The organism is Curtobacterium sp. NPDC087082 (genome assembly GCF_044745045.1).
GTDB lineage: Bacteria > Actinomycetota > Actinomycetes > Actinomycetales > Microbacteriaceae > Curtobacterium.
The window spans coordinates 208,963-265,950 of sequence record NZ_JBIUZN010000002.1 but is presented as its reverse complement, the minus strand read 5'-3'; the positions used below and the strand labels follow the sequence as shown (position 1 = coordinate 265,950).

General features: G+C 71.0%; 53 protein-coding genes (1 of these 53 only partly in view). 26 read left to right on the top strand and 27 right to left on the bottom strand.

Translation table 11 applies throughout. The features are described from left to right. On the bottom strand, positions 1–208 hold the beginning of the coding sequence (locus ACIPEP_RS06565) for a hypothetical protein (protein ID WP_402716808.1). The gene continues 1,730 nt to the left of window position 1, outside the view; 208 of the gene's 1,938 nt are visible here — the first part of the coding sequence; it begins with the start codon at positions 206–208; its stop codon lies off the left edge, out of view. Between the two features lie 86 nt (positions 209–294). Here ACIPEP_RS06565 and tsaB point away from each other — a divergent pair, with 86 nt between their 5' ends. The 4 genes from tsaB to ACIPEP_RS06545 all read left to right on the top strand — a co-directional run bounded on the left by tsaB (position 295) and on the right by ACIPEP_RS06545 (position 3,420). Further along, a complete protein-coding gene (gene tsaB / locus ACIPEP_RS06560; protein WP_402716807.1) occupies positions 295–921 on the top strand; it encodes a tRNA (adenosine(37)-N6)-threonylcarbamoyltransferase complex dimerization subunit type 1 TsaB in 627 nt (208 codons plus the stop codon). Beyond that, entirely contained in the window at positions 918–1,484 is a 567-nt protein-coding gene (gene rimI / locus ACIPEP_RS06555) for a ribosomal protein S18-alanine N-acetyltransferase (RefSeq protein ID WP_402716806.1), read from the top strand. Before tsaB ends, rimI begins: the two co-directional genes overlap by 4 nt. Next, positions 1,477–2,526 (top strand): tRNA (adenosine(37)-N6)-threonylcarbamoyltransferase complex transferase subunit TsaD, encoded by a 1,050-nt coding sequence (gene tsaD / locus ACIPEP_RS06550; protein ID WP_092385255.1) that lies wholly within the window; start codon positions 1,477–1,479, stop codon positions 2,524–2,526. Before rimI ends, tsaD begins: the two co-directional genes overlap by 8 nt. 123 nt (positions 2,527–2,649) lie before the next feature. Continuing rightward, entirely contained in the window at positions 2,650–3,420 is a 771-nt protein-coding gene (locus tag ACIPEP_RS06545; protein ID WP_402716805.1) for a DUF4190 domain-containing protein, read from the top strand. A 136-nt stretch (positions 3,421–3,556) separates the two neighbouring features. Here the strand turns inward: ACIPEP_RS06545 and ACIPEP_RS06540 are convergent, their stop codons facing one another. After that, complete coding sequence (locus ACIPEP_RS06540; RefSeq protein ID WP_402716804.1) at positions 3,557–4,759, bottom strand: SAM-dependent methyltransferase; 1,203 nt, start codon at positions 4,757–4,759, stop codon at positions 3,557–3,559. Between the two features lie 163 nt (positions 4,760–4,922). Between ACIPEP_RS06540 and groES the strand changes: the two genes are divergently transcribed. Together groES and rarD are read left to right on the top strand one after the other, a co-directional pair. Next, a complete protein-coding gene (gene groES / locus ACIPEP_RS06535; RefSeq protein WP_017885484.1) occupies positions 4,923–5,219 on the top strand; it encodes a co-chaperone GroES in 297 nt (98 codons plus the stop codon). Positions 5,220–5,351: 132 nt separating this feature from the next. Further along, on the top strand, positions 5,352–6,314 hold the full coding sequence (gene rarD / locus ACIPEP_RS06530) for an EamA family transporter RarD (RefSeq protein WP_402716803.1): 963 nt from the start codon (positions 5,352–5,354) through the stop codon (positions 6,312–6,314). 213 nt (positions 6,315–6,527) lie between these two features. Here the strand turns inward: rarD and ACIPEP_RS06525 are convergent, their stop codons facing one another. The 3 genes from ACIPEP_RS06525 to guaB form a co-directional block, all read right to left on the bottom strand. Next, the gene (locus tag ACIPEP_RS06525; protein WP_229085217.1) at positions 6,528–7,862 is read right to left on the bottom strand and encodes an ABC transporter substrate-binding protein; all 1,335 of its coding nucleotides are present in this window, start codon (positions 7,860–7,862) and stop codon (positions 6,528–6,530) included. A 233-nt stretch (positions 7,863–8,095) separates the two neighbouring features. Beyond that, positions 8,096–8,479, bottom strand: a complete 384-nt coding sequence (locus ACIPEP_RS06520) for a VOC family protein (protein WP_261646623.1) — start codon at positions 8,477–8,479, stop codon at positions 8,096–8,098. Positions 8,480–8,557: 78 nt separating this feature from the next. Beyond that, complete coding sequence (gene guaB / locus ACIPEP_RS06515; protein WP_070417711.1) at positions 8,558–10,060, bottom strand: IMP dehydrogenase; 1,503 nt, start codon at positions 10,058–10,060, stop codon at positions 8,558–8,560. Positions 10,061–10,415: 355 nt separating this feature from the next. On the opposite strand from guaB, the gene ACIPEP_RS06510 reads away from it, so the two are divergent. The 7 genes from ACIPEP_RS06510 (at position 10,416) to ACIPEP_RS06480 (ending at position 17,975) form a co-directional block, all read left to right on the top strand. Further along, positions 10,416–11,768 carry a branched-chain amino acid ABC transporter permease gene (locus ACIPEP_RS06510; protein WP_092385245.1) on the top strand — a complete coding sequence of 451 codons (1,353 nt, stop codon included), beginning with the start codon at positions 10,416–10,418 and terminating at the stop codon, positions 11,766–11,768. Positions 11,769–11,779: 11 nt separating this feature from the next. Continuing rightward, positions 11,780–12,766, top strand: a complete 987-nt coding sequence (locus ACIPEP_RS06505) for a branched-chain amino acid ABC transporter permease (protein ID WP_070417713.1) — start codon at positions 11,780–11,782, stop codon at positions 12,764–12,766. After that, positions 12,759–13,646: an ABC transporter ATP-binding protein gene (locus ACIPEP_RS06500; protein WP_402716802.1), complete on the top strand. Its 888-nt coding sequence runs from the start codon at positions 12,759–12,761 to the stop codon at positions 13,644–13,646. Before ACIPEP_RS06505 ends, ACIPEP_RS06500 begins: the two co-directional genes overlap by 8 nt. Continuing rightward, on the top strand, positions 13,643–14,464 hold the full coding sequence (locus ACIPEP_RS06495) for an ABC transporter ATP-binding protein (protein WP_070417715.1): 822 nt from the start codon (positions 13,643–13,645) through the stop codon (positions 14,462–14,464). Before ACIPEP_RS06500 ends, ACIPEP_RS06495 begins: the two co-directional genes overlap by 4 nt. Positions 14,465–14,651: 187 nt before the next feature. Further along, complete coding sequence (locus ACIPEP_RS06490; RefSeq protein WP_139199221.1) at positions 14,652–14,837, top strand: hypothetical protein; 186 nt, start codon at positions 14,652–14,654, stop codon at positions 14,835–14,837. Between the two features lie 66 nt (positions 14,838–14,903). Beyond that, complete coding sequence (locus ACIPEP_RS06485; protein ID WP_071294790.1) at positions 14,904–16,025, top strand: GuaB3 family IMP dehydrogenase-related protein; 1,122 nt, start codon at positions 14,904–14,906, stop codon at positions 16,023–16,025. A gap of 60 nt (positions 16,026–16,085) precedes the next feature. Next, on the top strand, positions 16,086–17,975 hold the full coding sequence (locus ACIPEP_RS06480) for a glycerol-3-phosphate dehydrogenase/oxidase (protein WP_071294789.1): 1,890 nt from the start codon (positions 16,086–16,088) through the stop codon (positions 17,973–17,975). A gap of 54 nt (positions 17,976–18,029) precedes the next feature. Here ACIPEP_RS06480 and ACIPEP_RS06475 read toward each other — a convergent pair whose 3' ends face one another. Next, the gene (locus ACIPEP_RS06475) at positions 18,030–18,488 is read right to left on the bottom strand and encodes a hypothetical protein (protein ID WP_402716801.1); all 459 of its coding nucleotides are present in this window, start codon (positions 18,486–18,488) and stop codon (positions 18,030–18,032) included. 153 nt (positions 18,489–18,641) lie between these two features. Between ACIPEP_RS06475 and ACIPEP_RS06470 the strand changes: the two genes are divergently transcribed. The 5 genes from ACIPEP_RS06470 to guaA are packed head-to-tail and all read left to right on the top strand — an operon-like array spanning position 18,642 to position 23,449. Further along, entirely contained in the window at positions 18,642–19,172 is a 531-nt protein-coding gene (locus ACIPEP_RS06470; protein WP_022906983.1) for a cation:proton antiporter regulatory subunit, read from the top strand. Between the two features lie 3 nt (positions 19,173–19,175). Next, positions 19,176–20,618 (top strand): cation:proton antiporter, encoded by a 1,443-nt coding sequence (locus ACIPEP_RS06465; RefSeq protein WP_071302132.1) that lies wholly within the window; start codon positions 19,176–19,178, stop codon positions 20,616–20,618. Positions 20,619–20,623: 5 nt separating this feature from the next. After that, positions 20,624–21,403 carry an SURF1 family cytochrome oxidase biogenesis protein gene (locus ACIPEP_RS06460; RefSeq protein WP_071294786.1) on the top strand — a complete coding sequence of 260 codons (780 nt, stop codon included), beginning with the start codon at positions 20,624–20,626 and terminating at the stop codon, positions 21,401–21,403. A gap of 10 nt (positions 21,404–21,413) precedes the next feature. Then, the gene (locus tag ACIPEP_RS06455) at positions 21,414–21,860 is read left to right on the top strand and encodes a DUF3817 domain-containing protein (protein WP_070417720.1); all 447 of its coding nucleotides are present in this window, start codon (positions 21,414–21,416) and stop codon (positions 21,858–21,860) included. Beyond that, on the top strand, positions 21,857–23,449 hold the full coding sequence (gene guaA / locus ACIPEP_RS06450; protein ID WP_092385237.1) for a glutamine-hydrolyzing GMP synthase: 1,593 nt from the start codon (positions 21,857–21,859) through the stop codon (positions 23,447–23,449). Before ACIPEP_RS06455 ends, guaA begins: the two co-directional genes overlap by 4 nt. A 288-nt stretch (positions 23,450–23,737) precedes the next feature. Here the strand turns inward: guaA and ACIPEP_RS06445 are convergent, their stop codons facing one another. Both ACIPEP_RS06445 and ACIPEP_RS06440 read right to left on the bottom strand, forming a co-directional pair. Next, positions 23,738–24,601 (bottom strand): Bax inhibitor-1/YccA family protein, encoded by an 864-nt coding sequence (locus ACIPEP_RS06445; RefSeq protein WP_070417722.1) that lies wholly within the window; start codon positions 24,599–24,601, stop codon positions 23,738–23,740. Positions 24,602–24,810: 209 nt separating this feature from the next. Beyond that, positions 24,811–25,323, bottom strand: coding sequence for a hypothetical protein (locus tag ACIPEP_RS06440; RefSeq protein ID WP_402716800.1), 513 nt, complete (start codon positions 25,321–25,323; stop codon positions 24,811–24,813). A gap of 59 nt (positions 25,324–25,382) precedes the next feature. On the opposite strand from ACIPEP_RS06440, the gene ACIPEP_RS06435 reads away from it, so the two are divergent. From ACIPEP_RS06435 to ACIPEP_RS06415, 5 genes are all read left to right on the top strand, one after another. Beyond that, positions 25,383–26,393 (top strand): glycerophosphodiester phosphodiesterase family protein, encoded by a 1,011-nt coding sequence (locus tag ACIPEP_RS06435; RefSeq protein WP_071294783.1) that lies wholly within the window; start codon positions 25,383–25,385, stop codon positions 26,391–26,393. A 12-nt stretch (positions 26,394–26,405) separates the two neighbouring features. Then, a complete protein-coding gene (locus ACIPEP_RS06430; RefSeq protein WP_402716799.1) occupies positions 26,406–28,871 on the top strand; it encodes an ATP-dependent helicase in 2,466 nt (821 codons plus the stop codon). Between the two features lie 94 nt (positions 28,872–28,965). Further along, positions 28,966–30,435, top strand: coding sequence for a pyridoxal phosphate-dependent decarboxylase family protein (locus ACIPEP_RS06425; RefSeq protein ID WP_402716798.1), 1,470 nt, complete (start codon positions 28,966–28,968; stop codon positions 30,433–30,435). Beyond that, positions 30,432–31,838, top strand: coding sequence for a lysine N(6)-hydroxylase/L-ornithine N(5)-oxygenase family protein (locus ACIPEP_RS06420; protein ID WP_402716797.1), 1,407 nt, complete (start codon positions 30,432–30,434; stop codon positions 31,836–31,838). Before ACIPEP_RS06425 ends, ACIPEP_RS06420 begins: the two co-directional genes overlap by 4 nt. Beyond that, the gene (locus ACIPEP_RS06415) at positions 31,835–34,192 is read left to right on the top strand and encodes a GNAT family N-acetyltransferase (protein ID WP_402716796.1); all 2,358 of its coding nucleotides are present in this window, start codon (positions 31,835–31,837) and stop codon (positions 34,190–34,192) included. Before ACIPEP_RS06420 ends, ACIPEP_RS06415 begins: the two co-directional genes overlap by 4 nt. A gap of 177 nt (positions 34,193–34,369) precedes the next feature. Here the strand turns inward: ACIPEP_RS06415 and ACIPEP_RS06410 are convergent, their stop codons facing one another. The 15 genes from ACIPEP_RS06410 to ACIPEP_RS06340 all read right to left on the bottom strand — a co-directional run bounded on the left by ACIPEP_RS06410 (position 34,370) and on the right by ACIPEP_RS06340 (position 50,498). Next, positions 34,370–35,008, bottom strand: coding sequence for a pyridoxal 5'-phosphate synthase (locus tag ACIPEP_RS06410; RefSeq protein ID WP_071294778.1), 639 nt, complete (start codon positions 35,006–35,008; stop codon positions 34,370–34,372). A gap of 18 nt (positions 35,009–35,026) precedes the next feature. After that, complete coding sequence (locus tag ACIPEP_RS06405) at positions 35,027–35,725, bottom strand: NUDIX domain-containing protein (RefSeq protein WP_402716795.1); 699 nt, start codon at positions 35,723–35,725, stop codon at positions 35,027–35,029. Beyond that, complete coding sequence (locus ACIPEP_RS06400) at positions 35,722–37,314, bottom strand: nicotinate phosphoribosyltransferase (protein ID WP_402716794.1); 1,593 nt, start codon at positions 37,312–37,314, stop codon at positions 35,722–35,724. The genes ACIPEP_RS06405 and ACIPEP_RS06400 overlap by 4 nt, the downstream gene beginning before the upstream one ends. After that, the gene (locus tag ACIPEP_RS06395) at positions 37,311–38,141 is read right to left on the bottom strand and encodes a ribose-phosphate pyrophosphokinase (protein WP_402716793.1); all 831 of its coding nucleotides are present in this window, start codon (positions 38,139–38,141) and stop codon (positions 37,311–37,313) included. Before ACIPEP_RS06395 ends, ACIPEP_RS06400 begins: the two co-directional genes overlap by 4 nt. A gap of 50 nt (positions 38,142–38,191) precedes the next feature. Then, entirely contained in the window at positions 38,192–42,562 is a 4,371-nt protein-coding gene (locus ACIPEP_RS06390; RefSeq protein WP_402716792.1) for an FtsK/SpoIIIE domain-containing protein, read from the bottom strand. Between the two features lie 208 nt (positions 42,563–42,770). Beyond that, positions 42,771–43,325: a hypothetical protein gene (locus ACIPEP_RS06385; protein WP_402716791.1), complete on the bottom strand. Its 555-nt coding sequence runs from the start codon at positions 43,323–43,325 to the stop codon at positions 42,771–42,773. Beyond that, complete coding sequence (locus ACIPEP_RS06380) at positions 43,322–43,819, bottom strand: hypothetical protein (protein WP_402716790.1); 498 nt, start codon at positions 43,817–43,819, stop codon at positions 43,322–43,324. The genes ACIPEP_RS06385 and ACIPEP_RS06380 overlap by 4 nt, the downstream gene beginning before the upstream one ends. 88 nt (positions 43,820–43,907) lie before the next feature. Next, a complete protein-coding gene (locus ACIPEP_RS06375; protein ID WP_402716789.1) occupies positions 43,908–45,380 on the bottom strand; it encodes a hypothetical protein in 1,473 nt (490 codons plus the stop codon). Further along, positions 45,377–45,952 (bottom strand): hypothetical protein, encoded by a 576-nt coding sequence (locus tag ACIPEP_RS06370; protein ID WP_402716788.1) that lies wholly within the window; start codon positions 45,950–45,952, stop codon positions 45,377–45,379. Before ACIPEP_RS06370 ends, ACIPEP_RS06375 begins: the two co-directional genes overlap by 4 nt. Further along, the gene (locus ACIPEP_RS06365) at positions 45,949–47,430 is read right to left on the bottom strand and encodes a hypothetical protein (protein WP_402716787.1); all 1,482 of its coding nucleotides are present in this window, start codon (positions 47,428–47,430) and stop codon (positions 45,949–45,951) included. Before ACIPEP_RS06365 ends, ACIPEP_RS06370 begins: the two co-directional genes overlap by 4 nt. Further along, complete coding sequence (locus tag ACIPEP_RS06360) at positions 47,423–47,896, bottom strand: hypothetical protein (protein ID WP_402716786.1); 474 nt, start codon at positions 47,894–47,896, stop codon at positions 47,423–47,425. Before ACIPEP_RS06360 ends, ACIPEP_RS06365 begins: the two co-directional genes overlap by 8 nt. Beyond that, positions 47,893–48,504 (bottom strand): hypothetical protein, encoded by a 612-nt coding sequence (locus ACIPEP_RS06355; protein ID WP_402716785.1) that lies wholly within the window; start codon positions 48,502–48,504, stop codon positions 47,893–47,895. The genes ACIPEP_RS06360 and ACIPEP_RS06355 overlap by 4 nt, the downstream gene beginning before the upstream one ends. A 17-nt stretch (positions 48,505–48,521) precedes the next feature. Then, positions 48,522–49,805, bottom strand: coding sequence for a WXG100 family type VII secretion target (locus tag ACIPEP_RS06350; RefSeq protein WP_402716784.1), 1,284 nt, complete (start codon positions 49,803–49,805; stop codon positions 48,522–48,524). Then, positions 49,805–50,098: a hypothetical protein gene (locus ACIPEP_RS06345; protein ID WP_070417741.1), complete on the bottom strand. Its 294-nt coding sequence runs from the start codon at positions 50,096–50,098 to the stop codon at positions 49,805–49,807. The genes ACIPEP_RS06350 and ACIPEP_RS06345 overlap by 1 nt, the downstream gene beginning before the upstream one ends. 106 nt (positions 50,099–50,204) lie before the next feature. After that, positions 50,205–50,498 (bottom strand): WXG100 family type VII secretion target, encoded by a 294-nt coding sequence (locus tag ACIPEP_RS06340; RefSeq protein ID WP_070417742.1) that lies wholly within the window; start codon positions 50,496–50,498, stop codon positions 50,205–50,207. Positions 50,499–50,568: 70 nt separating this feature from the next. Between ACIPEP_RS06340 and ACIPEP_RS06335 the strand changes: the two genes are divergently transcribed. Continuing rightward, positions 50,569–51,126, top strand: coding sequence for an FHA domain-containing protein (locus ACIPEP_RS06335; protein ID WP_175473636.1), 558 nt, complete (start codon positions 50,569–50,571; stop codon positions 51,124–51,126). Here the strand turns inward: ACIPEP_RS06335 and ACIPEP_RS06330 are convergent. From ACIPEP_RS06330 to ACIPEP_RS06315, 4 genes are all read right to left on the bottom strand, one after another. Then, positions 51,099–51,950, bottom strand: a complete 852-nt coding sequence (locus tag ACIPEP_RS06330; RefSeq protein ID WP_402716783.1) for an oxygenase MpaB family protein — start codon at positions 51,948–51,950, stop codon at positions 51,099–51,101. The genes ACIPEP_RS06335 and ACIPEP_RS06330 overlap by 28 nt on opposite strands. After that, the gene (locus tag ACIPEP_RS06325; protein ID WP_229085236.1) at positions 51,947–52,354 is read right to left on the bottom strand and encodes a hypothetical protein; all 408 of its coding nucleotides are present in this window, start codon (positions 52,352–52,354) and stop codon (positions 51,947–51,949) included. Before ACIPEP_RS06325 ends, ACIPEP_RS06330 begins: the two co-directional genes overlap by 4 nt. A gap of 40 nt (positions 52,355–52,394) precedes the next feature. Continuing rightward, positions 52,395–52,688 (bottom strand): hypothetical protein, encoded by a 294-nt coding sequence (locus ACIPEP_RS06320; protein ID WP_070417745.1) that lies wholly within the window; start codon positions 52,686–52,688, stop codon positions 52,395–52,397. Positions 52,689–52,885: 197 nt separating this feature from the next. After that, positions 52,886–54,517, bottom strand: a complete 1,632-nt coding sequence (locus ACIPEP_RS06315; protein ID WP_402716782.1) for a RecQ family ATP-dependent DNA helicase — start codon at positions 54,515–54,517, stop codon at positions 52,886–52,888. Positions 54,518–54,769: 252 nt separating this feature from the next. On the opposite strand from ACIPEP_RS06315, the gene sucC reads away from it, so the two are divergent. Further along, positions 54,770–55,939, top strand: a complete 1,170-nt coding sequence (sucC, locus tag ACIPEP_RS06310) for an ADP-forming succinate--CoA ligase subunit beta (protein WP_070417747.1) — start codon at positions 54,770–54,772, stop codon at positions 55,937–55,939. An 11-nt stretch (positions 55,940–55,950) separates the two neighbouring features. Then, positions 55,951–56,838, top strand: coding sequence for a succinate--CoA ligase subunit alpha (gene sucD, locus ACIPEP_RS06305; protein ID WP_261646601.1), 888 nt, complete (start codon positions 55,951–55,953; stop codon positions 56,836–56,838). Positions 56,839–56,988 lie beyond the last annotated feature (150 nt).

Genomic DNA, 56,988 nt, shown 5'->3' with positions numbered 1-56,988 from the left:
CACCCGTGCCGGTGATGGTCAGGTCCTTCCCGCGTTCGTAGTCCGTGGACGAGGTGAGCCGGAACCCGTCGCCGATCGCCGCGGTCGAGGACGACGACGTCGGGGCCGGAGCTGCCGGAGCGGCCATCGCCACGGTGGCGGGAGCGATCGCGATCGACGTGCCGAGGGTTGCGATGACGCAGGCGGTGAGGGTGGAGCGCTTCTTCATGAACATCCTTCGCAATTAACTGAAATGCAACATATGCTAGATCGCTCATGCTGAGACCGCACTGCTGTGAGTCATACGATGGGACCGTGCTCCTCGCGATCGACACCTCCGCCGGAACCTCGGTCGCCGTCGTCGACCCGGGCAGTGGTCAGGCCCTCGCGACCCGCAGCACCGAGGACAGCCGCCGCCACGCCGAGGTCATCGGCCCGTTCCTCGCCGAGGTCCTCGACGAGGCCGGCATCACCCCCGCCGAGGTCTCGGGCGTCGTCGCCGGCATGGGGCCGGGGCCGTTCACCGGCCTCCGCGTCGGCATCGCCGCAGCCCGCACCTTCGCCGCGGCACGCGGCGTCCCCGTCCTCCCGCTGGTCAGCCACGACGCGGTCGCGGACGATCAGGACGGCCCCGGTCCGTTCGTCGTCCTGACGGACGCGCGTCGGCGCGAGGTCTACTGGAGCGCCTACGACCAGACCGGCACGCGCGTCGCGGGTCCCGGACTCGCCAAGCCGGCGGACCTCGACGAGGCGATCCGCGCCTCCTGGCCCGACGCCGTGGGCTGGGACCGCGTGACAGCCCTGTCCATCCCTGCCTGGAGGCTCGGCGCGCTCGCCGCAGACCGGCTCACCTCCGGCGCGCCCTTCGCCGAGGACGCGCCTCTCTACCTCCGCGATCCGGACGTCACGATGCCGGGTGCGCCCAAGCGGGTGAAGCAGTGACGCTGCCCGACGGGCTGCGCCTGCGGCGCGCCCACCCGCAGGACCTCGACGACGTGATGTGGCTGGAGCACGCGTCGTTCCCGACCGATGCCTGGTCGGCGTCGCAGATGTCCGGCGAGCTGTACTCGCCGCACGGGTACTACGTCGTCGTCGAGACGACCGAGGGCGGGGCGCCGACGATCGTCGGGTACGCCGGGCTCTCCTCGCTGGCGGGCAACCCCGTGGCGGACGTCCAGACGATCGCGGTCGCGGCGGACCAGCGGGGGAAGGGCCTCGGTCGGGTGCTCTTCACCGAGCTCCTCGACGAAGCGCGGCGGCGTGGCGTGCACGAGGTCTTCCTCGAGGTACGCGCCGACAACCCCGTGGCCCAGGCGATGTACACGGCGTTCGGGTTCGAACGGATCGCCGTCCGCCCCCGCTACTACCAGCCCGACGGTGTGGACGCGTGGGTGATGCGGGCGGCGCTCGCGACGACTCCCGACGTCGGTCCGTCCGGTGTCGGTCCGTCCGGCGTCGGCCCGTCCGGCGTCGGCCCCATCGGACAGGAGGCCCTCGATGGCTGAACCACTCGTGCTCGGCATCGAGACGAGCTGCGACGAGACCGGTGTCGGGATCGTGCGCGGCAACACCCTGCTCGCGAACGTCATCGCGTCGAGCATGGAGGAGCACGCGCGGTACGGCGGCGTCGTCCCCGAGGTCGCCGCACGGGCCCACCTCGAGGCGATGACCCCGACGCTGACCGCTGCGCTCGAGCAGGCCGGCGTCACCCTCGACGAGCTCGACGCCGTCGCGGTGACCGCGGGGCCGGGCCTCGCCGGGGCGCTCATGGTCGGGGTCGGCGCCGCGAAGGCCCTCGCGGTGGCGACGGGCAAGCCGTTGTACGGCGTGAACCACCTGGTCGGGCACGTCGGCGCCGACGTCCTCCGGTCGGACGGGTCCGAGATCGACCTGCCGACGGTGGCGCTCCTGGTGTCCGGCGGGCACACGTCGCTGCTGCTCGTGCAGGACCTCGTCGGCGACGTGGAACTGCTCGGCGAGACGATCGACGACGCCGCGGGCGAGGCGTTCGACAAGGTCGCGCGGCTCCTGGGGCTGCCGTACCCCGGCGGCCCGCAGATCGACAAGGCCGCGGCGGACGGCGACCCCACCGCGATCCGTTTCCCCCGCGGCTTGACGCTGCCGAAGGACATGGCCGCGCACCGCTACGACTTCTCGTTCTCCGGTCTGAAGACCGCCGTCGCCCGGTGGGTCGAGCGCTGCCGTGACGAGGGGCGCGAGGTCCCCGTGGCCGACGTCGCCGCCAGCTTCCGCGAAGCCGTGGTCGACGTGCTCCTGACGAAGGCGCTGCGTGCGTGCGAGGACACCGGCGTGCACCGGCTCCTGCTCGGCGGCGGCGTCGTGGCGAACGCCCGGCTGCGGGCCGTCGCCGAGGAGCGCTGTGCTGCGGCCGGTGTCGAGCTCCGCATCCCGCCGTTCGACCTCTGCACGGACAACGGGGCGATGATCGCGGCGATCGGCGCCCGGCTCGTCGCCGAGGGGCACGCGCCGAGCGACCTCGGGATCGCGGCGGACTCGACGCTGCCGGTGACGACCGTCCAGGTCTGACGCTCGCGGGCCGACGCCGTTCCGCATCCGGTCTGCGTCGTGCTCGCGTCCGGCCCGCAGGGGAGTGTCTGTGGGAGGATTCACACGAGGCGCCGACGACCGTGGCGCCGAGAGGGGTGGACGGTGTCCGATCAGAACCAGTGGCCGAAGCCGGGCGAGACGCCGGACAGCACCGCATCGTCGGTGCCGTCGAGTGCGGCCCAGCCCGAGTCCGGGCAGCCGCAGCAGTACGGCGCGTCCGCTCCCGAGGCACCGGCGGCAGCGCCGAACGACCCGTGGGGGCAGTCCGGACAGCAGGCGCACCCGGGCTACGGTGCCCCGCAGGGTTCGAACCCCTACGCCGCACCGCAGAACCCGGGCTACGGCGCCCCGCAGGGTTCGAACCCCTACGCCGCACCGCAGAACCCGTACGCGGCGCCGCAGCAGCCGCAGAACCCGTACGCCGCGCAGCAGCCGCAGAACCCCTACGGCGCGCAGCAGCAGAACCCCTACGCCGCGCCGCAGAATCCGTACGCGGCCCCCGGCCAGCAGAACCCGTACGCCGCCCCGGGCCAGCAGAACCCCTACGCGGCCACGGGCTACCAGCCCTACGCACAGCGCCCGAAGACCAACACGCTGGCGATCCTGTCCATCGTGTTCGGCCTCGGGGCGATCCCGCTGTTCTTCATGGCGATCCTGCTGGGTCCCGCCGGCGCGATCCTCGGCCACCTCGCCCTCGGCCGCATCAAGCAGACCGGTGAGAGCGGGCGCGCCCTGGCACTCACCGGTGTCATCGCCGGCTGGGTGATGACCGGTGTGTGGATCCTCTGGATCATCGGGCTGTTCGCGTTCGCCTCGATGGGGAGCTCGTACTCGAACTACGACGACTACGGGTCCGGCGCCTTCATCGGCTGATCGGAACCTCGGCGACCCGCTCGCACAACGACAGTCACCCCGAACCACGGATCGCCGCGGTTCGGGGTGACTTTCGTTGTGCAGAGCGCGAGCGCGCCGCCCGCGCCGCCCGGCGCGCGCGCCGCCGCCCCGCGGCCTAGCCGGCCGCGTCGCCCAGCCGCTCGCACAGGATCGCGGTGTGTCGTCCCTCCAGGCGGGTGAGCACGAGCGTGACGCGCCCCCGTCCGCGCAAGCGCAACCGCTTCCGGAACTGCGCCGGGTCCACGTCGACCCCGCGCTTCTTGATCTCGACGGTCCCGATGTCGTCCGCTGCGAGTCGCGCGGCGAGCTGCTTCACGTCGAGCGGCATCGTGTCGAGCACCCGGAAGCCCTGCGCGAACGGTGTCGTGACGGCCCGGTCCGAGGTGACGTACGCGATGCCGTCGGAGAGCATCCGGCCGTCGAGCGACCGGGCGAGGTCGCCGATGAGCCGCGCACGGATGACCGCCCCGTCCGGCTCGTACAGGTACGCGCCGAGCGCGCCGACCTCGACGTCCGCGGCGTCGGCGTCGCCCGTGAGCTCGGCGATCCCGTGCGCCCCGATGACGGTCGCGGCACGGCGGACACCGGGACGGGCGAGGGGGCCGAACCAGAGGGCGAGCTCGACGACCTCGCGGTCCACGGAGGTCCACTGCGCCTCGGCCGTGTCCGGGATGAGGTCGCGGTCGACACCCGGCCCGAGCTTCACGCCGGTCGGGGTGGTCGTGGCGGCAGCGAACACGGTGTCGAGCGACGGGGACCAGTCGTCCGGGTCAGCGAGGCGCTTCGTGTTCGCGTGGCCGGAGGTCCGGCGCGCCGGGTCCATCCAGACCCCGTCGACGCGGGACAGGTCGAACGAAGCGGCGTCGCCGAGCTCCACCCGGGCGGAGTCCCAGAGCGAGAGGTTGTGCGTCGCGACGGCCGCGGTGACCTCGTCACGGTCGACCGCGGTGACCTCGAGGTCGAGCGCCGCCATCGCCATCGCGTCCCCGCCGATGCCGCACCCGAGGTCGGCGACCCGGGTGAGCCCCGCGGCGGCGAAGCGTCCGGCGTGCTGCGCGGCGACCTGCAGACGGGTCGCCTGCTCGAGGCCGGCCTCGGTGAAGAGCATGCGGGAGGCGAAGTCGCCGAACTTCCCACGGGCCTTCTGCCGGAGCTTCGCCTGCGTCAGGACCGCCGCGACGAGGCCCGGATCGTGTCCTTCGGAGCGCAGTCGTGAGACGACCCGGACGATCTCACCACCGTCGGACACGGCCGGGGTACGGTCGAGCAGGGCCATCCCCTCGGGGGTCAGCAACTGGGCGAGATCGGCGGCTTCCACCCGACGATCCTCCCAGGTCGCCGAGAGCCCGGTCGGACGTTGGCACTCGGATTGACCGAGTGCCAACGACGCCCTAGAGTTGGGGCGGTTGGCACTCTCCTGTGCGTAGTGCCAACACGGTTTTCATCTGTACCGAGTCAGTACCGAGAAAGAAGAGGTCACCGTGGCCGTCAGCATCAAGCCGCTCGAGGATCGCATCGTCATCCGCCAGGTCGAGGCGGAGCAGACCACCGCTTCCGGTCTGGTCATCCCGGACACCGCGAAGGAGAAGCCCCAGGAGGGCGAGGTCGTCGCCGTGGGCCCGGGTCGTATCGACGACAACGGCAACCGCGTCCCGCTGGACGTCGCCGTGGGTGACAAGGTCATCTACTCGAAGTACGGCGGCACCGAGGTCAAGTACTCGGGCGAGGACCTCCTCGTCCTCTCGGCGCGCGATGTCCTCGCGGTCATCGTGCACTGAGTCCAGTACACATCGAGAACGCCCCGTTCGGCTCCGGCCGGGCGGGGCGTTCTCGCGTTCCGCAACGGGTCGGCGGGTCCAGGAGGCGCGGCTCGACCCCGCACCGTCGGTGCCCGTTCCTAGGATGGTTCCGTGAGTGAACCGTCCCCGGCGCGCCCGGCCCGCAGCGAGGCATCCGTCGGCGTCGTGCAGGCGATCATCGCGTACGGGCTGTGGGGACTCATGCCGCTGCTCTTCGCGGCGATGGCCCCCGCCGGCGCGTTCGAGATCGTCGCCTGGCGGATCGTCTTCGGGCTGGTGTTCTGCGCGATCGCGATCGCCGTCACCCGCTCCTGGCTCCGGACCCGCACCCTGATGGCCCAGCGTCGGGTGATGCTCGTGATGGGCCTCGCGGCCGTGCTCATCCTGGTGAACTGGACCGTGTACGTCGCGGCGACGACCACGGGCCACACGGTCGAGGCGGCGCTCGGGTACTTCATCAACCCGCTCGTGACGATCGCGCTCGGTGTCGTGGTGCTCCGCGAACGCCTGCGTCCGCTGCAGTGGACCGCCGTCGGCATCAGCATCGTGGCCGTCATCGTGATCGCGGTGGGCTACGGACAGATGCCGTGGATCTCCCTCGTGCTGGCGTTCTCGTTCGGCCTGTACGGGCTCGTGAAGAAGCGGGTCGGTGGCACGGTGGACGCCCTGAGCGGCCTGACGATCGAGACCGTGTGGCTGCTGCCGATCGCCGTGGTCGCCCTCGTGGTGCTCGGCACGACCGGCCTCGGCGGCGGGGTGACGTTCACGAGCGAGGGCTGGGTGCACGTCCTCGTGACGGTGCTGACCGGGCCCGCGACGGCCGTGCCGCTGCTGCTGTTCGCGTCGTCCGCCCGCCGGGTGAGCCTGTCCACGCTCGGGCTGACGCAGTACCTCGCGCCGGTGATGCAGCTGCTCGTCGGGGTGGTCGTGCAGCACGAGCCGATGTCGGGTGCCCGGTGGTTCGGCTTCGGGATCGTCTGGCTCGCCCTGGTCATCCTGACGGCCGACTCGTTCCTGGCCGCTCGGGCATCGCGGCGCCGGGCGGTGGCGCCCACCGCGGCCGAGCCGGTCTGACGGGGCCGAGCCGCGCCTCCAGGGCCCGCGAGCTGATGTCCGCCTGCCGGCCCGCCCGTCGGGCCCCGAGTCTCGGCCCGGCGGACAGTTTCGCGCCGTGTCCGCCACGGAACTGTCCGCGCAGCCGAGTCTCGGCCCGCCGCCGCCGCCGCCACCGCACGCGACAGCGCCCCGCGGCCGGGCCGCGAGGCGCTGTCGATCCGGTGCTGCCGACTACTTCTTGACCGAGCCCTGGATCGCGCTCTGGTAGACGGGCTTGTTGTCGCCGTCGAACTTGTAGATGCCGATGTAGGCGCTCGACGGGTCGTTGTTGTCGTCGAACGGACCGATGCCCGACGGACCCGTGTAGTGGATGTCCTCACCCTTGTCGAGCAGGGCGACGCAGTCCTTGAACGTCGAGCACTCCGTGCCGCCGTCGGCACCGGACACCGCGGCCATGTTGGCCTGGATGGTGCCGGAGTCCGTGCCCTTGCCCTTCACCGCGGCCAGCGCGGCGAGGACGGTGGCGTCGTACGACTCGGCCGCGTACGAGTAGTCGGCGAGGTCCTTGCCCGACGACTTCTTGTAGTAGGCCGAGAGCTGGGCCTTGAACTCGTCCTTCGGCGAGGCACCGGGGATGGTGCCCTGCGCGCCGGTGAGCGTGCCCTTGTCGAAGTCCTTCGAGTAGTCCGCGGTGTTGCCGTCGGACATGTAGATGCTCGACATCTTCGCGTCCTGCGACTTCAGCTCCGGGATGATCGACTTCGTCTCGTCGAACGCCAGGACGACGATGGCGTCCGGCTTCGTGGCGAGCGCCGCGGTCACCTCGGAGGAGAAGGTCGTCTGGCCGGGCGGGAACTCCTGGCCCTTGCCCTTGCCGCCGTAGACGACGGATCCGCCCGAGTCCTCGATCGCCTTCTGCACGGTGTTGCGGAGGCCGGTGCCGTAGGTGTCGTTGAAGACGAGGAACGCGACCTTGGCGTTGCCGTCACCCGTGACGAGCTGGCCGAGCGCCGAACCCTGCACCGAGTCCGGCGGAGCGGTCCGGTAGTAGTACGACGAGTAGCCGGACAGGTCCGACGCGGTGTTCGCGGGGGAGATCTCCACGATGCAGTTGCTCGTGAGCTGGTCGATGACGTTGAGCGTGACGCTGGAGGACTCGGCGCCGATCGCGACCGGGACCTTCGCGTTCACGAGCTTCGTCGCCGCGGAGCTCGACACCGTCATGTCGTTGCTGTCACCGGAGTCGGTGGCGGGGTCGATGGTGACGTCCTTGTCGAGCACACCGCCCGCGGCGTTGATGTCCTGCACCGCGAGTCCCACACCGGACTCCGCGGGCGGGTTCAGGTAGGCGAGCGAACCGGTGAGCGGGAGGATCGTGCCGATCTTCAGCGCGTCGGTGCCCGGGGTGTCGGGGGCCTTGCAGCTCGCGGCGGGGTCCTTCTTCGCGCCGCCCGACGCGGAGGAGGACGGCGAGGTGCCGCCGCTGGTGGTGGAACAGGCGGCGAGGAGGAGCGCCGCCGCTCCTGCCACTGCCAGTGCCGTGGTGGCACGGGTGGTTCTGATCATCCGTGGAGCCCTTTCTCTGCGCGGAACCTCAGGTCCCGCTGGGGATGTGAGAGAACGTAGGGTCACGGTGTTTCAGCCGCGTGACGGGGCGGTACGCAAAGTGTTTCGTTACCCAGCCGTGACGCGAGGTCTGCGGAAACCCGCGGGTCTCGAGCCCATGGTCCGGGCGCGGTCGACCGGACCCGCGCAGTCCGGACAGGGACGCCGGCCGCCCGGGTGGGGGCTGGCCAGGGTCAGGCGTCGAGCTCGGCCTGGGACCGGAGGACGCAGAACTCGTTCCCCTCGGGGTCGGCGAACACCACCCAGCCGCCGGTCGCCGTGCGTCGGTCGGCCAGTTCGAGCGCGCCGATGCCCCGCAGCCGCACGACCTCTTCGTCGCGGGTCCGGTCGGTCGGCCGCAGGTCGAAGTGGATGCGGTTCTTCACGGCCTTCGCTTCCGGCACCTCGATGAAGAGCACGTGGTGCGACCCGTCGGGAGCGACGATCATGCACTCCTCGTGCCCGGGCGCGTTCGGGTCGTCGGCGACGTCGACGTAGCCGAGGACCTGCTTCCACCACTCGGAGAGCGTGTAGGCGTCACGGCAGTCGATCGAGGTGTGGGACACGGCGCTGACCATGCCGCGACCCTACTGCCGACCGACGACGAACGCCCCCGCTCCGTCCGGGAGCAGGGGCGTTCGAGGATGCTGGTCGGGTCAGCGGCTGTAGTTCGGCGCCTCGACGACCATCTGCACGTCGTGCGGGTGCGACTCCTTGAGCCCGGCCGGGGTGATCCGGACGAACTTGCCGCGGGCCTTGAGCTCCGGGACGGTCCGGCCGCCGACGTAGAACATCGACTGCCGCAGGCCGCCGACGAGCTGGTAGACGACGTTCGCCACCGAGCCGCGGTACGGGACCTGGCCCTCGATGCCCTCCGGCACGAGCTTGTCGTCCGAGGGGACGTCGGCCTGGAAGTAGCGGTCCTTCGAGTACGAGGTCTTCTTGCCGCGGGTCTGCAGGGCGCCGAGGGAGCCCATCCCGCGGTAGGCCTTGAACTGCTTGCCGTTGACGAACACCAGGTCACCGGGCGACTCGTCGGTGCCGGCGAGCAGCGAGCCGAGCATCACGGTGTCGGCACCGGCCACGAGGGCCTTCGCGATGTCGCCCGAGTACTGCAGCCCGCCGTCGGCGATGACCGGCACGCCGGCCTCACGCGCGGCGAGGGAGGCCTCGTACACGGCGGTGACCTGCGGGACGCCGACACCCGCGACGACGCGCGTCGTGCAGATCGATCCCGGGCCGACGCCGACCTTGACGGCGTCGACACCCGCGTCGATGAGCGCCTGGGCGCCCTCACGCGTGGCGGCCTGCCCGCCGATGACGTCCACCGCGGCGAACGCCGGGTCGGCCTTGAGGCGACGGACCATGTCGAGCACGCCGGCGCTGTGGCCGTTGGCGGTGTCGACGACGAGGACGTCCACGCCGGCCTCGCGCAGCGCGGTCGCGCGCTCCCAGGCGTCGCCGAAGAAGCCGATCGCGGCGCCGACGCGCAGGCGTCCGGCGTCGTCCTTCGTGGCGTCCGGGTACTTCTCGCTCTTGTCGAAGTCCTTGACGGTGATGAGACCGCGGAGCTTGCCGTCCTCGTCGACGAGGGGGAGCTTCTCGATCTTGTGCTCGGCGAAGATCGCGACGGCGTCGTCCGGGTCGATGCCGACCGGGGCCGTGATGAGCGGAGCCTTCGTCATGACGTCGCGCACGAGCGTGGTCTGCTGCTCGAACGGCGCCACGAACCGCATGTCGCGGTTGGTGATGATGCCGACGAGGGTGCCGTCACCCTCGACCACCGGCAGGCCGGAGACGCGGAACTGTCCGCAGAGCGCGTCGACCTCGGCCACGGTGGCGTCCGGGCTGGTGGTCACCGGGTTGGTGATCATGCCCGACTCGCTGCGCTTGACCTTGTCGACCGCGGCCGCCTGGTCGGCGATCGACATGTTGCGGTGCAGGATCCCGATGCCGCCCTGTCGGGCCATGGCGATCGCCATGCGGGCCTCGGTCACGGTGTCCATCGCCGCGGAGAGCAGCGGGACGTTGACCGTGATGCGCTTGGTGAGCCGGGACGCGGTCGACGCCTCGCTCGGGATGACGTCGGTGTACCCCGGCAGGAGCATGACGTCGTCGTACGTGAGTCCGATGAATCCGAACGGATCCGGCTGGTCCATGGGTCCCCTTCGTGGGCGAGGTGAAGTGGTCGAGACACCGGGAACGCTGCGGCGGGTTCCGGATAGACCATGGTAACGCGCAGGCGCGCTTCCGCATTCCGCCCCGTGGGCGCCCGTGAGCAGCCAGGAGGCGCGGTGCGGCCCCGTCCCGGGACCTCCGTCCGGCCTTCCTCCACAACGTCACAGTTGCGGCACGAATCACACAGGGAACGTGATGGAAACACGGGTGTCACACAATCCCCCTAGCGTCCTCGTCATCCGAACGAGAGGCTCTTCCGTGGGATCCATCACTCCGCCGGGACCTGCACTGCTGCGCAGGTTCCGCCTCCGCCCTGGACGAAAGCGACCGGTCATCATGGCCGTCCTCGTGCTCGCGTTCATGGCGACCTTCCTGATCGACTGGGCGGTGACGCTGCCGGCGATCGGCGCCACCTCGGCCCCGACCGCGAGCGCATCGGCGTCCGCGAGCACCGCACCCGCCAGCACCCAGCCGTGCACGGTCAGCCCGACGAACGGCTGCATCCAGGGCACGATCACCGACTCGGACCGCGAACCGGTCCCGGGCGTCGACGTCGACGTCGCCGGGCCGGGTGGCTTCGCGCAGACCGCGACGACGTCCGACGCCGGGCGCTGGTCGGTGAGCGTGACCGAGGCGGGCAGCTACACCGTGAGCGTCGACCAGGACACGCTGCCCAAGGGCCAGTACCTGACGAACGCGGCGGACGCGAAGCGCACCGTGTCGGCGAGCCTCAACGCGAACGTCGGGCAGATCTTCCAGCTGTCCGACCAGCAGGGCGTCGTCACGAACGACGACGCGACGAGCGTCACGCCCCAGCGCGCCTGGCAGCAGTTCGCGTCCGGCATCCGACTCGGGCTCCTCATCGCGCTGGCGTCGGTGGGCCTCTCGCTCATCTACGGCACGACCGGCCTGTCGAGCTTCTCGCACGGTGAGCAGGTCACCCTCGGCGGGTTGCTCGCCTACCTCTTCGCGAACCAGCTCGGGTGGAACATCTGGCTGACGGGGGTGGTGGTCACGCTGCTGTGCGCGGCGACCGGCTACCTGCAGGACGCCGGCATCTGGCGGCCGTTGCGTCGCAAGCGCATCAGCCTGACGCAGCTCATGATCGTGACGATCGGGTTGTCGATCGCCGCGCAGTACGCATTCCAGTACTTCTTCGGCGCCTCGACCGTCCGCATCCAGCAGGGCAACCCCGAGACGGTCCGGTTCGCCGGGGTCACGCTCACGGTGCAGTCGTACGTGGCGATGGGCATCGCGCTCGTCGTCCTCGTCGCGACCGGTCTGTTCCTCGCGAAGACGCGCTTCGGCCGCGCGACCCGTGCGGTGTCGGACAACCCGGCACTGGCCAGCGCGTCCGGCATCGACGTCGACCGGGTGATCCGGTTCGTGTGGACGCTCGCCGCCGGCCTCGCGGGGCTCTCCGGCGTGATGCTCGGCCTCGTGCTCAACGGCGTGAACTGGCAGACCGGCCTGCAGCTGCTGCTGCTCATGTTCGCCTCCGTCACGCTCGGTGGCCTCGGGACCGCCTACGGCGCACTCGTCGGCTCGATGATCATCGGCGTCGTCGTGGAGCTCACGAACCTCGTGCTGCCCGGTGACTTCAAGTACGCCACCGCCCTCGTGATCCTCATCCTCATCCTGCTGTTCCGGCCGCAGGGCATCTTCGGCCGCGCCGAGCGGATCGGCTAAGGAGCGCCGCCATGGACTACATCCTCAACCTGCTGTCCTCCCTCACCCAGGAAGCACTCGCCCCGACCACGGCGGCGTTCGCGCTCGCCGCGATCGGCCTCAACGTCCACTTCGGACTCACCGGCCTGGTCAACATGGGCCAGGCGGCGTTCCTGCTGCTCGGCGCCTACGGCTTCGCGATCTCGATCACCAACGGACTGCCGTTCGTGATGGCCGTCCTGGTCGCGTTGCTCGTGTCGATCGTGTTCGCGATCATCCTCGGCATCCCGACCCTGCGGCTGCGCGGCGATTACCTGGCGATCGTGACGATCTCCGGCGCCGAGATCATCCGCATGGTGGGACGGTCGAGCCTGCTCACCACGACGACCGGCGGCTCGAACGGCATCACCGGGTCGAGCTACCGCGACCCGTTCAACGCCCTCAGCCCGCTCCCCGACGGCACCACCACGATCCTGTGGTTCACGTACTCGAACAACGGCGTCAACGGCTGGTGGATCCGGATCGCGGCGTGGGGGCTCGTCGCCCTGTTCACACTCGTGCTGTTCCTGCTCATGCGCAGCCCCTGGGGCCGTGTCGTGAAGGCCATCCGCGAGGACGAGGACGCCGTCCGCTCCCTCGGCAAGAACGTCTACTCGTACAAGATGCAGGCGCTCGTGTTCGGCGGTGCGCTCGGGGCCCTGGCCGGGATCATCTACGTCCTGCCGAGTTCGGTGCAACCGGACGCGATGGGTCGCTCGATGACGTTCTTCATCTGGACGGCGCTCATCCTCGGCGGTGCGGCGACGGTGTTCGGACCGGTGCTCGGCGCCGTGCTCTTCTTCGTCGTCCGACTCGCGATCCGCACCCTCGCCGGTGACTTCATCCCGAACTCGATCATGAACGCGCAGCAGGCCGAGCAGTTCTCCTACGTGCTCGTCGGCGTCGCGCTCATGCTCCTCATCGTGTTCCGTCCACAGGGCCTCCTGGGCAACAAGAAGGAGTTGACGTTCAGTGTCTGAGTCGTACGCCCACCCCAAGAACGACCCGATCCTGGTCGTCGACGACGTCACCCGTCGCTTCGGCGGCATGACCGCGGTCGACGTCGACCACCTCGAGGTCCAGCGCGGCTCGATCACCGCCCTCATCGGCCCGAACGGCGCCGGCAAGACGACGTTCTTCAACCTGCTCACCGGGTTCGACAAGCCGAGCCCCGGCGCGACGACCCGGTTCGACGGCAACACCCTGCAGAAGACCAGCGCCACCCACATCGCGAACAAGGGCATGGTCCGCACGTTCCAGCTCACGAAGGCGCTCAGCCGCCTCACCGTGATGCAGAACATGCTCCTCGGCGCCCGCGACCAGCCCGGCGAGAACTTCTTCGTCGGCCTCGTCCCCGCGCTCTGGCGGAAGCGGGAGCGTGAGATCACGGTGAAGGCCGAGGATCTCCTCGCCCGCTTCAAGCTCGACACGAAGGCCGACGACTACGCGGGCTCGCTGTCCGGCGGGCAGCGCAAGCTCCTCGAGATGGCCCGGGCGCTCATGTCCGACCCGACGATGATCATGCTCGACGAGCCGATGGCCGGCGTGAACCCGGCGCTGACCCAGTCGCTGCTCGGGCACATCCAGTCCCTGCGCGACGACGGCATGACCGTGCTCTTCGTCGAGCACGACATGCACATGGTCCGGCACATCTCGGACTGGGTCGTCGTGATGGCCGAGGGCAAGGTCGTCGCCGAGGGCCCGGCCGACACGGTGATGGACGACCGTGCGGTCATCGACGCGTACCTCGGTGCGCACCACGACACCGACCTCGGTGACGACTCGCTCCTCAACGAGGAGACCTACGAGGAACTCGCCGAGGAAGTAGCGGAAGAAGACGAGCAGGAGGCGACCCGATGACCGACGCAAGCGAGCCCACGAACGCGAGCAGCGCCTCCAGTCCGTCGCCGGCGACCGCCGCTCCGGCGGCCACGCTGGAACGCGAGCCCGTGCTCAGCGCGAAGAACCTCGTCGCCGGCTACCTGCCGGGGGTGAACATCCTGAACGGCTGCGACCTCGACTGCTACCCGGGCGAGCTCATCGGGATCATCGGGCCGAACGGTGCCGGCAAGTCGACGCTCCTCAAGGCCCTGTTCGGCCTCGTGTCCATCCGCGAGGGCTCGGTCACCCTGCAGGGCGAGGACATCACCAACCTCAAGGCGAACAAGCTCGTGCAGGCCGGCGTGGGCTTCGTCCCGCAGACGAACAACGTCTTCCCCTCGCTCTCGATCGAGGAGAACCTGCAGATGGGGCTGTACCTGCGGCCCCGGAAGTTCGCCGAGCGGCTCGAGGTCATCTACGACCTGTTCCCCGTCCTCGGCCAGCGGAAGGGCCAGCGTGCCGGATCGCTGTCCGGCGGTGAGCGGCAGTCGGTCGCGATGGCCCGGGCGCTCATGATGGACCCGAAGGTGCTGCTGCTCGACGAACCCTCCGCGGGGCTGTCGCCCGTGCGCCAGGACGAGACGTTCATCCGCACACGCCGGATCAACAAGGCCGGTGTGTCGATCGTCATGGTGGAGCAGAACGCGCGACGCTGTCTGCAGATCTGCGATCGTGGGTACGTGCTCGACCAGGGGAAGAACGCGTACTCGGGCACCGGGAAGGAGCTCGCCGACGACCCGAAGGTCATCGAGCTGTACCTGGGGACGCTCGCCAAGGACGTCGACTCCGCGCGCTGAGCGAGCGGTGTCGACCGTGGGTGCCGCTGTGGGGGCGGTACCCGCACCGAGTGGGGTCGTGCGTGGACGCTCAGCGCCGCACGGCCCCGCTCCTCACGCGGACCGGTGCGCGGCCCACGTCGCGGGGACGGCGCGTCGTCGGCCAGGAGGCGCGACCCGCCCCCGCCGGGTCGCTATCGTCGGTCGCGTGCGGACTCCCGGCCCCCTCGTGCTCGACGCCCTCGTGTGGCTGGTGTTCGCCGTGCTCTTCGTCGGGGCGGCGCTGCTCGTGAAGGTCGCCGCGGCGCTGGTCGGCGTGCTGGTGGTGCTGGCGCTGCTGCTCGGGCTCGTCCTGCGGACGCTCCGCAGGCGCCGCGCACGCCGGACGCGCTGACCTCCGCCGCGCGCCCTGCCCGTCGCGCCCGTGTCACCCGGGGGACACGACCGCTAGGCTTGCCGGGTGAGTGAAGTCGAGATCGGTGCTGGCAAGCGCGGACGTCGGGCGTACGCGTTCGACGACATCGCGGTGGTCCCCTCGCGGCGCACGCGTGACCCGCGTGACGTGAGCGTGCAGTGGTCGATCGACGCGTTCACGTTCGAGTCGCCGATCCTCTCGGCCCCGATGGACTCCGTCGCCTCGCCCGCGACGGTCATCCAGATGGGCCGGCTCGGCATGCTCGGCGTCCTCGACCTCGAAGGCCTCTGGACCCGCTACGAGGACCCGACGCCCTACTTCGACGAGATCAAGGCGCTCACCGACGGCAACGTCACGAAGCGCATGCAGGAGATCTACTCCGAGCCGGTCAAGGCCGAGCTGATCACCGCGCGCCTGGCCGAGATCCGCGCCGCCGGTGTCCCCGTCGCCGGGTCGCTCAGCCCCCAGCGCACGCAGGAGTTCTCGCAGACCGTCGTCGACGCCGGTGTCGACCTGTTCGTCATCCGCGGCACGACGGTCTCGGCCGAGCACGTCTCGCAGAACACCGAGCCGCTCAACCTCAAGAAGTTCATCTACGAGCTCGACGTCCCGGTGATCGTGGGCGGAGCCTCGACCTACACGGCGGCCCTGCACCTCATGCGCACCGGTGCCGCTGGTGTGCTCGTCGGCTTCGGTGGCGGCGCGGCATCGACCACGCGGGCCGCCCTCGGCATCCACGCCCCGATGGCCACGGCCGTCGCGGACATCGCCGGCGCTCGCCGTGACTACATGGACGAGTCCGGCGGCCGCTACGTGCACGTCATCGCCGACGGCGGGCTCGACACCGCCGGCGACGTCGTCAAGGCCATCGCGATGGGCGCCGACGCCGTGATGCTCGGCACCGCGCTGGCCCGCGCGACCGAGGCCCCCGGCGGTGGGTTCCACTGGGGTGCCGAGGCGCACCACCCCGAGCTGCCGCGCGGCCGCCGGGTCGAGGTCGGCACGATCGCCCCGCTCGAGAACGTCCTGAACGGCCCCACCCCGACGTGGGACGGCCGCGCGAACATCGTCGGCGCCCTGCGTCGATCGATGGCCACGACCGGATACTCCGACGTCAAGGAGTTCCAGCGAGTAGAAGTGGTCGTGGCGCCGTACCACCGGAACTGACGGTGGCACCCGCACTCCGGCGCGGGTGACGCCCGGCGTCACCGTGACACGGAGGCGACGATGGCGAAGACCAGCACGAGCACGTCCAGCGCGACCCGGCCCGCCCGGCCCGAGACCGCCGCCCCGGGGGTGGGGTTCGACCCGTCGGCGAAGCTCGGTCCCGACGAACGCGCGGCCGCCATCGAGACCCTGAAGACCAAGGAGCTCGACGTCCTGGTCGTCGGCGGTGGCATCGTCGGTGGCGGCAGCGCACTCGACGCCGTCACCCGTGGCCTCAGCGTCGGCATCGTCGAGGCCCGCGACTGGGGCTCGGGGACCTCGAGCCGCTCCTCGAAGCTCGTCCACGGCGGCATCCGCTACCTCGAGCAGCTGAACTTCGCGCTCGTCCGCGAGGCACTGATCGAACGCGGCCTCCTGCTGCAGCGCATCGCCCCGCACCTCGTGAAGCCCGTCCGCTTCCTCTACCCGCTCAACCACCGCGTGTGGGAGCGCTTCTACATCGGCATCGGCATGGCGATGTACGACGTCTTCAGCTGGTCCGGTGGTCGGCCGCCGGGGGTCCCGCACCACCGGCACCTCAGCCGGAGCCAGGTCCTCAAGAACATGCCCGGCCTCAAGAAGGACGCCTTCGTCGGCGGCATGACGTACTACGACGCCCAGGTCGACGACGCCCGGTACGTCGCGTCGCTCGTGCGCACGGCGGCGTCGTACGGCGCCTCCGCCGCGAGCCGCGTCCGCATCGAGGGCTTCATCAAGGTCGGCGAGCGGGTCGTGGGGGCGCACGCGCACGACATCCAGACGGGCGAGAAGTTCGACATCCGGGCCAAGCAGGTCGTCAACGCGACGGGTGTCTGGACGGACGACACCCAGGCGATGGTCGGCACCCGCGGACAGTTCAAGGTGCGGGCGTCGAAGGGCGTGCACCTGGTCATCCCGCGCGACCGCTTCCAGTCGAACACGGGCATGATCCTCCGCACCGAGAAGAGCGTGCTCTTCGTGATCCCGTGGGGCCGGCACTGGCTGGTCGGCACGACGGACACCGACTGGTACCTCGACAAGGCGCACCCGGCGGCGACCGCGGCGGACATCGACTACATCCTCGAGCACGTCAACAAGGTCCTCGCGGTCCCGCTCACGCGTGAGGACGTCGAGGGCGTGTACGCCGGACTCCGGCCGCTGCTCGCGGGGGAGTCCGACCAGACGTCGAAGCTCAGCCGCGAGCACGTCGTCGCGCACACGGTCCCCGGGCTCGTGGTCGTCGCCGGCGGCAAGTGGACCACGTACCGCGTGATGGGCAAGGACGCCATCGACGAGGCCGTCGCGGCGATGGACGGGAAGATCCCGGGCTCGACCACCGAGGACATCCCACTGCTCGGTGCCGAGGGCTACCCGGCCGCCTGGAACCGACGCGGCCGCACCGCGCGGAGCTTCGGCGTGCACAAGGTCCGCATCGAGCACCTGCTGAACCGCTACGGCACGCTCGCGACCGAGGTGCTCCGGCTCGTGAAGCAGGACCCGTCCCTCGCCGAGCCGCTCCCCGGTGCCGACGACTACATCGGCGCCGAGGTCGTCTACGCGGCCTCGCACGAGGGCGCCCTGCACCTCGAGGACGTCCTCGCCCGCCGGACCCGCATCTCGATCGAGGCGTGGGACCGCGGTGAGTCGGCGGCCCCCGTCGCCGCGAAGCTCATGGCGGACGTGCTCGGCTGGGACCAGGAGACCACCGAGAACGAGGTGTCGAACTACCTCAAGCGCGTCGCCGCGGAACGCGAGTCGCAGCTGCAGCCCGACGACGCCTCGGCGGACCGCGTGCGGCTCGAGGCGCCGGACATCGCGTTCGGCTTCGACGAGGACGACGTGGTGGTCGGCGGTGGTCGGTCGAGCGGCGCCGAGGGTGCCAAGGCGTCCGACGAGCAGGTGGTCGGCGAGAAGACGAGCGAGCCCGAGTAGGACGCGCCCCGTGCCTCCTGGCTCTCGACTGCCTGGAGGCGCGGGTCGGCTCCGTCAGGCAGCGCGCGACCGGTGCGTGGTCCGGCGAGCACTGATCGCCTGGCCGATCACGAGGACGAACGGGACCGCGGCCAGCGCGATCGCGCTGGTGACGAGGAGGACACCGGCCCAGGCGGTGTGCGCTCGACCGTCGACCCCGTAGGCGTCGGCGACGTCCATGCCGAGCGCGAAGCCGCTCCACCAGGTCATCGGACCGCCGAGCGCGACCACCCCGAGCAGGACCGCGGCGGTGACGTACGGCCGTGCACGGGTGACGACGAGCGAGGTGCCGAGGCCGATCGCCAGGGCGACGCCGACGACGGCGATCCCGACGACGACGGCGATGTCGGTGCCGACCGCGAAGCCCTGGCGCTCGAGTTCCGCGTGGATGCTGCCGAGCGACGCACCCGGCACCGCTGCGAGTGGATCGAGCACGAGTCCCTGGACGGCGAGCAGTGCGGCGTAGAGTGCCACCACCGCGATCCCGGTGCCGGCAACCAGCCTGTTGGTCCTGTCCTGCTCGTCCACAGCGTTCCCCCTGTCGTCCCCGTCCACCGGACTGTAGCGGAACGGAATGGACGGACCATCGCGGTGGTTATCATCGGGGTACTCGAAAAGGGAGCCATCATGGTCGACGTCCATCGCGTCAAACTCCCCGGAGTCGGCGTGCTGCACAGCTTCTACACCGACGACGGTGGCAAGTGCGGTGTCATCACGCACCGGTCGGGTCACTCCGACCTCATCTCCTTCGCCGACGTCTCGGACGGCGCCGACAAGTCGGAGAAGGTGTCGCTGCGCCTCAGCGAGGACGAGGCGCACACGCTCGCCGAACTCCTCGGCGGCACGCGCATCACCGAGGGCCTCGACAAGCTCGACGAGATCCCGGGCCTCAGCATCGACTGGTTCTCGGTCGACTACGACGACGCCATCGCCGGCAAGCCCCTCGGCGACCTGCACGACTCGGGCTTCATCGGCCTGACCGTCGTGGCGGTCGTCCGCGGTGACAGCGCCAACCCGGCCCCGTCATCCGACTTCGTCGTGTTCCCGGGCGACACCATCGTCGTCGCCGGTGCACCCGAGAAGGTCGCGAAGGCGTTCTCGTTCTACCGCAGCGGAGAGCTTGCGGCCGCTGCGGCCGAGGCCCCGCCGAGGAGCTAGCCCGTGCACCTGGGTGGTGAGCTCCTCACCATCGGCATCCTCTTCATCATCGCCTACGTCCTCGGACGACTCGGCAAGACGATCGGGCTGCCTGCGATCCCGATCTACATGGTCGTGGGGCTCATCGCGAGTCCCCACACCCCGTGGATCGGGCTGAACGTCGAGTCGCACACGATCGAGCTGATCGCGACGTTCGGGCTCATCCTGCTGCTGTTCAACCTCGGGTTGGAGTTCGACCAGGAAGAGTTCTACGGCAACGCCGGCAAGCTCCTGGTGTCCGGTGGCACGTACGTCGCGATCAACATGGGCGTCGGGTTCGCCTTCGGGTTCTCGCTCGGGTGGGGCACGCGCGAAGCCCTCATCATCGCCGGCATGACGGCGACCTCGTCGAGCGCGATCGTGACGAAGCTCCTGATCGAGCTCCGTCGCCTGGCGAACGACGAGACCCCGATGATCCTCGGCGTCACCGTGATCGAGGACGTCTTCATCGCGATCTACCTCGCGATCGTCTCGGTGGTCCTCTCCGGCGACACGAACGTGTGGGGGGTCGTCGGCAAGCTCGCGCTCGCGTTCGGGTTCCTCATCGTGATGTTCACGCTGGCCCGGTTCGCCGGCAAGTGGGTGTCCCGGATCTTCGCGACCCGTGACGACGAGCTGTTCACCGTGCTGTTCTTCGGCCTCGCGGTCATGTTCGGTGGCATCGGCGACCTGCTCGGTGTCACGGACGCGATCGGGGCGTTCGTGATCGGCCTGCTCTGCGGAGCCACGCGCTACCGCGACCGCATCGAGCAGCTCGCCCTGCCGATGCGCGACGTGTTCGCGGCGTTCTTCTTCGTGAACTTCGGGCTCGGGCTCGACCTGTCGACCTTCGGCGAGGTGCTCTGGCCGGTGCTCGGTGCGATCGGCATGACCGTCGCGCTGAACGCCATCGCGGGACAGCTCGTCGCGCGCATGAACGGCTTCAACATCCAGCAGGGGATCAACACCGCCGTCATCCTGGTGAACCGCGGCGAGTTCGCGCTGATCCTCGCGACGCTCTCGGCCGCTGCCGGGCTCGAAGCCCGCATCACCGCCTTCGCGGGTCTGTACGTCCTCGTCATGGCGATCCTCGGGCCGTTGCTCGCGGTCAACTCGGACCGCATCGGTCGGCTCGTGATCCGCCCAGCTCGTCTGGCACGCCTGCGGACGCGTCTCGGTGGCCGTCGAGCGGTCGCAGCGGCTGCCGCGGCCGAGGCGGCAGAGGCCGAGTCGGACGCCGCCGCTGCCGCTCGTCGGGCGGAGCGGGACCGCCAGTTCGCCGAGGAGTTCGCCCTGGTGGAGGCCGCTGGCAGCCAAGAGCGGGAGAATGAGTCTCCGGAGACGGTGTCCGAGCCCCGGACGTCGTCGGTCGAGACCCCCGCCGAGCGCCCCGAGCGCCCGGTCCGCCAGCGCGATCCGGAGTACTGATACAGATGTGGGCCGTAGCCCGACGACCGAGGTGGATCGCGCTGCTGTTGCTGGCGCTCGTGCTCGCGGCGGTGTTCGCCGGGCTGGGCAAGTGGCAGCTCGAGCGGAGCATCGCCAACGGCACCCCCCTCCCCGCGACGACCGAGAACCGGAAGAGCCTCGACGCCGTGACCGGGCCGATGCAGCCCGCGACCGAGAAGATGGCCGGGCAGAAGGTGACGGTCACGGGGACGTTCGTCGCCGGTGACACCACCGTCCTGACCGGCCGGACCGGTGGCGGGACGTACCAGACCGTCGGACACCTGGTGGACGACACGAGCGGGGCGAGCCTCCCGGTGGTGATCGGGTGGTCCGACCAGCGGTCCGCCGCCGTCGCCGGTGGTGACCGTCTGGCGGACGGCACGCGGCTCACGGTCGAGGGGCGCTACTACCCGGCCGAGTCGCCCGACCAGGACACCTACGACAAGGGCGAGTACTCGGCGGTCGCGCCGGCCCGGTTCGTGAACACGTGGAAGGCGTTCGACGACCGGATGTACCTCGGGTACGTCGTCGCCGACGGCACCACGGCGAAGGCGGCCGACCTCGGCACCATCGCCGACCGGGCGCCCTCGCGCGAGGTCCAGTTCGACTGGCTCAACCTGTTCTACGCGATCGAGTGGGTCGTGTTCGCCGGGTTCGCCGTCTTCCTCTGGTACCGGTTCGTGAAGGACGCCTGGGAGCGTGAGGAAGAAGAGCGGCGTGAGGCCGCACTCAGCGTCGACGGTGCCCTCGTCGACCGACGGTAGGATGGCCGATATGGCTCTGACCGTCCGTACCCGCGACATCCCGAAGATCCCGGGTGCGGTGAAGTGGTACCGCGTCTCGGCGTACATCACCGGCGTGCTGCTGCTCGCCCTGGTGGTCGAGATGGTCATCAAGTACACGCCGCTGCACCTCGAGATGCAGCTCGGCGGCGGTGCGTTCTTCGTGCCGGAGGGCACGGCGGGCAAGGAGCCCGGCACCTTCAACCTGTCGATCGGCATCCTCATCGCCCACGGCTGGCTGTACGTGCTCTACCTCTTCACCGACTTCCGTCTGTGGAGCATCATGCGCTGGAAGCCGATCCGCTTCCTGCTCATCGCCCTCGGGGGCATCATCCCGTTCATGTCGTTCGTGGTCGAGCACCGCATGCAGAAGATCGCCATGGACACCTACCACGAGCTGACCGCTGCCCAGCAGCGTGAGAAGGAGGCCGCTCGGTGAGCGAGACCGAACAGCGTCCCGTCCTCGTCGTCGACTTCGGTGCCCAGTACGCGCAGCTCATCGCGCGTCGGGTCCGTGAAGCGAACGTCTACAGCGAGATCGTCCCGCACTCGATCACGGCGGACGAGGTCCGTGCGAAGGACCCCGCGGCCATCGTGCTGTCCGGCGGCCCGTCGTCCGTGTACGAGACCGGTGCGCCCGCGCTCGACGGCGACATCCTCGACCTCGGCGTCCCCGTGCTCGGCATCTGCTACGGCTTCCAGGCCATGGCGACCGCGCTCGGTGGCGAGGTGGCGAACACCGGGCTGCGCGAGTACGGCGCGACCGACGTCACGCTCTCGCCCGGCACGAGCACACTCCTCGGCGACCAGCCGGAGTCCCAGGTGACCTGGATGTCCCACGGCGACTCCGTGGCGAAGGCACCCGAGGGCTTCGAGGTCCTCGCGTCCAGCGCCTCGACCCCCGTCGCCGCGTTCGCCTCCGACGAGCGCAAGCTCTACGGCGTGCAGTGGCACCCCGAGGTCAAGCACTCGGTGTACGGCCAGGCCGTGCTCGAGAACTTCCTGCACCGTGCCGCCGGGCTCCCCGGTGACTGGAACTCCGCGAACGTGATCGAGGAGCAGGTCGAACGCATCCGCGCTCAGGTCGGTTCCGCCCGGGTCATCGCCGGACTCTCCGGCGGCGTCGACTCCGCCGTCGCCGCGGCGCTCGTGCACAAGGCCGTCGGCGACCAGCTCACGTGCGTCTTCGTCGACCACGGGCTCCTCCGCGCCGACGAGCGCAAGCAGGTGGAAGAGGACTACGTCGCCTCCACCGGTGTGCGGCTCATCACGATCGACGCCGAGCAGCAGTTCCTCGACGCCCTCGCCGGCGTGAGCGACCCGGAGCAGAAGCGCAAGATCATCGGGCGCGAGTTCATCCGCACGTTCGAGGCCGCGGCCGAGGCCCTCGTGCTCGAGGCCCGCGCCGAGTCGGCGGAGGGGTCGGACGCCGGCGAGGTCAAGTTCCTCGTGCAGGGCACGCTCTACCCCGACGTCGTCGAGTCCGGCGGTGGCTCGGGAACGGCAAACATCAAGTCGCACCACAACGTCGGCGGTCTCCCCGACGACATGACGTTCGAGCTCGTCGAGCCGCTCCGCACCCTGTTCAAGGACGAGGTCCGCGCGGTCGGTCGCGAGCTCGGTCTGCCCGAGGTCATCGTCGGTCGCCAGCCGTTCCCCGGCCCGGGCCTCGGCATCCGCATCGTCGGCGAGGTCACGAAGGACCGTCTCGAGCTGCTCCGCGCGGCCGACAAGATCGCCCGCGAAGAGCTCACCGCGGCCGGCCTCGACGAGGAGATCTGGCAGTGCCCGGTCGTCCTGCTCGCCGATGTCCGTTCCGTGGGCGTCCAGGGCGACGGTCGCACGTACGGCCACCCCATCGTGCTCCGTCCGGTCTCGTCTGAAGACGCCATGACCGCCGACTGGACGCGCCTGCCGTACGACACCCTCGCGAAGATCTCGAACCGCATCACGAACGAGGTGCCCGACGTGAACCGGGTCGTGCTCGACGTCACGTCGAAGCCGCCGGGGACGATCGAGTGGGAGTAGTCCTCCCGCGCTGACGGCCCGGCACGCGTCCTGCGTGCCGGGCCGTCCTGCGTCCGGAGGGACCTTCTCGCGAACGGGCCTTTTCCGTCCCGCTCGGCGCCACCGACCGACGCGTTCCGCCCGCTCGGCGCACCACCCGCGGCGTGTCCTGCCCGCTCGGCGACGACGCTCGGCGACCACACCAGGCGCGCGGTCGAGCGGGGTCAGGACAGGGAGCGGGATCGGCAGGCCCGGGAACGACGAAGGGCCCCGGCGTGTTCGCCGGGGCCCTTCGGGTCGTGCCGAGTACTAGTTGCGCTGGCTGCTCGCGACGATGGCGAGGATGCGCAGGATCTCGAGGTACAGCCACACGATCGTGACGATGAGCCCGAACGCCGCCGTCCACGCGTAGATCCGGGGAGCGCCACGACGGACGCCGGTCTGGATCTGGTCGAAGTCGAGGATCAGCGAGTACGCCGCCATGACCACGACGAGTATGCCGATGATCACGCCGAGCGGGATGCCGAAGATCTCGAACCCGAGGGCACCGAACGCGGTCTGCGTCACACCGGTCCACATGAGGACGAGGTTGATGAGCGAGAACACCAGGTACCCGACCATCGCGACGAGGAAGAAGCGCGTGGCCTTCGGCGTCGCGCGGACCTTGCCGGAGGCGAACAGCGCGAGCGTCACGGCGAAGACGCCGAGCGTGCCGAACACGGCCTGCACGACGATGCCGCCGAACGCGTTCTGGTAGTAGTGCGAGATGCCACCGACGAACAGTCCCTGGGCGAAGGAGTACGCCAGGACGAGCCCGGGCGACGGCTTCTTCTTGAACATGTTGACGAGCGCCAGCACGAACCCGGCGACGGCGCCGATGATCCAGACGATCATCGGTGCGTTCCAGCCGGCCACGGCACCCACGACGAGCACGCCGAACGCGAGCAGCGTCTTGACGATGGTGTCCTCGTACGACATGCGGTCCGTGTCGACCGTGCTGGCCGCCGGGCGGTCGTACATGTACTGCAGCTGCTCGGGGGTCATCCCGCCCTGTGCCTGCTGCGGGGTCTGTCCCCAGCCGGCCTGCTGCTGACCAGCGCCGCGCCCACCCCAGGTGTTGGGCCCCTGGTTGTTGAAGGCGGGGGACTGGTCGAAACCGGGCTTGAAGGCCATGGTGTCCTCTTCCTTGGAGATTCGAGTCCTCTCAGCCTAGGTGGGCTCGGTCGCGGAAGGCTGAGGATTCGCGGCGAGCGGAAGCGGCCCCGTGGGGACCCGACGAGCGCAGCCTACGGTCGTGCGCTGCGTGCGCGCCCCGAACCGGCCCGGAGCCCGCCGACCGCTCACGGCGAGGGTCGGAACGGACCGGCACCGCGCCTCCTGGATCAGCAGTGCGCGAGCAGCGCGACCTCGGTACCGGTGGTCTCCGACCACAGCCGCGCGCCCTGCGTGTACGCGACCCGGACCGGTCCCACCGTGCCGCCGTCGCGCGCATCGCGGCGGACGTGCACGACGAGGTCGGCGGCATCGCCCGCGGCGACCGACGCGCCGAGCGCCGGTTCCGGCTCGCCCCAGTGCGCGGGGACCGGCCACTCGTCCGTCCCGTACCGGACCGGGTCCGACGCACCGTGCGGGTACCGGACCACGAACGCGTCGACGATGCGCACGCCGTCCCCCGGTGCGGACACCGCGCTGACGACGATCGGGTCGCCCGTCGGGTGGTCGAGCATCGCGATGCCGACGGTGGCGTCCGTGCGACCCTCCATGCAGACCTCGCCCCCGCCCTCGGCGAGGTGCAGGGGCGCCGATCCGGAGGCCGGCACGACCCACGCCGCGACGCCGACCAGCACCGTCGCCGCGGCGACGCTGCTCCGCTTCCACCCCCGGTCGAGCCCCATGCCGTGAACCTACCGGCCCCGGGACGCCGCGCGCCGGATGTGCCCGTAGTGTCGGGGCCATGACCCTGGTGATCGCCCACCGCGGCGCGTCCGGCTACCGTCCCGAGCACTCGCGGAGCGCGTACGAGCTCGCGATCGAACTCGGTGCCGACGCGATCGAGCCAGACCTCGTGCCCACGAAGGACGGCGTGCTGGTGCTGCGGCACGAGAACGAGGTGTCCGGCACGACCGACGTCGCCGACCACCCCGAGTTCCGGCACCTGCGCACGACGAAGACGGTCGACGGGCAGAAGACGACGGGCTGGTTCACCGAGGACTTCACGTGGGCCGAGCTGCGGACGCTGCGGACCCGCGAGCGCCTCCCCGCCCTGCGACCGGGGTCGGCGGAGCACGACGGCGAGGAGCCGGTCCTCCGCCTCGAGGACCTGCTCGCGATCCTCGACGCGGCTCCCCGGCCGGTCGGACTCGTCGCGGAGGTCAAGCACGCCGACTTCTTCGACCGCGCCGGCTTCCCGATGGGGCAGCTCCTCGACGGGGTCCTCGCCGAGACCGGGTGGCGCGGGGACGAGCGCCTCACCGTCGAGAGCTTCGAGAAGGGCGTGCTGCGGGACCTCCGGGAGCGCGGGACCGGCGGGCGGCTCGTCTACCTCCAGGAGGCGCGGGGCAGCGCGGCGGACGAGGTCGCGTCCCACGGGTCGCTGGCTCCCACGTACGCGGCCGAGCGGTCCGACGACGCGCTCACGGCCTTCGCGACGGAGTTCCACGGCATCAGCGTCGACCTGGGGACGCTGATGGCCGGGGTGGACAGCGTCGCGCTCGAGGATCCGGCACCCGTGCGGAGCGCCGTCGTCGACCGCGCGCACGAGGCCGGGCTCGCCGTGTACACGTGGACGCTGCGACCGGAGAACCGCTTCCTGCCGGCGCCGTTGCGTCGTGGCGGCGAGGTCGCGGCGTTCGGCGACTGGGAGCGGTGGTTCACCTCGGTCGTCCGCACCGGCGTCGACGGGGTGTTCGCCGACCACACCGACCTGGCCGTGCTCGCCCGCTCGGCTGTCGGAGGCCCGGCCTAGACTGTCCCGGACATGACGATCGTGCTCGACCCCTTCGACTCGACGCCCGGCCGTGCTGACGGTTCCGGCGCCGGTGACCGCGCCTACGACGACCCCTTCACCGCGGGTCTGAACCCCCAGCAGAAGGAAGCCGTCGAGTACCGCGGCGAGTCCCTGCTCATCGTGGCGGGCGCGGGCTCCGGCAAGACGAGCGTGCTGACCCGCCGCATCGCGCTGCTGCTCGCCAACCGAGAAGCCTGGCCGTCGCAGATCCTGGCGATCACCTTCACGAACAAGGCCGCGGCCGAGATGCGCGAGCGCGTGCGGGCGCTGGTCGGGCAGGCGTCCGAGGGGATGTGGATCTCCACCTTCCACTCGGCGTGCGTGCGGATCCTCCGGCGCGAGGCCGAGCGCTTCGGGTTCGCCCAGTCGTTCACGATCTACGACTCCGCCGACTCGAAGGCCCTGCTCAAGCGGATCATCAAGGAGCTCGAGGCGGACTCGCTCGGGCTGACCGTCGGCGCTGCGGCCTCGAAGATCTCGAAGCTCAAGAACGAGCTGCAGGACATCGACTCCTACGCCCGGAACATCAACGCGAACGACCCGCAAGAAGTCATGTTCACCGAGGTCTTCCGGCGGTACACGAACGAGCTGCGCCGGGCGAACGCGTTCGACTTCGACGACCTCATCGGCCAGACGGTGTTCCTCTTCCGTGCCTTCCCCGAGGTCGCCGCGCTCTACCAGCGCCGGTTCCGGTTCATCCTCGTCGACGAGTACCAGGACACCAACCACGCGCAGTACGCCCTCATCCGCGAGCTCACGCGGCCGGTCCCCGTCGAGCAGGTGGACAAGCTCGAGGACGCCGGGCAGCACGTCGCCCGCATGCGCGAGGCCGACGGGTCGATCGCCCCGGCGTCGCTGACCGTCGTCGGCGACTCCGACCAGTCCATCTACGCCTTCCGCGGGGCGGACATCCGCAACATCGTCGAGTTCGAGCGGGACTTCCCGAACTCGAAGGTCGTCCTGCTCGAGCAGAACTACCGGTCGACGCAGAACATCCTCGACGCCGCGAACGCCGTCATCGCGAACAACTTCGACCGGCAGGCGAAGAACCTCTTCACGGACGTCGGCGCCGGCGACAAGATCGTCGGGTTCACCGGCTACACCGGGCACGACGAGGCCCAGTTCGTCGCCGACGAGATCCAGCGCCTGCACGAGGACGGCATGTCCTACCGCGACATGGCCGTCTTCTACCGGACGAACTCGCAGACCCGTGCGCTCGAGGAGATCTTCATCCGGGCGGCGATCCCGTACCGGGTCCTCGGCGGCACGAAGTTCTACGAGCGCGCCGAGATCAAGGACGCCATGGCGTACCTGATCACCGTCGCCAACCCGGCCGACCCGATGGCGCTCCGACGGGTCCTCAACGTCCCGAAGCGCGGCATCGGCGCGGTCACCGAGACCACCCTGCAGCGCTACGCCGACGAGCACGAGACGACGATGCGGGACGCCCTCCGGCACGCCGACGAACTCGGGTTCGGGCCGAAGGTGCGCAACGCGATCACGGCCTTCGCCGCCCTGCTCGACGACGTCTCGTCCCGCGCCGGTACCCAGCCGGTCGTGGACACCCTCACGCAGCTGCTCGACGGCTCGGGGCTGCTCGAGAACCTCCGGAAGTCGCCCGACGCGCAGGACGCCACCCGTGCGGACAACATCGACGAACTGGTCGCGGTGACGCGGGAGTTCCAGAAGAACAACCCCGAGGGCACGCTGTCCGACTTCCTGACCGAGGTCTCCCTCGTCGCCGCGGCCGACGAGCTCGACGACTCGTCGGGAACGGTGTCGCTCATGACCCTGCACACGGCGAAGGGGCTCGAGTACGACGCGGTGTTCCTCACCGGCGTCGAGGAAGACCTGCTGCCGCACCGGATGTCGGCGAACGAGCCGGGTGGCCCGTCCGAGGAACGCCGGCTCTTCTACGTGGGGATCACCCGCGCCAAGAAGTCTCTCTTCCTGTCGCTCGCGATGACCCGCGCGCAGTTCGGTGACGTCAACGTGGCGATGCCGTCCCGCTTCCTGCAGGAGATCCCCGAGGGGCTCATCGAGTGGAAGCAGTCTCCCGGCATGGCGAACAGCCGCGGCGGGACCGAACCCCGGGCCCTCAACGCCCGACGGGGCGGCGGGATCGGTGGCTCGGGCGGCGGCGCCGGCGGCGGGTACCGCGGCGGTGGCGGCTGGGGCGGTGGCTCGTACGACCGGGCGGCCGCAGCGCAGAAGACCCGTCCGAAGACCGAGTGGGCGAACCGCGTGTCCGGGCAGGTCCGCGACAACGGCGACATGGAGCTCGTGGCCGGCGACCGCATCAAGCACGTCGACTTCGGCGAGGGGACGGTCTCGGCCGTGACCGGCATCGGCGCCAAGCGCATCGCCGAGATCGCGTTCGACTCCGCGGGCCGCAAGAAGCTCCTCATCAAGATCGCGCCGATCGAGAAGCTCTGAGGCGCTGAGCCCCTGACGCCGACGCGCCCGGCCATGTCGGGAGCGTGCTGCTGCGCGTGACAATCGCGGCGAGGTGAGGTTAGCCTTACCTAACGTGACAGCCCTCATCGAATTGTTGACCTCTGCCAACGCCGAGCGCTACCGGACCACCGTCACCACGACGGTCGACCGGCTCGCGGACCGCATCTCCGACGTCGACCGACCGACGACCGACACCGCCGCGGACGAACTCCGGGCCCGCGTCGCCGCCGTCGACCTCGACGCGGAACCCCTCGGGACGGACCGGGCGCTCGCCGAGCTCGACGACCTGTTCGTCCGCGAGGCCGTCTGGTTCCACGACCCGGCGTACCTCGCCCACCTCAACTGCCCCGTCGCGCTGCCCGCGGTCGCGGCGGAGTCGGTGCTCGCCGCCGTGAACACCTCGGTGGACACCTGGGACCAGTCGCGGATCGGGACCGACATCGAGCGGCACGTGGTGGCGTGGCTCGCCGGGCGCATCGGGTTCGCGGGCGGTGACGGGGTGTTCACCTCGGGCGGGTCCCAGTCGAACCTGCAGGCGCTGCTGCTGGCGCGAGAGGCAGCAACAGCAGCGGCAGCAGCGACGGCCCTGACGGCCCCGACGGCCCCGACGCTCACCGTCTTCGCCACCGCCGAGTCCCACTTCAGCGTCCGCAAGTCCGCCCGGCTCCTCGGCCTCCGCGACGACGCCGTCGTCGACGTCCCCACCGACCAGGCCGGCCGGATGCGTCCCGCGGCCCTCGCCGAGGCGATCGCCGCGGCCCGCACGGCCGGCCGCACCCCGATGGCCGTCGTCGCCACGGCGGGCACCACCGACCGCGGCGTGATCGACCCGCTCGAGCCGATCGCCGACGTGTGCGACCTCGAGGACGTCTGGCTCCACGTCGACGCCGCGTACGGCTGCGGCCTGCTCGTGTCCCCGACCCGTCGGCACCTGCTCGACGGGATCGAGCGCGCGCGGAGCGTGACCGCCGACCTGCACAAGTCGTTCTTCCAGCCGGTGTCGTCGAGCGCCCTGGTCGTCCGCGACCCCGCCGACCTCCGCCGCACGGCCTGGTACGCGGACTACCTCAACCCCGAGGACGCCGCCGAGCCGAACCAGGTCGACAAGTCCCTGCAGACCACCAGGCGGTTCGACGCGTTGAAGCTCTGGGCGACCCTCCGTGCGTCCGGCGCCGAGGCCGTCGGGCGGGCGTTCGACGCGGTGATCGACCTCGCGGCGGCGACGCACGCGATCGTCGACGAGCACCCGGACCTCGTGCTCGTCGCGCCGACGCAGCTCAGCACCGTGCTGTTCCGGTGGCAGCCCGCCGGCGTGACCGACGCGGACGCCGACGCACTGGTGGCTCCGATCCGGGCGGCCCTCCTCGCCGAGGGGCGGGTGCTCATCGCGAAGACCGTGATCGACGGGCGCCCCTGCAACAAGCTGACGCTGCTCAACCCGGAGACGACCCCGACGCAGATGCGCGCCGCGCTCGACCACGTCGCGGCGACGGCAGCGCGCGTCCGCGCGACCACCTCCGCCCCGGAAGGAGCAACGCGATGACCACCGCTGACGACCTCCGGTCCGCAGGCCAGACCGCCGACCGCCCCGTCCACGACCTGATCGGCATCGGCATCGGGCCGTTCAACCTCGGCCTCGCCTGCCTCACCGACCCGCTCGACGACCTCGACGCGGTGTTCCTCGACGCCGCCGACGGCTTCGCCTGGCACCACGGCATGATGCTCGACGACGCCACGGTCCAGGTGCCGTTCATGGCGGACCTCGTGACGATGGCGGACCCGACCTCGCCGTTCTCGTTCCTGGCGTGGCTCAAGGAGACCGGTCGGCTCTACCCGTTCTACATCCGCGAGGACTTCCACCCCCTCCGCAGCGAGTACGACGCGTACTGCCGGTGGGCCGCCGACCGGCTCGACACCCTCCGCTGGGGTCGCCGGGTCACGGCCGTCGAGCACGACGTGACGACCGACGTGTTCACGGTGCACGCCGAGACCGATCAGGGTCCCGAGACGTACCGCGCACGCCACGTCGTCGTCGGCATCGGCACGGAGCCGTCCGTCCCCGCACCCCTGCAGGGCATCGACGGGCCGGTGATCCACTCCGCCGAGTTCCTGCCGAACCGTGACGCCCTGCGCCGTGCCGGGTCGATCGCGGTGATCGGCAGCGGGCAGTCCGCCGCCGAGGTCTACCGCGAGCTGCTCGAGGACGTCCGGCGGGACGGCTACCGCCTCGACTGGATCACCCGCTCGCCGCGGTTCTTCCCGATGGAGGACACCAAGCTCACGCTCGAGATGACGAGCCCGGAGTACACGGACCACTTCCACGCCCTGCCCGAGGACGTCCGCGACCACCTCGGTCGCGAGCAGCGCGGGCTGTACAAGGGCATCAGCGCGGACCTCGTCGACGCGCTCTACGACCAGCTGTACCGGCTCAGCGCCGCGGGACCGGTCCCGACGACGCTCCGCACCGAGACCAGCGTGGTCGACGCCGTCTGGCTGGCGGACCGGGGGACGTACCGGCTGACGCTCCGGCACGAGCAGCTCGGCGAGACGTACGAGCACGAGGTCGAGCGGCTGGTCCTGGCGACCGGGTACCGACCGCGGTCCGCGGCGTTCCTCGCACCGGTCGAGCACCTCGTCGCCCGCGACTCCCGGGGGCGCCTGGCGGTCGCACGCGACCACCACGTCGACCGACTCGGCGGCCGCATCTGGGTGCAGAACGCCGAGGAGCACACGCACGGCCTCACCGCACCCGACCTCGGCATGGGGGCGTGGCGGAACGCGTCGATCATCCGCTCCGTCACGGGTCGGCCCGTGTACGGCCTGGAGGCACGGATCGCCTTCCAGGAGTTCGGCCTGCCCGCCTCCGCCCGCTCCACGGCACGTGGCAGCACCGCGGACGGCGCGCCGCCCCGGCACGCGACCGAGCGCGCGGAGGTCTCCGCATGACCGTCGACGCGACCACCCTGCCGGACGTGACCCAGGTCGGCGGCGCCGAGCCGCGCCTCCTGGCCGTCGAACCCGTGGACCCGGATCGTGACGCCGCCCTCGTGCAGTCGTGGCTCGCGCACCCCGCGTCGTCGTGGTGGGGCATGGGGCACGTCGACGTCGACGCGGTGCGGACGTACCTCGCGGACGTGCAGGCGGATCCCGCGCAGGCCGCGTGGCTCGGCCGTCGTGACGGCGTCCCGGTGTTCCTCGCGGAGACGTACGACCCGGCACGGGTCCTGCTCACCGACGTGTTCGCCGCCGAACCCGGCGACGTCGGCATGCACCTGCTCGTCGCGCCGCCGCCCGCCGACGGACGAGTGCACGGACTGACGAGCGCCGTCATGCGCACCGTCGTCGAGCACTGCCGCGACGTCCTCGGAGCACGCCGCGTCGTCGTCGAGCCCGACGTCCGGAACACCGCCGTGCACGCGAAGAACGCCGAGATCGGGTTCCGCGTGCTGCGCGAGGTCGACGTCGACGGCAAGCGCGCCCTGTTGTCCGTGCTCGACACCGACCGGATCGGGCTGCCCGACGGCGACGGGCCCGCGGCGCACCTCCGGCCGGAGCACCTCGAACCGGCCCAGCGGCACCTCGTGGCGAAGGCGATCGCCGAGTTCACGCACGAGCGCCTCGTGGCACCGCAGCCGGACGGCGACGCCTGGCGGCTCGACGCGGGGGAGTCGACCTACCGGTTCCGCGCGCGCCGGCACGTGCTCGAGCACTGGTCGATCGACGAGACGTCGCTGACCCGCACCCGTGCCGGTGCGGCGGCCCCGCTCAGCGCGCAGGACCTCGTCCTCGAGCTGCGCGACGTGCTCGGGGTCCCCGACGCGCTGCTCGGCACGTACCTCGAGGAGATCGCCTCCACCCTCGCGAGCGCCGCCGCGAAGCACCGTCGCGGTGGGCCATCAGCCGCGCAGCTCGCACGGGGGCGCACGGAGGGGACCGACCGCGTCGTCGCATCGTTCCAGGACGTCGAGTCGGCGATGACCGAGGGGCACCCGGCGTTCGTGGCGGCGAACGGGCGGATCGGGTTCGGGCTGGACGAGTACCGCGCCTACGCTCCCGAGGCCGGCGGTCGGTTCCGCTACCGCTGGCTCGCCGCACGCCGGGCCTGCACGCACCTCGCGCTCGCCGCGGACCGCACCGAGCGCGACCACTGGGCGGCCGAGCTCGACCCGGAGACCACCGCCGGGTTCCGGGCCGTTCTGGTGTCCCGGGGACTCGACCCCGACGACTACGTCTGGATCCCCGTGCACCCGTGGCAGTGGCAGCACCGGATCGCCGTCACGTTCGCGCCGGACCTCGGGCGGCAGGACCTGGTCGACCTCGGCGAGGGGCCGGACGAGTACCAGCCGCAGCAGTCGATCCGGACGGCGTTCGACCGCTCCCACCCGGAGCGCTCGTACGTCAAGACGGCGCTCGCCGTGCAGAACATGGGGTTCCTGCGGGGGATGTCGCCCGCGTACATGCGGAACACCCCGGCGGTGAACGACTGGGTCGCGGCGCTCGTGTCCGCGGACGAGACGCTGACCGGCGCCGGGTTCTCGGTCCTTCGGGAGCACGCGGCGATCGGGTACACCGGCGACGCATACCACCGGGTCGACGTGTCCTCACCGCAGCGGAAGATGCTCGCGGCGCTGTGGCGGGAGAGCCCGCTGCCGCGGGTGACGGACGGCGAGCGACTGCTGACGATGGCGGCGCTGCTGCACCGGGACGCCTCGGGTGACGCCGTCGTGTCGGCGCTGATCGAGGCATCGGGGCTGCCGGCCGACGAGTGGGTGCGGCGCTGGCTCGACGCGTACCTGCTGCCCGTGGTGCACTGCCTGACCGTGCACGACCTGGTGTTCATGCCGCACGGCGAGAACCTCGTGCTCGTCGTCCGTGACGGGGTCGTGGTGCGCGCGGTGATGAAGGACATCGGCGAGGAGGTCGCGGTGCTCGGGCGGCACGCCGACCGCCCGGTGCCCGCCGACATCGAGCGCATCGTGCACCCGGTGGACGACGACGAAGCGGCGCTGGCCGTGTTCACCGACGTGTTCGACGGGGTGCTGCGCTTCGTCGCCGCGATCCTCGACGACGACGGGGTCCTGCCGGAGTCGCGGTTCTGGCAGGTGGTGGGGGAGTGCGTCGACGCGCACGCCGCGGCCCACCCGGAGCGCCGGCGGCCGCTGGACCTGCGGGTGCCGGCGTTCGAGCACTCGTGCCTGAACCGGCTGCAGCTGCGGAACACGCTGTCGATGGTGGACCTGGCGGACCAGTCGTCGTCGCTCATCCGGGCGGGGGCGATGCCGAACCCGATCGCGCGGTAGCGCGGGCGCGCGCGGCGCGGGGCGGGGCGCGCGGCGCCCCGCCCCGCGCGCGCGGCGGCGGCTGGGTCGGTTCGCGTTCGCACAACCAAAGTGCGCTCGAGCCACGGGATTGCGTGGTTCGAGCGCACTTTGGTTGTGCGGTCGGCAGGCCAGCGGCCGCCCGCCGCTCGCGGCGCGCTACGGCTGCAGCCGCGCCGCCGACCACGCACCGTCGGCGAGCACGTACTGCAACCGCCGGTGCATCCGGTCGCGGCTGCCGTGCCAGAACTCGACGCGGTCCGGCTCGAGTCGCCACGCCACCCAGCCCTCCGGGCGGGGCACGTCGTCCTCGGACTCGTCGAGCAGCGCGTTCGCGTCGTCGATGAGGTCCTGCAGCGTCCGAGGCTCGAGCACCGAGGACTGGTCGGCGATCGCGGTGGCGGCGCGGGACTTCGGCGACCGGTCGGCGAACAGCGCGTCGGACTCGGCGTCGGAGAGCTGCACGGCCCGGCCCTCGAACCGCAGCTGCTGCATGGTCTCCCGCCAGTACACCTGGAGCGCGGCGAACGGGTTGTCGTCGAGCTGGCGGCCCGTCGGGCTGAGCGTCGAGGTCCCGAACACGAGCCCGCGGTCGTCGAGCCGCTTCACGTCCACGGTCCGCGCCGAGACCCGGCCGTCGGACCCCGCGGTGGCGAGCGTCATCGACATCGGCTCGGACACGTCGCCGTCCCGCGCCTCGTCGATCCAGGTGCGGGCGACGTCGAACGGTGATGCTGGCGGGTCGGTGTACTCCGGGAACGCGAACGAGGTGTCACCGGACAGCGGGGCGGAGGGCATGCCCCCACCCAACCGCGATCAGCCCGCCCACGTCCAGGTTGCCGGGGGACGGCCGCCACGGACCGCGGCCGTGGCCGGTGCGTCGGCCCGGACGAGCGCCGGGTTGGTCCGCAGCGCCCGGTTCGTGTTGCCCGGGTCCGGCTGCACGCCCGTCAGTGCGGTCTGCAGCGCGGAGGCGTCGGAGGTGGTGAACACCTCGCCGAGCAACGCGCGCGTGAGCGGCAGGTCGCGCCAGATCCGGGTGCGGACGTGGTCGAGGGCGGCTCGGATGATCGCGTCGTGGTCGAACGGGAGGCGCGGGTCGTCTCCCCCGGGCACGCGCCAGACCGCGGGTCCGGCCGAGGGCGGGGCCACCACAGCGGCCGCCGCGACCGGCGTCGGGGTCGTCACCGCCGGTGCCACGACGGCCAGGAAGGCGACGCTGATCGCGGCGCTCCGCGGGTCGCGGTCGGGTCCGTCGAACGCACCGACCTGCGCGAGGTGCCGGACCGCCGCCGCGTCGATCCCGGTCTTGGTGCGCAGTGCGCGTCGTGCACCGTCGGCGAGGAGTTCCGCACCCTCCAGGAGCACGCCGGGGAGCGCCTCCTGGCCCGCGTACGGCGCGTACTGGCGACGCGCGGTGGCGACCCGCAACCCGTCGCTCGTCGTGAACGACATCGGGACGACGTCGATCGCGATGAGCGGCTGGTCGCGGGCCGCCGAGGTGCCGTCCGTCACGCCGCCGTCTGACGGGCCGCGCGGTCGGCGCGCTCGGTGCGTTCGCGGCGGAGGGTCTCCCGCACGTCCGCGAACGACTGCAGGACCCGGAACCGACCGTCGACCCACACGGGCTGGAGCAGGCTCGTCGCCTCGTCCTCGGCGGTGGCCTGGTCGGTCTGGCGGATCTCGCCGGTTTCGTCGCGGTGCAGGGCGATCCGGCCCTTCGCGCTCTTCTTGCCGCTGCCCGTCTTCGGGTCCTTCTGGATGTCGACGGGCTCGCCGTCCACCAGCGCCCAGGTGGCCTTGACCGCGCTGCCGAGGTTGTCGCGGGTCATGTACTGGTACGTGTACGAGCCGATGCCGAGCACGATGTTGTCGCTCGCGTAGCCCTTGGCGGCGAGTCGCTCGTAGATGCGGCGGGCACGGTCGAGGGTGATGCTGTCGCCGTAGATCACGCCGATGTGCTGGTCGAGGACCTTGAAGCCCTGGTCGTTCACGGTGTGCCCGAAGATCTCGTCGAGGAGCTCCACGACACCCTTCTCCTCGTGGCTGCGGGCCGGGTCGGTCAGTGCCGCGGTGTCGACCCCGTGCACGGTGCCGGTGACGATGTCCACCGGGTCGCCCGAGTCCGGGCGGATGACGAGCTTGCCGTCGCGACCCGTGATCCGGTCCTTGAGCTGCGGCAGCGTCTCGGTGATCACCTTGAAGAGGTCGAACCCGTCGCTCACGGCCGACACGATGCCCGTCGGGTACACGTCGAGGATCTGCTCGAAGGTCGCCAGCTCGCCCTCGGCGCCGCGCACGCACATCACGCTGTGCTCGGTGGCCGGGACGCTCGCGGCCACCCAGCCGTTGTCACCCGGGTAGTAGCGGTCGATGAAGTCGAGCGACGGCATCGAGTCTGTGCCGAGGAACGAGAGGAGGTGCCCGGCGCCACCGGCCGCGGCCGACTCGATGCTCGACTGCCCTCGGAAGGAGAAGTCGTGCGCGGCGAAGTCGATGCTGGCCGGGTCGGCGCCGGTGCGGGCGGCCCAGTCCTCCATGAGGTCGCGGTACTCGAGTGCCTTCGTCGCGACGGTCGACGGGTGCCAGATCGAGGCCGACAGGGCCGTCTCGATGTAGTTCGGCAGCCAGAAGAACTCGTCGACGGTGTTCTCGACGGTGAGGGTCGCGACGCCGATCGGGGCGAGGGTTCCCTCGGGGAGCGCGCGGATCTCGAGCGGGAGGTACCCGAGGCGGTGGAGTGCCCGGATGTGCTCGGTGCCGATGTGGTTCGGGCCGAAGTACCCCTGCAGTGCCTGCTCGAACAGGCCGGCGACCTCGTCCTCGTCCGCGGCGAAGAACGGCGCCCACGCCTCGACGAGGGAGCGCTGGATGAACGCCTGCAGGCCGAACACCACGGCGTGCGTCGACTCGGGCATGTGCGCGTTCGAACGGTTCGTCCAGTTGATGAGGATCCGGGTGGTGCCGGCCGGGTAGACCTGCCGGTGCGAGTGCTTGTAGCCGTCGACGGCGAGGAGCGGGGCGATCGGGCTCGGGCCGGTGAGGCGGGGCGCGATGCCGGTGGTGCCGTCGGTGCCGGTCGTGGTGGTGTCGGTCTGCGTCATCGGATCTGCTCCGTCAGGTAAGGGGTGAGTTCGATCGTGCGCAGGCCCTCGATGGCGTTCTGCGCGGGGTAGGAGTCCGTCGTGACGATCTCCCCGAAGTGCTCGGCGAGCTGCGGGGCCCGGCCGGAGAAGACGCCGTGCGAGACCCAGAGGCCGAGGCGGTCCTTCGTCAGCCCCGTCGCGGTCGCGAGGCCCATGAACGTGCCGCCCCCGTCGCAGATGTCGTCGACGACGAGCAGGCGACCGGAGTCTGGCAGCGGCTCGCACGTGAAGCCGTCGAGCTTGCCGGTGTCCGGGTTGCGCTGCTTCTCGGCGCGGAACACCGGCAACCCGCAGGCGTCGGCGACGGCAGTCGCCCGCGCGACCGCGCCCTTGTCGGGGGCGATGATCCCGCTGTAGTCCGAGCCGGCGACGACCTGGTCGCGGACGACGGTCTCGCTCGTGACCACGGTCAGGCGCTCCATCAGGTCGACCATCACCGGCGAGTGCGGGTCGAACGCGATGACCTGGTCGATCCCGAAGCCGTTGACGACGTCGGCGTAGACCTTCGCGCCGAAGGGGAGGCCGCGGTCCTGCCGGGCGCCGGGCAGGTACGGGACGAGGGCGACGGACCGGGATCCGCGCTGCCGGACGGCGTCCGCCCACATGCCGAGCATGAGGAGGTCGTCGCCGTTCGTGCCGCGCAGGGTCGCGATCTCGATGAGGTCCCCCGCGTCGGCGTCGTGTGCGACCTTGACGTGTGCTTCACCGGCGGGGAACCGCATGGTGGAGAACGTCGGTGTCGCCTGGGTGCCCCGGGTGGTCCGGGTGCTGAGTTCGACTGCCATGACCCGACCGTACCACGGTATTTGTCAGTGTGACAAGAACCGGGGTGCGATCACGGGACCGGAACCTGCACCGACACCAGTTCGCCGTCGCCGAGGTGCACCAGCGCGGAGCCGACCTGCACCCGTTCGACGATGCTGCTGCGCGGCAGGCGCATGCCGAGCAGGTCGCCCTCGGTGATCGCCTGCGGGCTGAGGAGCGCCCCCGACCGACGTCGCTTCATGTCCACCTGCCAGCCCGTGAACCCGACGCCGAACTCGGCCGTCAACCCTGCCGCGACGATGGCCTGCCCGTTGTCCGCCGCGCTCTTCACGAAGCCCTGCAGCCAGCTCTTCGCGGGTGCGTCCTTGACGAGCTCGGCATCGTCGATGACGAGGACCCGGCGGCCGGGTTGTCCGTCGAACAGCGGTGCGAGGTCGGCCTCGGTGACGTCGACGCCCTCGTGCGCGCCGAGGACGCCGGGTTCGGACGCGAGGGCGCGCAGGGGCGACTGCCGCGGGGTGACGAGCACGATCTCGCCCCCCTCGCGCAGCACCGACCGTGCGATCGACAGCAGGACGGAGCTCCGACCGGACTTCGCGGGACCGCCCACGACGAACGAGCCCGCGGCGGCGAGGTCCGGCCCGATGGCGGTGAGGTCGTCCCCGCCGATGCCGACGAGGCCGAACAGGGCGGCGTCGTCGTCGCGCATCTCCCACGCCCGGTCGAACGGCACCGGCCCGGACAGCTGGTCGACGCGGAACGGCCGACGCGTCCGCTCGACGGAGCGGTCGCGTTCGGTCGCGAAGGTCGCGAGCGCGGTGATCGCCGCGGCCTGCGACTGGCCGGTGCCGGCGGCGGCGAGCAGGGCGATCTGCGTCTCGGTGGCGGACTCCGACGCGAACGCCCGTCCGTCCGGGACCTGCTCGGGCAGCTTGCGGGGGTTGAGCGACGCGAGGCCGTAGTCACCGCGGTCGGAGAGCCGGAGGACGAGCTTGTCCTCGACCAGGGTCGCCATCCGACTCGACAGGAGCTGACGGTCCCCGGTGACCACCAGGTGGATGCCGACGCTCGCCCCTTCGCGCAGGAGGGTCATCACCTGGTCGGTCGGTGCACCGTGGTCGAGTTCGCCGAGCGAGCCGACGAACCCTTCCCACCGGTCGAGCATGAACACGATGTGGGGGAGCCGGTCGGCCGGCACGACCGCCGCCGCGCGCTGCTCGACGATGCTCGCGAACCCGCCGTCGGCGAGGACCTGCTGCCGGCGGGCGAGCTCCTGGGTGAGCTTCGTGAGGAGACGCTGCGCGCGTTCGGTCTGCACACGCTGCACGACGGCGCCGGCGTGCGGGAGGGCCTGGATCGGCAGCAGCGCACCGTTGCCGCAGTCGAGCGCGTACACGTGGACGTCGGCTGCCGAGGTGTTCCGGGCGACCGCGGCGGCGATCGTGCGGAGCACCTGCGACCGACCGCTCCGTGGAGCACCCACCACGTAGAGGTGCCCGTCCGAGTCGAGGTCGAGGCTCCGGACGCGCTGCGCCTGCTCGGCCGGGAAGTCCTGCAGCGCGAAGGGCAGCGGGCCGACCCGGGCATCGGTCGTGCTGCTGTCGTCGAGCTCCCACGCCCGGTCGTTCAGGTCGGTGAAGAGCAGCGTCTCCGGCAGGGCGTCGAGCCACGGACGGTAGGGAGCCGGTCCACCGAGCTCCGTCGCCGCCTCGGCCACCGCACCGACCAGCTCCTGCAGGTCGGTGCGTTCCTCCGCCTGCAGCTCCTTCGACTTCGGTGGCGCCGGTGGGGTGGTGCCGAGCGACGACCACGAGACGGCTCCGGCCCAGACCTGCTTGCGTCCGGTCGACAGCCCCGGACGCCGGCCGCCCACCCGACCGGCCTGGAACGGCAGCAGCGCGCCGGCACCGAGCCGGATGTACCCGCGGCCGGGCGTGCTCTTCTGGATCTGCGCCGCGTCACCGGCGTCGATGACGTCGGTGCTCTCGCTCGAGTCCGTGACCCGGAGCGCGATCCGGAGGTTCGTGTTGGCGCGGATGTCGTTCGACACGACACCCGTCGGACGCTGCGTGGCGAGGAGGAGGTGGATGCCGAGCGACCGTCCCCGCTGTGCGATGTTGACCAGGCCCGTGACGAAGTCCGGGAGCTCGCGCACGAGACTCGCGAACTCGTCGATCACGATGAGCAGGCGCGGCATCGGCGGCAGCGGCTCACCGCGGACGAGGCGGTCGACGTAGTCCTCGATGTCCTTCGCGGCGGCGTCGGCCAGCAGGTGCTCGCGGCGACGGAGCTCGGCGCCGAGCGACTCGAGGGCGCGTTCCACCAGGTGCGTGTCGAGGTCCGTCACCATGCCGACCGTGTGCGGCAGCGGCGCGAAGTCGCGGAACGCCGCACCGCCCTTGTAGTCGATGAGGACGAAGTTCATGCCCTCCGGGGTGTTCGTCGCCGCCAGGGACGCGACGATCGTCTGCAGCAGCTCGGACTTCCCCGACCCCGTCGTGCCGGCGACCAGGCCGTGCGGGCCGTCCTTGCGGAGGTCGAACGCGAACGGGCCGTCCAGGCTCTCGCCCACGACCACCTCGGTGGTGCGCGCACGCACGTTCCACTTGCCCGTGATCGCCCGCGCCGTCGGCGGTTCCAGCAGCATCACGTCGAGCAGTCGCGACGACGACGGCAGCCCACCGGCATCGCTCTCGTCGTCGGCGTCGACCATCGGCGCCACCGCCCGGGCGACGGTCTCGAACCAGCCGTCCGGGATGCGGTCCGGTCGGACGTCGGTGACCGTCGCCTGACGCTGGGTGGCGACACGGATGCGCTCCGGACCCACCGTGACGACGACCGAGCACTCCTCGGGCAGCAGGCGTGCCTCTTCCTCGATGCAGATCGCCCGGACGCCGACCGCGGGGCCCTCCTTGAGGATGCGGATCAGGCCCGGCAGTGCGCGCAGCCGTCGAGCGCCGTCGAGCACCACGACCACGTCGGGACCGGGGATCCCCCGCACGTTCGACTCGCGCATCGCCCGCTGCCGTGCGTCGATGAGCTGCCCGATCTCGGCGACCCGCGCGCCCAGCGTCTCGGCGTCGTTGCCGATCGCGATGACGGCGTCCTGCCCGAAGCCCGGTCGCGCCTGCGGCACCCATCGCAGCCACGCCCACTCGTCGGCGGACTGCGCGTCGGTGAGCACCACGAACTGGGTGTCCCGCGGGCTCTGCAGCACCGCGAGCTGCGCCACGAGCCACGACGTGAGGTGCCTGGTGTGCTCGTCGCGTCCGGCGACACCGACCACCCCGTGCTCGCCGAGGTCGACCACGACCGGCACGTCCTCGGCCAGCTTGTCGACCGCCCGCCGGTGCTCCAGCGCTGCCGGGTCCTCGAGCACGACGCCCGACGGCACGTCCGCCGTGCCGACGCGCAGCGTGAGGTAGTCGGGGTCGGTCCGCCGACGCTCCCACAGCCGGGCGCGACGGCGCAGGGCGATGTCGAGCACCGTCGCCGGGTCGGGCGCGCTGGTGCGTGACTCGCGCTGGTACCGGACCACTGCCTCCAGGGCGTCCGCCTCGACCGCCTTCTTCGTCTCCTCGTACTCGGCCACCCGCTGCCGGTGCGTCTTCTTGCCGTTGCGGCGGTCCCACCAGGCGTTGCCGAACATGATGATCGGCGACATGAGGCCGAAGGCCAGGTACGCGACGTTGTGGAAGATCGAGATCATCACGGCCGCCATGCCGAGCGGCGCGAGCGCCGCGATGATCGGGATGGAGCGGCGCGACTGTTGCCCCGGCGCCGCCGGCAGCTTGAAGACCGTCGGGGTCTCCTCCGGCAGCAGGCGCGGCGGCCGGGTGTAGTCGAGCGTCCCGCCACCTGGTGTCAGCGTGATCGCCGCCCGGTCGGCGTCCGGGACCGCGACCGACAGCAGCGTGTCGCCGATCGTGACGACGCTGCCGGGCTCGACGGACGTCTCCTCGTCGAGCTCCGTGCCGTCGAGGAGGACGCGCGAGCCGCGCGTCGGGATGATCGAGAACCGCCGGTTGAGGTCGAGGCGCAGGATCGCCGCGTACTCCGGGGCGGTGCGGTCCGGCAGGTGCACCGTGGCGTCCGGAGCGGAACCGACGTGTGCGATGCCCGCGTCCAGCACCACGACCGTGCCGGCTCCGGGCCCGCCCACGATGCGGACGCTCGGCAGGTCGGCCGGCAGCGGGAGGACCGGCGCGGGGGCGCCGAAGGTCAGGCGGGACCCCTCGAGCAGGACACCGTCACCGAGCCGGGCGTGCGGGGTCGTCGGGACGGCGTCGACCGCGACCTCGACGATGGACTCGGCGCTCAGGCCGAAGCGACGGGCGACGATCTCGACGACCTCGCCGAGGACGGTGTCCTCGTCGCACTCGACCACGAAGTCCGCGGTGGCGTCGGTCGGCAGGTGGGTCGCGGTGAACGTCAGGCGCACGCGGCACCTGCCACGTCGTGGGTCCTGGTCGTCGCGGAGCACCCCGTCGAGGCCCCCCGCAGCGTCGTGCTGCCGCTCATGGGTCGATTCTCGCAGGTTCCTGCGCCGCGCAGGCCGGGTTGCGTCCGGCTTGTGGATGGGCGGTCGGACTGGAGGCGCGGTGCAGGGGAACGGGTCGGCTCACCTGCGACGCGTCCAGCCCCAGCGCTCACCTCGCGTTGTGGATGCGTCGGACGAACGCCTCCAGGGACGTCTCAGCGGCAGTGAAGGCCTCAGCGTGATCGCCGAGACCGGTGACCGTGATGGTCAGGGTGCCGGATCGGAAACGCCAGCAGCGCGCGACCACGGCTCCCGTCGCATCGACGAACGGCCACGTCTCCGCTGTCTGCTCCCACACCGTCTGGGCGCCGGCGCGGAGGCCCTCGAAGGGCGGGATGCCGGTAGCGTCCAGTCTGTCTCCGGTCGCGGTGACGGAGACGGTCGTCGTGTCCGTCGGGGATGTGATTTGCGGGCGGAAGAACACGAACCGGAGGTCGGGCGCGCTCATCCTGCAGTGCTGCTCGAGCGACCCAGCGGTCAAGATGACCTCCACGGTCTTGAACGGTCGCACGTACCAGGGGAAGAGCCGGTAGGTAGTCGAGTTCGCCCAGCGCTTCGGCTTGCCCCGGACGTCCTCCGGCAGCGGGACGACCAACCAGTCCGCGCCGGCGAGGCCCTCGAGGTCGGGGAGGCCGACGGGCGTCGGGTCCGCGGCGCCGCTCATGACGTCTCCCGGAGTTCGAGGCTGAGCGCGAGCCGGTCCACGTGCGGCAGCGCGAGATCGACGTTGCTCTCGTGCGCGATCACCGATGTGAGCACGGCCGTGCGGGAGAGCGATTCGTCGGAGAACGGCTGCACCCATCGGACCGAGGTCTTGACGGATCGTCTCCGGAGGAACCTGCTCGGTTCCGAAGTGTGTCTGAGCAGGATCCGTGTGGCGGTACCCAGCGCGGTGCGTGTCGTCGTGATCTCGGGGTCAGCAGTGAGCGATCCATCGCGGCGCTCCGCCCAGGAGTCGTCGATCACGAAGTCGGCCGCTCCGTCTCCGACGAGGTAGTGCACCGCGGTGTGCGCGATGACGTGCACTGACGGTCTGTTCGTGGTGAGGACGGCGAAGTCCGGCGCCTCGAACGTGTCGCGGTACCGAGCAAGGTCGCTGAACTCGCGCACGAGGCGGGCACGGTCCCTCGACGACACGGCCGTCTCCGCGAAGCTCACCGCGCGAGTGGCAGCGGCCGTCCCGACTTCATCCGGCGCCCCGGGCTCGATGAACGTCCAGGCGTCGATCGGCGGAAGTGCAGGTTCTTCATGATTCCTCTCCTCGTGATGCGCCGCTGAGCCACCACCGGTGGAGCGCCAGTGGGCCGCTCCCGTTGATCAGTGCTCGACGCCGGTACGCCACCCAAGCGAGACCGGGGAGGGCCATCGCGAGCAAGACGGCTGCGACGACGAGGTCCCAGCGCTGGGCCGGAACGGTCCAGAGCAGGGTCAGCAGCGAAGCCAGCACGACGATCGTCAGCGCTGCGGACCGTCCGCTCATCCGGTTGGGCTTGTCGACCGCGACTCTCGTCGGGTCGCCGACGCGCACAGACGTCTCCGTCCAGCCCAGCCAGCAGGTGAGGCCGACGTTCGTCGCAGCGAGCGCGAGGCACAGTGCACCGGCCCAGGGCAGTCCCGCGGCGAACGACGTCGCAGAACCCAGGACCGGCAACATGGTTGCGACGAGGACCGGCGTCACCCGTGCGACCCCGAGCTCGTTGCAGGACGACAGTGATCCCTTCGCGATGTCCAGGCTGGATCGGGTGTCGAGGCGCTGCGCCGGAGAAGACCGCACGTCCGGTTGATGCGCCGTCAGGATGCCGGATGCGTTGAAGAGCGCCGTCAGCTGGTCGGGTCCGTCCGGGTACCAGGTCGCTGCATCCAGTTCTGCGCGAACGGTACCGGTGCCGTCGACCAGCAGAGCAGTGCGACGAGCGTGGTCGGTGAACACCACACGGCTGACCGCCATCGGGGACAGCGTCGAACAGGGAGTCTCCAGACGGCGCCACATGCCCTGGCCGTCCGTGAGCTCCAGCTGCTGACCACCGTTGACCGACAGCGATGCCGTACTCGTGAACCAAGCTGGTCCGTGTGGTCGGACCGCGTCAGTCGGTTCCCTCGTGATCCGTCGCCTGCCGATGATCACCGAGAAGGCAGCGACGACGACAGCGATCGATGCCGCGATCTGTGGGAGGCTCCACAACTCCCAGAGCAGGCGATGCGCCGTCGCTGCCACGACGAGGGCGGAGGCGACGGAGAGCGGGATGAGCGCACCACCCCCGAGGACCGCCACGCGCACGAGGAGCTCGGCACGGGTGAAGAACGCCGGTGGCCGAGGAAGGATGACCGTGGGTCGTGGGGTTCCGTTGAGCGTTGCCGATGCTCCGTACTGCTGGATCAGCAACGCGAGACCGCTCGAATCGAGTGCGGTGGACAAGAGCGTCGGGCTCGACGGCGTGATCCACCAGTCGTCGATCGGCACGATGAACTCGCGTCCGTGCTCGTCGCGGATCGCGACGGCTCCGTTGCCGGGACTCGCGACGATCGAGCGCGGGACGTCCGACCAGTCGAGGGCCCAAGCGGCCACGATCCGCCCGGTGAGCGCGAGGTGGCCCGTCGACCGCACGCCGTACAAGCGGTCGTCCACGACAGCGAGTGACTCCACCTGACCCCGCGCGGCGCGTCGGTCGCTCAGCACGGCCGCGTGGGCGACCGTCTCCGCCCCGCCGATGACGCTCACCCCCAGTCGATGCGCAGGTCGCGGAGGAGCTCATCGAGCATGGGCCGAGCGAGGGCGCTGTCGTTCTCGTCCGGGACGAAGAAGGACACGACCACCGTGAGCTCGTTCAAGCCGTCGACGATGGGGATGATCGCACGAACGACCTGCATCACCGGCCGCCCCCGGCCGCCGGTGCTGCGTTCCCGCATCTCCACGAGCGTTGCACGGCCGACGGGCAGGTCGAGTCTCCCGACACTGGCGTCGCCGATGCCGGACGCCCGCGGTGCACGAGCGTCGTCGATGAACGTGTCCGCGCGGTCGACACCGGCGACGGTGTGCACGACCGTGTACGCGATCGCTCGGACCGTCGGCGCCGTGGTCGAGAGCACGAAGCAGGTCTCCGCCTTCGCCGCGGTCTGGAAGGCGGCGATGTCACGCACGACCGTTCGGAGCACCGTGCGTTCTCGACGCTTCGGCCGCTGCTTCGCCTGCGCGAGCGCATGCTCCACCGCTGCGTCGGTGACCTCGTCGACCTCACCCTCGTCGTCGAGCAGCGTCCACGCGCGGTTGTAGTTCCACAGCAGGCGAGTCATTCGTCTCCTCTCGGGGCTCCGATCACGATCCACCGTCCGAGCCCGACCGGTGCCTTTCCCCGCTCTGCGCGACGGCGACGGAACGTCAGCCACGAGACCAGTGGGACGGCGAGCACCAGGAGCAGGATGCTGGTCGCAGAGAAGATGTTGCCCTGCTCGAAGTACCAGACGGCGACAGCTGCTCCGATGAGCGGGATGCCCACAGCGACGAGGTGGCGTCGGGTGAGCGCTGGCTGGTCCGGACGTCCGTGCTGTTCCGGACGGATGCGAGCGACGGGGAGGCGCGAACTCGATTCGACGACGAAGACCGCGGCGACCGTTGCGACCGCGATGGCGGCGAACAGCGCCGTGACGATCGTCGCGGTGTCCCCGGGGCCCGCCGACCGAGCCCCGGCGAGCACGACCGTCGTGAAGGCCGACGATGCGAGGAACGGGTACGCGGGTACGGCGCCCAGGACGTTCGGCAGCATCAGCGACGACGGGCCGACGCGGCTGCTGCGCATCTCGTCAAGCGCGAGCGCGGGCTGGTTGCGCAGATCGTCGGATGCGACGGTAAGGACACCGAGACGCTGCAGGAACTCTCGGAGGACGAGTGCCTCGTCCGGCGACGGCGCCCACAGACGCAGCGGCAACTGCGCGCGGACGGTGTCCGTTCCGTCGATGAGCAGCACTCGAGGGTCCTCGTCGTGCACGAACGCCGCGCGCACCAGGGCATCCGGCCCGAGATGCCGATCCGGTGTTGCCAACCGTTGCGCGATGCCCTGCCCGTCGACGAGGACGAGACCCTGGTCGTCCGCGCTGATCGACGCCGCGTTGCGGAACCAGGAGGGGCCGGCCACGGGCCGGAGTGCCGGCGCGTCGGCGCTCCTGGGCCGACGCCTGCGCCCTGCGGCGACGACCAGCACCACCAATGCGTTGGCGGCGGCTGCACCGGCCGAGATCCATCCGAAGGCCGGGGCGTCGGGGGTGCGGGTCATCGCCAGCACGATCGGGCCGAATGCATCCGTCAGGAATGCGCCGAGTCCGAGCAGGATGACGACGACCAGGATCTTCTGAATCCTGCGGCGTCGCCGCTCATCCGTGGGTGTCAGGACGTGGGCCGAGGCGAAGTGGCCGGGCGGTGGATCATCGGTGCCGAAACGATCGAGCAACGCGGAGAGACCGCTCGAGCGGAGTGCGAGTTCCTTCGGCACGATGGAGACGGGAGCCATCCACCAATCGTCGATCGGAACGAGGTAGAGGCTGCCGCTCACGTCCTCGATCAGCACGGCGCCGTTGCTGGCTGTGGGCGCGAGGTGCCTCGGGAGGACGTCGCCGTTCAGGAACCAGGCGCGGGCGACGGTGTCCGTCGTCGTTCGTTCACCGCCCTGGTCGAGGACGACGAGCCGATCTCGCTCGTCGATGACGAGCCGCATGGCACTGGTCGCAGCGGCCGCCCGGTCGCTCGACGCAGCAGGGCGGGCAAGGGTTTCAAGCATCGATGACGATCTTCGCAGCGAGGGCGTCGATGCGTGCGATCAACAGCTCGGCGAGTGCGGGTTCGGCGCTGCTCGATGAGAGGACGACGAGCTCGTCACCCACGACCCAGGACCACGATGCTTGGACCACGACGAAGGCTGCGCCGTCCGGCCGTTCCAGCGCGAGGCGTTGGACCAGTCGCAGCGCGTCGCCGCTGCTCGTGGGGAGCATCGATTCCTCGATCGGCCCGATCGGATCAGGCGCACGGAGGCCAGCCCGGGCGACCCCGGCGGGACGGCCGTCGAGCGGGGCCGTGCGGACGGCGACCCAGCCGACCTCGCGCGAGTCCTCGAGGACCGTCCAGGCTGCTGCTGCATCCGTTTCGTTGAGGAGTCTGATGATCGTCGGCGCACTCGAGGGATCACGACGATGCGCTTCGAGGTCGAGTGGACGGAGCGTGTCGGTCGGTGGCCATGTGAACTTCATCGCCCGCCGTCCCAGGCGAAGCCGGTCATCAGGATGTCGAAGTGTGCAACGCGCTCGTCCACGAACGGATCGCCCGCGCACTGGAACGAGATCAGCGCGAAGGAGCCGTGCTCCTGCGGCACTGGCAGGAGGTAGTCCACGCGAGTCGTCCTCGCTGGCCCGCCTGATCCCGATGCAGCGAGGAACGCCGCGGCGATGTCACCGGGGAGCGACGCCGGCAGCGATCCTCCTCCGTCGATCTCTCCTTCGGACCGCGCCCGGAGTGCTTCCCCCACGGGCAACTCCGTGAGCGTCGTCGATGCACCGAGCACCGGAGCGACCGCAGGGAGTTCGAGATCGGCGATCGTCGGTCCGAGGTAGACCACACCGACCGTGAACAACATGTTCATCGGCACTCCGCCGAACTGGCCGTCGAAGAAGTACAGGTCCGTCGTCCCCGCGTTCGCCATCGTGCTGAAGGCGGAGCGGATGTCGTCGCGCGCGCGGCACCGTGCCTCCACGGCCGTCGGGTCGTCCCCACCGCGGAGGACCAGGTGACGATCGGCGAACGCTCGCGAAGCGCGCTTCGGATCGCCGTCGACCGGGTACCGGTACCACCCGTCGGGCAAGAGGACTCGGTACTGCGTCACAGGGAACCGACGTGGATCTCGCTCTTCGACTTCCAGTACCCGTTCCAGTCCGTGGCGGCGGAGACGACGTTCACCACGGGTTCCGGCAGATCCGGGAGACCGGGAAGTCCGGAGCCGGCGACGACACCGTTGGCCAGCGCTGCGCGCGTCGCTGCCTCGCGTGCGAGGGCGGAATCCGGCGCGAGCTTGAGGACCTGAGCGGTCTCCATCAGACCGCCGGTCACGTACGTGTCGAGCAACGCCGTGAGGGGCTTCCGTCCGACCGCTTCTGCCTCCCGGATGCCGGCATCGCCACCCCGGAGGAACGCACTCAGCTCGCCGCCCACTCCGGCGTTCGCGTTTCGCGCCGCAGCGGCAGCCGATGCTGCACGTGTCTCTCCCACTGCGCCCCGCAGCAGCCCCATCGCGGAGCCGGCGTACTTGGCGGCACCGAACCCGACTCCGGCCAGTGCGAAGCCGAGGGCGTCCTTGCCGACGTCCCCCGCGCTCGCGTCACCCGCCACCGCCTGCGTTGCCGTGATCAGCAGCGTCGCGCCGGCCACAGCGAGCCCGATGGCGGCGATCACCGGGAGCGCCACGGGGAAGAAGATGGCCGCGACCACGGTGACGACCAGAAGGACGGCGCCGACGGCGTCGAGCGCATCCTTGATGACGTTGAGCACGCCGCGCGCCCCGTGGATCGCCTGCTTCACGTGGTCGAACCAGCCGTCCTTCAGCCCGTCGTCCGCGCCCTGTCGGATGCGATCGGCGACCCGACCGGCCAGCTCCCCGTACTCGCCCTCTTCGCCGAAGGGCCCGGCGAGCCGGTGGATGATCGCCTTCGCCGCGTCGATGTCGCCCTGCGCCGCACTCAGTGCCCGGTCCTGCGCGTCGACCTGGTCCTGGTGTTCCGGACTGTCGGCCTCGGCCGTGATGGTCTGGTTCGCGGCAGCGCGGTGCGCGTCCCGCGCGTCCTGCGCCTGCAGCAGGGCTGCGTCGGCCTCGCGCTGGAGCCCCTCGAGCCCGTCCGCCCACTGGTCGAGCGCGGCGGCGAGCTCGGTGTAGCGGCCCTTGGCCTTCTCGATGGCGCCGGCGAGGTCTCCGGCGGAGTCGCGGAACTTCGTCCCCGACTCGCTCTCCCAGCCCTCGCCGTCCTTCAGGCTGTTGAGGCGGTTGACCTGCTCGGTGATGGCCTGCTCGATCGAACGGGCACCGGAGGCGGACTGCCGGATCTCGGCCGGGTCGCCGGGCACCGGGTCGAGCTGCATGTCGACGGCGCTCCAGTCGCTGGGCCGTGCCATCAGCTGTCCTTCCCGAGGATCTTGTTCGCGAGCTCGACCTCGGTCTGGGTGAAGCCGTCGTGCGCGCTCTCGGCCATCTCGGCCACGGCCTTGATCGACTCCTGGAGGCGCCCGCGCCGGATGTCCCAGTTGCCGGCGAAGTCGTCGATCGCACTGCCGACCGTCATCGAGCCGATGCCGGTCTTGTAGTCGGATGCGGCAGAGGCGACGTGTTGGAAGTCGCCGTGCAGCCTCGAGAGGTCGGATGCGAGATTCCCGATCAGGTCGAGATCGAGCTTGATGGTGCCGGCCACGGTTCCCCCGGTGGATTCCTACTGCTGCTGGTCGTTCGACGCCGCCCCTGCGGCGAGAGCGGTGGCCGGCACCCCCAGGCGCCGGCCACCGTCGTGCTGGTCCTGACTAGCCGATGCTCGAAGCGAGCTGCTCGTCCGTCGACTCGAGCGTGTTCGCCGCGCTCTCGAGGAACCCGGCCATGCCGTCGATCGCCTGGATCGTCTGCGTCGCGCCGGAGTTGAACTCCGAGTACGTCGCGTCGAACGCCTTGGACGACTTGTCGGTGACGTAGCCCGACGACACGAGGTTGTCGATCTGGCTCTTGAGCTGGCTCAGCTGGTCCTCGATGGACTTCTGGCCGTTGCGCAGCTGCGAAGCCTGGTTGCGGAGATCGTCGTAGGTGACGTTGACGTTTGCCATGTGCATACCCTCCCGATGCGGTATTTGATGTACCGGGAGCCCCCCGGCGGTTCGACGATACTTGATTCCGTTGCATCTCGCACCAGGTGGGGACAAGAACCAGAACGAGGGGTACACCGTGGCACGACGTCGCAAGGACGAGGGGACACCGGAGCGTCCGGTCGTCACCCACGCCGAGGTCGAGCGCGATCGACAGGCCGGTCACCTGTCGCGGGCGTGGGTGCTGCCGAGCGCACCGGTGTCCGACCGCGAGCCGGACGCCGTGGTGCACACCGACCAGCCGCTCCCCACGATCGGCGTGGTGCCGCGGCTCGTGCTCGAGGTCGCACCGGGCAACGTGGTGCCGCTCGACCAGCCGGTGGTCCTGGGGCGCAAGGTCCAGACGGCACCGGGACGGCGTGCGGTGCTGCTCGACGACCCGGGTCGTTCGGTGTCGCGCGAGCACGCGGCGATCCGGCCGACGGGCGACGGTGGACTCGTGGTCGAGGACCTCGGCTCCGCGAACGGCACGGTGGTGGTCCGGGCGTCCGGGGCGCAGGAGCCGAGCGTCGGTGGCGCGCAGGTCGTGGCCCGACCCGGTGACGTGGTGATGGTCGGCGACTACGCGGTCCGGGTCCTCGCCGGCTGACCCCCGCCCGCGTACCGCCGCATCGTCCGCAGGAGCAGCGGCCCCGGCAGCCGCAGCAGCCACCCGGGCAGGATCGCCCGTGCGACCCGTACCCGGCGCACGGTCCGCCGGAAGCGCCGCTGTTCGCGCGGCCCCCACGCCAAGCCGTACTGCGACCGGAGGGCGTCCGGGAGCATCCCGACGGTGACGACCCGCACGAGCGGCATCGCGGCCCGAACCCACAGCGGCGCGAACCGGGGGTGCAGCAGGTCGCGCACGACGCCGCGGGCGTCGTCGGTGACGCGGAGCCCGGCGAGCGTGCGGGTCCAGTACCGGTCGAAGTCGGCGACGGTCGCCGGCCACCGGTCCGCCGGCACGCGCAGCGCCGTTCCGATCGGGGCGTAGGCGTCGAGCACGCGTTCGGCCAGCGCGGGTCCCGCGGGCGTACCGAACAGCTCGTGGGCGCGCATCGCGGAGTCGTACAGGGTCGCGGCCACCCAGAGCTGCCGGTCCACGTCGTCGGCTCCGGCGACCGGCCGGTGGGCGCGGTCCACGAAGCCGGCCGCGACGGCAGCGTCGGCGTCGGTCCCGACCACCACCGCGTACACGAACGTGAGGGTGTGGGCGAGCCGTTGCTGCGGCCGTCGAGCGAAGTCCGAGTGCCGCCGGACCCCCGCTGCGACCACAGGGTCGGCGACCTGGAGCAGGATGGCCCGGCCTCCGGCGGCCACGGGCGTGCTGTCGGCGAGGAACCGACGCAGGTCGCGTTCCGGGACCCCGCCCGAGGACGGACTGGAGGGACGGCGCGGGCCCGGCCCCGTTCCTCCCGTCCGGCGACCGCTCACGGTCGTGGCCCGCGCCGTCCGGCGCGGAGGCGGGGGAGCACGTCGATCACGATGGCGGCGGCGAGCGCGAGCGTCCCGCCCACCAGGGCGGCGACGAGGAACGCCGCGCTCCCGACCTGCCCCGTGGCGGCGGCGACCAGGACGGCGACCAGCCAGATCGCCGGGAGCGGCCAGAGGTGGCTCGGCGATCCGGCGACCACCGCGAGCAGCACCCCGGCGACGACCAGCGGCACCCAGAGCACGTTCGTGCCGCACGGTGGTCCGTACGTGCCCGGACCGCAGTCGGTCACACCGGACCGGACACCCGTGTGCGCCGCGGCCGCGACGAGCAGGAGCGATGCGAGGGCCAGCAGCCGAGCCACGGCGGGCATGCTGCGGACACTGTCCTGGACGCGACGGAGCACGGCCCGATCGTACTGGGCCGTGCTCCGTGGGGGCCGTCGGTCAGAGGGGCTTGGTGCCGAGGTCGTTCCCGAGGTCGGGGCGGTCCTCGTCGTCGTCGTGCTCCCAGAGGTCGGGGGAACCCTCGCGCGGCGAGCCACCGGTCGGCCCGTCGTCGGTACCGTCACCGGGCTGCGGCTCGACGGTCTCGCCGGCGACGGCGTCGTTCGTGACGGTCTCGAGGGACTCCTCGGACTCGTCCACCTCGTACGGGCCGACGTGCTCGCGGTCGACGTCGTCGTCGCGACGCTGCTGGGCCTCGAAGTCGTCGACGGGGCTGATGCCGGGATCGCTCATGGTGGTTCCTTTCCGTTGCGGGCTTCCTGCCTACCCGTCAGGCCTCGACGGGCGTCCGGTTTCGTGTCGTGTTCACCCGGGGGACACCTGCCGGTCACGCCGCCAGGGCAGCATCGCGGGTGCTCGGGGGAGTGGAGCGCGGTCGCCGACGGGTGGTCGAGCGACCGCGCCTTCCCCGCCCGGGCGGTCCCGGCGGGTCAGAGCCGTTCGAGCAGGTCGTGCCGCTCGATGTCGGCCAGCGCGAGCGTGCGGTAGCCGGCGGACTCGAAGAACACCGTGATGCGGTCCTCCTCCGTGCTCATCACGACACCGGTGCCCCACTCGGCGTGCTCGACCCGGGCGTCCGGCGGCCAGGCCGTGTCGTTGGCGCCGTCGGCGACGTGTGCGGCGGCCTCGTCGGCCGTCCCCGACGAACAGGTGTCGCAGTTCCCGCACGGTTCCGGCAGCTCGTCCCCGAAGTAGCCGAGCAGGAACTGCCGCCGGCAGCCGGTCGTCTCGGCGAGCTGGCGCATCATCGCGATCCGGGACTCCTCGACCCGCTCCCGCTCGGCGGCGCGGTCCGCGGCGGCACGGGCCGCACGGCCGGCGTCCCGTGGACCGTCCGGCACCCGGGCGATCCCGTCCACGTCCTCGCGCAGGGCCCGGGCGTCGAGCAGGGCGTTGAGCGCGCGACCCGCGGTCCGGCCGGAGAGGCCCGAGGCCTCCTCGACCGCCGAACGGGGCGACGAGCCGGTGGCCGGGACGGCGTCGAACACGGCACGGACCGAAGCGGGGCGCGGTGCCCCGGACGCGAAGAACGTGCGCAGGCCGAAGTCCTCGGCGCGGTAGTGCAGGGTGGCGCCGGCGGGTTCGGCGTCCCGTCCTGCTCGCCCGATCTCCTGGTAGTAGGCGTCGATCGACTCGGGCACGTCGGCGTGCACGACGTACCGGACGTCCGGCTTGTCGATGCCCATGCCGAACGCGCTGGTCGCCACCACGACGTCGACGTCGCCGTCCAGGAACCCGGTGTGCACGGCCTCCCGCTCCCGGATCGGCATGCCGGCGTGGTACGGCCGGGCCCGACGACCCCGGGCGGCGAGCGCGTCCGCGTACTCCGTGGTCGCGGCACGGGTGGCGACGTAGACCACGGTGGCGCCGTCGAGCTCGGCCACCTGCTCGACCACGGCCGCGCGCTTCTCGGCGTCCTCGGCGTGCCGGACGACCTCGAGCCGGATGCCGGGCCGGTCGAAGCCCGACGCGAGCACGAACGGGTCGCGCATGCCGAGCCGTTCGACGATGTCGTCCCGCACCGGAGCGGAGCCGGTCGCGGTCAGCGCGAGCACGGGCGGACGGCCGAGACGCTCCGCGACCTCGCCGAGCGCCAGGTAGTCCGGGCGGAAGTCGTGGCCCCAGGACGAGATGCAGTGGGCCTCGTCGACGGCGAGCAGCACGACGCCGGCGTCGCGGAGTCGCTCGAGCACGTCGTCCTTCGCGAGCTGTTCGGGCGCCAGGAACACGTAGCCGACCGCACCGGCGGCGACGGCGTCCCAGGCCTCGGCGACGGCGCGGGCCTTCCTCGTGGCGTTCATCGCGACGGCGCGGGGAGCGCCCTCGTGGTGCTCGAGTCCGACGACCTGGTCCTCCTGCAGCGCGACGAGGGGCGAGACCACGACGACGACGCCGTCCAGCTCGAGGCCGGCGACCTGGTAGATCGCGGACTTCCCCGATCCGGTCGGCATCACGGCGAGCGCGTCACGCCCGTCGAGCACGGCGTCGATGACGGATTCCTGGTCGGGGCGGAGGTGCCAGCCGAACACGTCGGCGGCGCGGGTACGGAGGGCGTCGTTCACCGTTCCACACTGCCGGGCGGACGCTGGGGGACCGTTCGACGGGTGCGCCCAGCGGATCGGGCGGGGCGGAGGTGATCCGCGCCTCCCGACCGACGGGTGCGCGCACGACGTGACGGGCGCGCACCGCGCGTCCACCTGCCGGCGCTAGGCTGGCTCCCGGCCGTTGTCTCGACATCGAGCGACCCTCGATGGTGAGTGTGGCGACCGGGTAACCGATGCCGATCGCACGGAACGTGCGGGAAGAAGAACAGCGTGGATCTTTTCGAGTACCAGGCCAGGGACCTCTTCGAGTCCTACGGCGTCCCCGTGTTGCAGGGGATCATCGCCGACACCCCGGACGAGGCGAGGGCGGCGGCCGAGAAGATCGGCGGAGTCGTCGTCGTCAAGGCGCAGGTGAAGGTCGGCGGTCGCGGCAAGGCCGGCGGCGTCAAGGTCGCCAAGACCCCGGACGAGGCCTACGAGCACGCCCAGGCGATCCTCGGCCTCGACATCAAGGGCCACACGGTCAAGCGGGTCATGATCGCCCAGGGCGCGGACATCGCCGAGGAGTTCTACTTCTCGGTGCTGCTCGACCGGGCGAACCGCTCGTACCTCTCGCTCACGAGCGTTGAGGGCGGCATGGAGATCGAGCAGCTCGCCGTCGAGAAGCCCGAGGCCCTCGCCCGCGTCGAGGTGGACCCCCTGACGGGCATCGACGCCGCAGCCGGTCGTGCGATCGCCGAGCAGGCCGGGTTCCCGGCGGAGCTCGTGGACCAGGTCGCCGACGTCTTCGTCAAGCTCTACGACGTCTACAAGGGCGAGGACGCGACCCTCGTCGAGGTGAACCCGCTCGTCCGCACGGGCGACGGCCAGATCCTCGCGCTCGACGGCAAGGTCTCGCTCGACGAGAACGCCGACTTCCGGCACGAGGGCCACAAGGCGCTCGAGGACACCGCGAGCGAGGACCCGCTCGAGGCCAAGGCGAAGGCCCACGGTCTCAACTACGTCAAGCTCGACGGCCAGGTCGGCGTGATCGGCAACGGTGCGGGGCTCGTCATGTCGACGCTCGACGTCGTCGCCTACGCCGGTGAGCGCCACGGCGGCGTGAAGCCCGCCAACTTCCTCGACATCGGCGGCGGCGCCTCGGCCGAGGTCATGGCCAACGGCCTCGACGTCATCCTCGGCGACCCCCAGGTGAAGAGCGTCTTCGTGAACGTCTTCGGCGGCATCACCGCCTGCGACGCCGTCGCGAACGGCATCGTCGCCGCGCTCGGCATCCTCGGCGACGCGGCCACCAAGCCGCTCGTCGTGCGCCTCGACGGCAACAACGTGGAAGAGGGTCGTCGGATCCTGGCGGAGGCAGCGCACCCGCTCGTCACCGTCGCCGCGACCATGGACGACGCGGCCGAGCAGGCCGCCGAACTCGCCGCCGCAGCGGCCTGAAGGGACTGACCATGTCGATCTTCCTCAACAAGGACTCCAAGGTCATCGTCCAGGGCATCACCGGCGGCGAGGGCACCAAGCACACCGCGCTCATGCTCAAGGCCGGCACGCAGGTCGTCGGTGGCGTCAACGCCCGCAAGGCCGGCACCACCGTGACCCACGGCGACGTCGAGCTGCCGGTGTTCGGCTCCGTGCGCGAGGCCATCGACACCACCGGTGCCGACGTCTCCATCGTCTTCGTGCCGCCGGCGTTCGCGAAGGACGCCGTGGTGGAGGCCATCGACGCCGAGATCCCGCTCGTGGTCGTCATCACCGAGGGCATCCCCGTGCAGGACTCCGCGGAGTTCTGGGCACACGCCAAGGCCCTCGGTGGCAAGACCCGCATCATCGGCCCGAACTGCCCCGGCATCATCACCCCCGGGGAGTCGCTCGTCGGCATCACCCCGGCGACGATCACCGGAAAGGGCCCGATCGGTCTCGTCTCGAAGTCGGGCACGCTGACCTACCAGATGATGTACGAGCTGCGTGACCTGGGCTTCTCGACCGCCATCGGCATCGGCGGCGACCCGGTCATCGGCACCACGCACATCGACGCGCTCGCCGCGTTCGAGGCCGACCCCGAGACCGAGGCCATCGTCATGATCGGCGAGATCGGTGGCGACGCCGAGGAGCGTGCGGCCGACTACATCAAGGCGCACGTCACCAAGCCGGTCGTCGGCTACGTCGCGGGCTTCACCGCGCCGGAGGGCAAGACGATGGGCCATGCCGGCGCGATCGTGTCGGGTTCCGCTGGGACGGCCGAGGCGAAGAAGCAGGCGCTCGAGGCCGCCGGCGTCAAGGTCGGCAAGACGCCGTCGGAGACGGCGGCGCTGCTGCGCGAGGTGGTCGCGAGCAAGTAGCGCTCGCGGGTCCGGACGGACGGACGGGAGGCGGGGGGGGGGGGGGGGCCCCCCCCCCCCCCCACACGGGGGGGGGGTGGGGTGTTTTTTTATGATTGTTTTTTTGGTTTTTTGGGGGGGGGGGAAAAAGAGACACACCCCAAGACCCCC

What these genes read in the sequence shown, in the direction of transcription:
- tsaD (WP_092385255.1), top strand. Translation starts at nt 1,477, where the DNA reads ATGGCTGAACCACTCGTGCTCGGCATCGAGACGAGCTGCGACGAGACC.
- ACIPEP_RS06525 (WP_229085217.1), bottom strand. Translation starts at nt 7,862, where the DNA reads ATGATCAGAACCACCCGTGCCACCACGGCACTGGCAGTGGCAGGAGCG.
- ACIPEP_RS06520 (WP_261646623.1), bottom strand. Translation starts at nt 8,479, where the DNA reads ATGGTCAGCGCCGTGTCCCACACCTCGATCGACTGCCGTGACGCCTAC.
- guaB (WP_070417711.1), bottom strand. Translation starts at nt 10,060, where the DNA reads ATGGACCAGCCGGATCCGTTCGGATTCATCGGACTCACGTACGACGAC.
- ACIPEP_RS06510 (WP_092385245.1), top strand. Translation starts at nt 10,416, where the DNA reads ATGGCCGTCCTCGTGCTCGCGTTCATGGCGACCTTCCTGATCGACTGG.
- ACIPEP_RS06505 (WP_070417713.1), top strand. Translation starts at nt 11,780, where the DNA reads ATGGACTACATCCTCAACCTGCTGTCCTCCCTCACCCAGGAAGCACTC.
- ACIPEP_RS06495 (WP_070417715.1), top strand. Translation starts at nt 13,643, where the DNA reads ATGACCGACGCAAGCGAGCCCACGAACGCGAGCAGCGCCTCCAGTCCG.
- ACIPEP_RS06480 (WP_071294789.1), top strand. Translation starts at nt 16,086, where the DNA reads ATGGCGAAGACCAGCACGAGCACGTCCAGCGCGACCCGGCCCGCCCGG.
- ACIPEP_RS06470 (WP_022906983.1), top strand. Translation starts at nt 18,642, where the DNA reads ATGGTCGACGTCCATCGCGTCAAACTCCCCGGAGTCGGCGTGCTGCAC.
- ACIPEP_RS06460 (WP_071294786.1), top strand. Translation starts at nt 20,624, where the DNA reads ATGTGGGCCGTAGCCCGACGACCGAGGTGGATCGCGCTGCTGTTGCTG.
- ACIPEP_RS06455 (WP_070417720.1), top strand. Translation starts at nt 21,414, where the DNA reads ATGGCTCTGACCGTCCGTACCCGCGACATCCCGAAGATCCCGGGTGCG.
- ACIPEP_RS06445 (WP_070417722.1), bottom strand. Translation starts at nt 24,601, where the DNA reads ATGGCCTTCAAGCCCGGTTTCGACCAGTCCCCCGCCTTCAACAACCAG.
- ACIPEP_RS06440 (WP_402716800.1), bottom strand. Translation starts at nt 25,323, where the DNA reads ATGGGGCTCGACCGGGGGTGGAAGCGGAGCAGCGTCGCCGCGGCGACG.
- ACIPEP_RS06435 (WP_071294783.1), top strand. Translation starts at nt 25,383, where the DNA reads ATGACCCTGGTGATCGCCCACCGCGGCGCGTCCGGCTACCGTCCCGAG.
- ACIPEP_RS06430 (WP_402716799.1), top strand. Translation starts at nt 26,406, where the DNA reads ATGACGATCGTGCTCGACCCCTTCGACTCGACGCCCGGCCGTGCTGAC.
- ACIPEP_RS06420 (WP_402716797.1), top strand. Translation starts at nt 30,432, where the DNA reads ATGACCACCGCTGACGACCTCCGGTCCGCAGGCCAGACCGCCGACCGC.
- ACIPEP_RS06415 (WP_402716796.1), top strand. Translation starts at nt 31,835, where the DNA reads ATGACCGTCGACGCGACCACCCTGCCGGACGTGACCCAGGTCGGCGGC.
- ACIPEP_RS06410 (WP_071294778.1), bottom strand. Translation starts at nt 35,008, where the DNA reads ATGCCCTCCGCCCCGCTGTCCGGTGACACCTCGTTCGCGTTCCCGGAG.
- ACIPEP_RS06400 (WP_402716794.1), bottom strand. Translation starts at nt 37,314, where the DNA reads ATGACGCAGACCGACACCACCACGACCGGCACCGACGGCACCACCGGC.
- ACIPEP_RS06395 (WP_402716793.1), bottom strand. Translation starts at nt 38,141, where the DNA reads ATGGCAGTCGAACTCAGCACCCGGACCACCCGGGGCACCCAGGCGACA.
- ACIPEP_RS06385 (WP_402716791.1), bottom strand. Translation starts at nt 43,325, where the DNA reads ATGAGCGGCGCCGCGGACCCGACGCCCGTCGGCCTCCCCGACCTCGAG.
- ACIPEP_RS06370 (WP_402716788.1), bottom strand. Translation starts at nt 45,952, where the DNA reads ATGACTCGCCTGCTGTGGAACTACAACCGCGCGTGGACGCTGCTCGAC.
- ACIPEP_RS06365 (WP_402716787.1), bottom strand. Translation starts at nt 47,430, where the DNA reads ATGCTTGAAACCCTTGCCCGCCCTGCTGCGTCGAGCGACCGGGCGGCC.
- ACIPEP_RS06360 (WP_402716786.1), bottom strand. Translation starts at nt 47,896, where the DNA reads ATGAAGTTCACATGGCCACCGACCGACACGCTCCGTCCACTCGACCTC.
- ACIPEP_RS06350 (WP_402716784.1), bottom strand. Translation starts at nt 49,805, where the DNA reads ATGGCACGGCCCAGCGACTGGAGCGCCGTCGACATGCAGCTCGACCCG.
- ACIPEP_RS06340 (WP_070417742.1), bottom strand. Translation starts at nt 50,498, where the DNA reads ATGGCAAACGTCAACGTCACCTACGACGATCTCCGCAACCAGGCTTCG.
- ACIPEP_RS06320 (WP_070417745.1), bottom strand. Translation starts at nt 52,688, where the DNA reads ATGAGCGATCCCGGCATCAGCCCCGTCGACGACTTCGAGGCCCAGCAG.
- sucD (WP_261646601.1), top strand. Translation starts at nt 55,951, where the DNA reads ATGTCGATCTTCCTCAACAAGGACTCCAAGGTCATCGTCCAGGGCATC.